Consider the following 40,475-nt stretch of genomic DNA (forward strand, 5'->3'; position numbering starts at 1 on the left):
CTCTCAATGGCAAAGTTTTTTATCGATCGGCCCATCTTCGCGTGGGTGATCGCACTGTTCGTGATCGTGATGGGCGTCGTGTCGATCACGCAACTGCCCATCGCCCAATATCCGCCGGTGGCGCCGCCTGCCATCGTCATCAATGCCGCCTATCCGGGCGCTTCCGCACAGACACTGGAAGACAGCGTGCTGTCGGTGATCGAGCGCGAAATGAACGGCTCGCCCGGCATGGTCTACATGGAATCGGTCGCGCAGGCCGATGGCACGGGCAGCATCACCATCTCGTTCCAGCCCGGCACCAATGCCGACCTGGCGCAGGTGGACGTGCAGAACCGCCTGTCGCGCGCCTCGCCCCGCCTGCCCGCCGCGGTGACGCAGCAGGGTGTGCGCGTGGACAAGTCGCGCTCCAACTTCCTGCTGTTCACGATCCTGTCTTCCGACAACCCGGCGCACGACCCGGTGTTCCTGGGTGACTACGCGTCGCGCAACATCATCCCGGAAATCCAGCGCCTGCCCGGCATCGGCCAGGCCCAGCAGTTCGGCACCGAGCGCGCCATGCGCATCTGGATCGATCCGGCCAAGCTGACCGGCTTCAACCTGTCGGCTGCAGACGTGCGCACCGCCATCGCATCGCAGAACGCACAGGTGGCCTCCGGCACCATCGGCGACCTGCCCAACATCTCGGGCCAGGGCATCACCGCGACGGTGGTGGTCAATGGGCAGCTCACGAGCGTCGAGCAGTTCGGCAACGTCGTGCTGCGCGCCAACACCGACGGCTCCACCGTGCGCCTGAAGGACGTGGCCCGCATCGAACTGGGTGGCCAGAGCTACGCCACCTCCGCACGCCTGAACGGCAAGCCGTCCACCGGTATCGGTGTGCAGCTCTCGCCCTCGGGCAACGCGCTGGCCGCCGCCAAGGCGGTGCGACAACGCATGGACGAGCTCCAGCGCTTTTTCCCCGAAGGCGTGAAATACGCCATTCCCTACGACAGCTCGCGCTTTGTCAGCATCTCGATCCGCCAGGTGGCCGAGACGCTGGTGGAAGCCGTGGTGCTGGTGTTCCTGGTGATGTTCCTGTTCCTGCAGAACTGGCGCTACACCATCATCCCGACCATCGTGGTGCCGGTGGCGCTGCTCGGCACGTTCGCGATGCTGCTGGCGCTGGGCTTCTCGATCAACGTGCTCACCATGTTCGGCATGGTGCTGGTGATCGGCATCGTGGTGGACGACGCCATCGTGGTGGTGGAAAACGTCGAGCGCATCATGAGCGAGGAAGGGCTGTCACCGCTGGAAGCCACACGCAAGGCGATGGGCCAGATCTCCGGCGCCATCATCGGCGTGACCGTGGTGCTGATCTCGGTATTCGTGCCGCTCGCATTCTTCAGCGGCTCGGTCGGCAACATCTATCGCCAGTTCTCTGCGGTGATGGTGACATCCATCGCGTTCTCGGCGTTCATGGCGCTGTCGCTCACGCCCGCGCTGTGCGCCACGCTTCTCAAGCCGGTGGCAGCGGGCCACAACCACGAAAAGAAGGGCTTCTTCGGCTGGTTCAACCGCAGCTTCTCGCGCACCGCCAAGGGCTACGAAAGCGTGGTCGCACGCATCCTCAAGCGCGCTGCACGCTACCTGGTCATCTACGCCGCAATCATCGGCGTGGTGGCGTTCGTCTACACGCGCCTGCCCACATCGTTCCTGCCGGGTGAAGACCAGGGCACGATGCTCGTCAACATCCAGCTGCCGCCGGGCGCCACCATCGAGCGCACCCAGGCCGTGATGGAACAGGTCGAAGGCTTCATCCTCAAGCAGCCGGAAGTGGAGAGCATGGTCGGCGTGATGGGCTTCAGCTTCTCGGGCCAGGGGCAGAACGCCGCACTCGCCTTCGTGACGCTAAAGGACTGGTCCGAACGCAAGGAGCCGGGGCAATCTGCCGATGCACTGGCCGGCCGCGCGTTCGGCGCACTCATGGGCATCCGCGACGCGTTCATCTATCCGCTGAGCCCGCCGCCGATTCCGGAACTGGGTGCGGCCTCGGGCTTCACCTTCCGCCTGCAGGACCGCGGTGGCCAGGGCCACGAGAAGCTGATCGCCGCGCGCAACCAGCTGCTGGGCATGGCGGCGCAGAGCAAGATCATCACGCAGGTGCGCCCCGACGGCCTGGAAGATGCGCCGCAACTGCGCATCGACATCGACCGTGACAAGGCCAACGCGCTGGGCGTGCCTTTCGAGTCGATCAACAGCGCGCTGTCGACGGCCCTGGGGTCGTCTTACGTGAATGACTTCCCGAACGCGGGTCGCCTGCAACGCGTGGTGATCCAGGCCGATGCGCCCGCGCGCATGCAACCGGAAGACCTGCTCAAGCTCAACGCCAGCAACAGCAAGGGCCAGCCGGTTCCGCTGTCGGCCTTTGCAACGACGCGCTGGATCACCGGCGCCATGCAGACCGTGCGCTACAACGGCTACCCGGCCGTGCGCATCAGCGGCTCGGCCGCGCCGGGCTACAGCTCGGGTGCCGCCATGGCCGAGATGGAACGCCTCGCATCGCAACTGCCGCAGGGCTTCGGCTTCGAGTGGACCGGCCAGTCGCGCGAAGAAAAGCTCGCCGGCGCGCAGGCGCTCATCCTCTACGGCTTCGCGATCCTGGCGGTGTTCCTGTGCCTGGCCGCGCTGTACGAGAGCTGGTCGATCCCGCTGTCGGTCATCCTGGTGGTTCCGCTGGGCGTGCTGGGCGTGGTGCTGGGCACCCTGTTCCGGGGCATGTCGAACGACGTGTACTTCCAGGTGGGGCTGATCACGATCATCGGCTTGTCGGCGAAGAACGCCATCCTGATCATCGAGTTCGCGAAAGACCTGCAGGCGCAGGGCCGCACGGCGGTGGAAGCCGCGCTCGAGGCCGCGCACCTGCGCTTCCGCCCGATCGTGATGACCTCGCTCGCGTTCATCCTGGGCGTGGTGCCGCTGTTCATCGCATCGGGCGCCGGCTCGGCCGCGCAACGCGCCCTGGGCACCGGCGTGATCGGCGGCATGATCACCGCGGTGGTGCTGGCCGTGTTCTTCGTGCCGGTGTTCTTCGTGGTGGTGCGTGGCATCTTCAAGGGAAGCAAGCGGCAACATGAGATGTACGCCAAGCACGCGACAGCGGCCGGCGTGGGAGAAAAGCCCCATGACTAAGACCAACTTCAAACTCGATACGCAGCGCCGCCTGTTCATGCTGGCACCGCTGGCATTGGCCGTGCTCACGGGCTGCTCGATGATTCCCGAATACCAGCGCCCCGCAGCGCCGGTGTCAGCCACCTTCCCGGGCAGCCCCGCTGCCACCGCCGGCCAGACGGCCAGCGCCGCGGCGAACATCGACTGGCAGGACTACTTCACCGATGCGCGGCTCAAGCAGTTGATCGGCATCGCGCTGGAGAACAACCGTGACCTGCGCGTCGCCATGCTCAACGTCGAGCAGGCGCGTGCGCAGTTCCAGATCCGCCGGGCCGACCAGTTCCCCACCATCAACGCAGCGGCGAATGCATCGCGGCAGCCCAACGCGTTCAATGGCGACCTCACCAACAGCTTCAGCGTGGGCCTGGCCCTTTCCGCCTGGGAGATCGACTTCTTCGGTCGCATCGCGAGCCTGAAGGAGCAGGCGCTGGCGCAGTATCTGGCCACCGACGAGGGCCGCAAGGCCGCACAGATCACGCTCGTGAGTGCCGTGGCAACCAACTGGCTCACGCTGCTGGCCGACGAGGAACTGCTCTCCATCACGCGCCAGACGGTCGAGACGCGCGAAGAGTCGATGAAGCTCACGAAGCTGCGCTTCGACAACGGCGCGTCGTCCGAGCTGGACTACCGCCAGGCCGAGTCGCTGACCGAATCGGCCCGCGCCACGCTGGCGCAGGTGCAACGGCAGCGCGCGCTCGACGAGAACGCGCTGGTGCTGCTGCTCGGCCAGCCCGTGCCGCAGGGTGTGCTGGCCGGCGGCACCGCGCGCCTGACCGATGCGCTGGACCTGCCCCAAGTGCCCGCCGGCCTGCCCTCGGATCTGCTGGTCAACCGGCCCGACATCCGCCAGGCGGAGCAGCAGCTCATCGCGTCCAACGCCAATATCGGCGCGGCGCGGGCGGCGTTCTTCCCGCGCATTTCGCTCACTGCGCAGGTCGGCACGGCCAGCAACGAGCTCGACGGCCTGTTCAAGAGCGGCTCGTGGGGCTTCACGCTGGCACCACAACTGCTGCTGCCGATCTTCGATGCAGGTCGCAACCAGGCCGGCCTCGAATCCGCGAACGCGGCGCGCAGCATCGCAGTCGCCCAGTACGAAAAGTCGATCCAGACCGCTTTCCGCGAAGTGGCGGATGCGCTGGCCGGTCGCGCCACGCTGGCCGAGCAGCTGAGGGCCCAACGCGCCCAGGCTGCGGCGGAATCGCAACGCTTCAAGCTGTCCGATTTGCGCTACCGCAACGGCATCGCGAGCTATCTGGACATGCTGGACGCCCAGCGCTCGCTGTTCACGGCCCAGCAGGCCGTGGTGCAGACGCGACTGGCGCAACTGCAGAACCAGGTGCAGACGTACAAGGTTCTGGGCGGCGGCTGGAAGGAGCCCGTCCCGGCGGCGACGGCGGCCGCGCCGGCAGGCACCCCGCGCTGACGGCGTTTTCCGCGGGGGCGACCGCTATAATCAAAGGTTGATTTGCCAAGCCCCCGATTTCTGAGGACGCCAATGAGCGATAACGCCCACGAAGAAGCCCATACCGGCCCGATCAAGACACCGAAGCAGTTGCTGGTGACGGTGTTTTTCTCGTTCGTAGTCCCCATTTTCGTGATCATCGGCCTCGTGCTGTACGTGGTGTCGGCGGCCAACCCCGCCAGCAGCCCGAACCCCACGTCCATGAGTCTCGGCGGCGTGAGCGAGCAGGCCCATGCGCAGGGCGTCGCCCATCGCCTCATGAAGGTGGGCTCCATCGAGATCCGTGACGCCAACCGTCCGCTTCAGGCCGGTGAAGCCGTCTTCAAGGCGCAATGTGCCGCCTGCCACGCCACCGGTGCCGCCGGCGCTCCCAAACTGGGTGACGTCGGCGCCTGGGCCGCCCGCATCAAGACCGGTTACGAAGCCCTGCTGAACTCCGCCCTGAAGGGCAAGGGCGCCATGGCCCCGCAGGCCGGCGGCGACTTCGAGGACGTGGAAATCGGCCGTGCCGTGGTCTACATGGCCAACGCAGCCGGCGCCAAGTTCGCCGAGCCGCAACGTCCTGCTGCTCCTGCGACTGCGGAAGGTGCTGCGCCTGCAGCCGGTGCCGCCGTTGTCGCAACGCCTGCTGCGCCGACCTCGCCCTCGCCGCCGCCTGCCAAGTAACCCAAGGGCAGTTCGTGCCCCTCCAGAAAAGCCGGTCAGTGACCGGCTTTTTCTGTTTGTGCCGCTGCCTGCACCGCCGCCGGACTCCGCACGAAGCCGAAGCGCCGGGGCAATTCGGCCAAGGCCACCTCCTGCGGCACCCACAGACCCTGCTCGACGGCCTGCGCCGCGACCGGTACGTCCAGCGTATGCACCAGACCCAGGCCGATCTCCGCCTCGACATAGACATGCCCGGCTTCGTCGAGGAGGCAACGCTGCACGCGGGCCGGCTGGCCGGTGTGCGCCGTGACAGCGAAGTCCTCGCTCACTCGCCAGACGAGCGGCGTGATTTCGAGCTCCACATAGACGCGCTGGGGTCCGTTCTGGAAGAACCACTGCCCTTGCGCATCGCAGTCGTAGTTGCGATGGATGAACGCGATGAGTTTCTCGTGCCGCAGCAGCGAGCCGCGCGACGCGGGCGTGCCGCCGTCCGCCGCTGCGAACGGACCGGCGGCCTGGGCCTTGTCGTCACGCATGTACCAGTGGCCGCGCGCATCCAGTCCGAGCCAGCCGTAGCAATGGGGAACGTTGGGCCACTTGGCGATGGCCTGTCTGACGATGTCGTCCATGCGGTCATTGTGCCCGGCAACCCGCGCACCAGGCGGGGCCTGGGTTACGACATGTGATCGAGCAGCCAGCCGCCGACGGCTTCGGGCATGGTGTGTACATGCCCCGGCCAGCGTCCACCCGGAAAGCCCACATGCCCACCGTGCCCGGGCTGCCACAGCGTGACGAAGCGGCCGACTTCCTGCGCGTGCGGCAGGCTGTGCCCCGGAACGAACGGGTCGTTGCGCGCATTCAGCACGAGGGCGGGGATGCGGATGCGGTTCAGGTGCGGCTTGGCGGATGCACGCGCCCAATAGTCCTCGGTGCTGGCGTAGCCATGCAGCGGCGCGGTGAACACGTTGTCGAACGCGTAGATGTCGCGCGCGGCGCGCAGCGCGTCGGCGTCGAACAGGCCGGGATGCTGCGCCAGCTTGCGCAGGGCCTTGGGCTTCATGGAGTTGAGGAACATGCGGCCGTAGACCTGCCGGTTGAAGCCCACGCCGATGGCATGCCCGCCGGCCGCGAGATCGATCGGTGAGCTCACGGCCGCCACGGCACGCGCGGTCCGGGCTGCGTCGTCACCAGCCTCTTCGGCCCAGCGCAGCAACGCATTGCCGCCGAGCGAGACGCCCACCGCCACGAGCTCACCGCCACCCTTCGCACGATGCTGCGCGGCCAGGCGCTCGAGGATCCAGCCGATCTCTTCATGGTCGCCCGAGTGGTAGGCGCGCGGCGCGAGGTTCAGCTCGCCGCTGCAGCCCCGGAAGTGCGGCACCGCATAAGCAAGGCCCCGCTGGCGCGCGAAATCGGCGAACGACTGCGCATAGTGGCTGGCCGACGATCCTTCGAGGCCGTGGAACAGCACCAGGAGTTTCTGCCCCGGAAGGGGCGGGATGTCGGCCGCATGGTCGACATCGATGAAGTCGCCGTCGGGTGTGTGCCAGCGCTCACGCGTGAAGCGCGGTGCGGCACCCGTGTAACGGCGACCGTAGAGCGCGGGCCAGATGGTCTGGAGATTTCCGCCCGGAAGCCACGATGGCGCCCTGTACTCCTGCATGCTGTCTGCACGGATCCCGGGTCAGTGCAGCATGGACGGCCGCTCGGCCGGCGCTTCAGCTTCGCGCGCTGTGCCGGGGCTGGCATGGTGGGCGACCATGCGCCAGCCCTGCGCGGTCTTGTGATAGACGTTGGTGGCCACCACCCACGCGTGGCGCGGGCCTTCGGGCGTGAGCACGTCGATGCGTTCGAGCAGGTTGTGCACCGAACTGCCCAGCGCGTGCACGCGATGCACCCGCTCCGGCCGCGCGCTGATGCTGCCGTTGGCGAACATGGCTTCGAACGCCGCGCGGATCGCGCCGCTGCCCACCAGGCGCGGGCCACCGGGGTGGACGCAGACGATGTCGTCCTCGTCGGCCCAGCAGGCCATCAGCTTGTCGAGGTCGGCGTTCTGCAGCGCTTCGTAGAAAGCGGTTTCGACATCGTCGGCGCTTCCGCCGATGGTGGCTGCCTGGAGTTTGGCCTTGGACATGCGTTTATCTCGGGTTTCGAGCCTGATTCAAGGCGCAGATTCTGCCGTGCTTTGCCCCGTCATGCCGGGCCCTGCGCCGTTCAGCCAACGCCCCAGCACAGCTGCCGCATCGCCCTGCGCGGCCTGCCACACGGTCTGCGGCGCGGCCACGTGAATGCCCGGCGGCGCCATCTGCAGCGCAAGGTCGAGCAGCTCGGCCACCTTGGCAGCACGCACCGGTTGCTCGGAGGTCGGCAGCATGTACTGGAAGATCGAGAGCATCCATGCCACGAGCTTCTGCGGGGCTCTGGCGTCCCCGGGCAATCCGCCGGGCTTGCGCGCGGAGCGCACGAGCAGGAGACGCTCGAAGCCCATGGATGCGACGGCCTGTTCGTCGAGGTTCGCAAGCCCGTGCTTCACGGCATCCGGCAAACGTCCCTGGTCGTGCGGCAGGACGATGGCCAGCGTGCGCACACCACCGGCATGCAGCCAGCCGGCCAGCGCCGGCAATTGCGAAGGCTGCGGCGTCCACAACGCGCGTTCGCGGCCGTAATGCGCGCGTGGCGGATCGAACATCACGACGGCGACGTCGGTCTTCACGGCAAGGGGCGGCCAGGCCTGCGGCTCGTCGCCCGGCAATTCGAGCAGGTGCACACCCGGCAGGCCTGCCCGCATGGCCCGCTTCGCCAGCACATGCGCCGCGCCGAATCGGCGTGTGCCGACAAGACGGCGCAGCACCTCATTGCCCATGACGCCCGTGGCGCCAGCGACCAGCAGGCTGGGGGAAGACGGGACCGGATCCTTGCGAAGCGCCGAAGAGAGGGCTTGCTGCAGCATGCTCGGCCCGGGTCAGCTCAGCAGGCGTTTGTTGACGGCATGCGTCGCGTCCAGCTCCTGCTGCAACGCACGGCTGACCTGCGACAGCGTCTTGAACTTGCGGTTGGTCTCGCGCAAACGGTCGGACAGGCGCTTGGCCACGGCGAGCAGCAGCCGCGCCGCGACGGCAGGATGCTCCTGGATGAGTTTCAGCAACGCTTCACGCGAGAGCACCGCCACCATGAGGTCGGTGACTGCGGTGCAGGTGGCCGAACGCGGGCCACCGTCGATGATGCCCATCTCGCCGATCAGGTTGCCGGGACCGATGACCGTCATCACCGTGCTGTCGCGCGCCGCGCCGGCCGCGCCGGTGTCGACGCGGACGTCGCCGTCCACCAGCAGGACCATGTAGTCGGTGTGGACGGATTCACCTTCTTCGATGAAGACCGCACCGGCGGCCACGCGGGAAGGCTTCATGTAATCGAGCACGATCCGCGCATCGTCCATGCTCAGGTCCACCAGCGCCGAGGTCGTCACCAGCAGCTGGGCCGCGTGTTCACGCAGATCACTGGAGGGACGGGGCGGTGGTGCGTTCATTGCGAACGATTGTAGGCCTAGCCCTGCGGCAATGCCCAGACAGCACCGCCTCCGACCGCATAGCGTTGAAGGCCCTCCTGCGCCTCGACGGGATGGCCGCCGGTGAATTCGCCGAAGGCCGGCAGCACGGCCAACCCTTGCTGCGCGGTGAAACAGGGCAGACGCACGCTGTCGTGCCCGCGTCCGTGCAAATGGCACACGGGGTGCGAATGCCCGGCCAGCACGAAGTGGGTGGGATGCGTCTGCGGATGATGGCAGCAGGCGAAGGGACCGAGCAACCAGGGCTCGTCCACCACGTCGATGGCGAGATGGGCCGGTGGATCGCCTGCGCGGTCGTCGTGGTTGCCGCGCACGAGCGTGCACGCCAGTTGCGCGTGTCGCGCGCGCCAGTCCGCCAGTGCGGTCAGCAGCGACGCGTTGTGCGCCTGCGCGGCGTGCAGCAGGTCACCGAGGAATACGAGGTGCCGCACGGATCGGCCCGCCATCAGTGCGTCGAGGCGTGCGAGGTTGGCCGCCGTCGTGCCGGCTGGTACGGGCTGGCCCAGCGCACGGAACGTCGCTGCCTTGCCCAGGTGCACATCGGCCACCCAGAGCACCTCGCGCGCGGGCCAGTGAAGCGCACGGCCCGGCAGCAGGCGGAGGGACTCGCCGGCCCATTCGACGACCAGTCCGTCGCCGGGCTCGGGGGATGAGGCGGCTCGGGGCAACGACATGGGCCCACCCTACAGCCGCGGCAACGGTCGCGACGGCTTGCGCGCACGCCGCTCCCGCACGGGCTTCGGCGAACCATTCGATGGAACGCCCGACGCGCTGGTCGCCTCACGGCTGAACGCCAGTGCATCCCGCACATCGGTCGCCGAAGCCGGCGTGCCACCGGCAGCGGCCTCCAGTTGTTGCACCATGCGCGCGATGCGGTCGGCCACGTTCTCGTTGGACAGCTTCTCGCGGAACAGCTCCACCATCAGCGGGAAACTGAAGGGCGTAGGCCGTTCGAGTTCACGCAGCACCAGCGTCTGCGTGCGCATGCGCTCGATGCTTTGCGCGAGACGGTTCAGCTCGAGTTCCTGCGCAAGCAGTTCCTGCTCGGCCTGCTGCAGCAGGCGGTTGCCGGGGTCGTATTTGCGGAAGACCTCGTAGAACAGCGACGACGAGGCCTGCAGCTGCTTCTGGCTGCGTTTCTCGCCCGGGTAGCCCTGGAAGATCAGGCCCGAAACGCGTGCGATCTCGCGGAAGCGGCGCAGCGCCATTTCACTCGCGTTCAGGCCGGCGAGCACATCGTGCAGCAAGGCTTCGTCGTCGGCGTCGGCGGTGAGGCGAGGCAGCAGGCCGGCCCAGTCGCGCGGTGTGGCGCTGAGCAGCTCGAAGCCATAGTCGTTGACCGACATCGAAAAAGTTCCGGCTGCCTCCTTCGCGATCCGCCAGGCCAGCAAGTTCGCCAGACCCATGTGGACGTGCCGCCCCGCGAACGGATAGACGAAGAGATGCCAGCCCTCGCGCGTCTTCAAGGTCTCGGCCAGCAGCGTGCCGGGCGTGGGCAGGGCCGACCACCGCGCCTGCAGTTCGAGCAGCGGACGGACGCAACGCAGCTCGGGGTTGTCGAAGCGGCCATCGGCGGCACGCGCGAGCTGGCGCACGGTGGCATCGGCCAGCGTGGTGGACAGGGGCATGCGCGATCCGTTCCAGCGCGGCACCGACGGGCGACCTGCCGGCGCACGCCGCACGAACGCCGTCATCTCGTGGATGCGCACGAGTTCGAGCAGCCGGCCGCCGAACAGGAAGCAGTCGCCGGGCTTCAGGCGCGAGACGAAGCTCTCCTCGATGCTGCCCAGCCGCCCACCCGAGCCCCAGAACTGCACCGACATGCTCGCGTCGCTCACGATGGTGCCGATGTTCATGCGGTGCCGGCGCGCCAGCCGCACATCGGGCACGCGCCACACGCCTTCGGCATCGGGCACCACGCGGTGGTAGTCGGGGTATGCAGCCAGCGATGCGCCGCCCTGGCGCACGAAGTCCAGGCACCACTGCCATGCGTCCGGCGTCAGGTTTTCATACGAAGCAGCGCTGCGAACCTCCGCATACAGATCGTCTGGCACGAAGCCGCCACCGAGCGCGATGGTCACGAGGTGCTGCACGAGCACATCCAGCGGCTGGTGCGGCGGCCGTCGCGCCTCGATATGGCCTGCAGCAATCGCTTCGCGCGCGGCCGCCCCTTCGACGATCTCGATGCTGTGCGTGGGCACCATCGTCACGCGCGATGCACGCCCCGGCGCATGGCCGGAGCGGCCCGCGCGCTGCAGCAGCCGTGCCACGCCCTTGGGCGAGCCGATCTGCAGCACGCGCTCGACCGGCAGGAAGTCCACACCCAGGTCCAGGCTCGACGTGCAGACCACCGCGCGCAGGCTGCCCTCCTTCAGGCCCGCCTCGACCCATTCGCGCACGCCGCGATCGAGCGAGCCGTGGTGCAACGCGACCGAGCCCGCCCAATCGGGCCGCGCTTCCACCAGCGCCTGGTACCAGATTTCGGCCTGCGAACGCGTGTTGGTGAAAACGAGCGTAGTGCTGCTGTTTGCGATCTCCTGCACCACATGCGGCAGCATCGCCAGTCCGAGGTGCCCTGCCCAGGGAAAACGGTCTGCCGCCGGCGGCAGCAACGTGTCGACACGCAGGTCTTTGTGCACCTTGCCCTGCACCAGCGTGCCGCCCCTATGGCCGAGCAGCGTGTGCATGGCTTCGTCGAGATTGCCGAGCGTGGCCGACATGCCCCACGCGCGCAGCGCCGGATTCCATCGCCGCAGGCGCGCGAGCGCGAGCTGCACCTGAACGCCGCGCTTGTTGCCCAGCAGTTCGTGCCACTCGTCGGCCACCACCATCTGCACTGTGCGCAACAGCTCGCGCGCATCGGCGCGCGCGAGCATGAGCGACAGGCTCTCGGGCGTGGTGACCAGCACGCTGGGCAGGCGCTTGCCTTGTGCCGCGCGCTCGGCGCTGCTGCTGTCGCCGGTGCGCAGGCCCACGTCCCAGCCGGACAGGTTCCCGGCACCCGTGGGGCCCAGCGCGTCGAGCGCCTGCTGCAGCGCGCGCGCCGTGTCGGCGGCAAGGGCACGCATCGGCGTGAGCCACAGCACGCGCAACGGCTCGGATGTTGCGGCTCTGGCAGCTGCTTCAGGAGCAATCGGCATCGTCGCCGCAATGTCCTTCTTTGCACGTCGCCGCCCGGCAGGCTTCATCGCGCCCAAGGCGAGCAAGGCGCCGAGCCACACAGCGTACGTCTTGCCAGCGCCCGTGGTCGCATGCAACAGACCCGACTCGCCGCGCGCCACGGCCGCCCACACCTGCTTCTGGAACAGGAATGGCTTCCAGCCGCGCGAGGCGAACCAGGTGTCGATGGCCGAGCGGACGGTGGGGACGGTCATGCCGCTATTGAGCCAGCAGCGCCGCCAGGCTGTCCAGCGTGTCGGCCTCTTCCACCGGTTTGTCGATGCGCCAGCGCAGCATGCGCGGGAAGCGCACCGCGATGCCGCTCTTGTGCCGGGTGCTGCGCGAGATGCCCTCGAACCCGAGTTCGAACACCAGCGTCGGCGTGACCGAGCGCACCGGGCCGAAACTTTCCTGCGTGGTCTTGCGGATGATCGCGTCGACCTTGCGCATCTCTTCATCGGTGAGGCCCGAATACGCCTTGGCAAAGGGCACGAGCTTGCGGTCGGGCGCGCCGGCGGGTGCGTCCCACACCGCGAAGGTGTAGTCGCTGTAGAGGCTCGCCCGGCGGCCGTGACCGCGCTGCGCGTAGATGAGAACCGCATCCACGGAAAGCGGGTCGATCTTCCATTTCCACCAGGTGCCGACATCGCGCGTGCGGCCGACGCCGTAGAGCGCTTCGCGTGCCTTGAGCATCATCCCTTCGACGGCGAGCGCCCTTGCCTGTTCGCGCATCCGTGCAAAGGCAGGCCAGCTGCCGGCCTGCAGTACCGGGCTGGACTTCAGTGCGGGATGCGGCGACGCCGCGAGCAGCGCATCGAGCTTTGCGCGCCTGGCTTCCTGCGGCTGTGCGCGCAGGTCGTCGCCTTGCCATTCGAGCAGGTCGTAGGCGAGCAGGATGGCTGGCAATTCCCGCAGCAGCTTGGGCCCGAGCGTCTTGCGACCGATGCGCTTCTGCAGCTGCGCGAAAGGCTGCGGGCGTTGCTGCGCTTCGCCCCAGATGAGCACTTCGCCATCGAGCACCGTGCCGTCGGACAGCGTTGCACCGAGTTCGACAAGCTCGGGAAACCGATCGGTCACGAGTTCCTCACCACGCGACCAGACCCAGGTCTGCCCCGCACGTCGCACGAGTTGTGCGCGGATGCCGTCCCACTTCCATTCGACGAGCCAGTCCGGAGCCGGACCGACGAGTCGATCGAAATCTTCCACGGGCGCATTCAGCGCATGGGCGAGGAAGAAAGGATAGGGTTGACCACTGGTCTGGCGCTGCTGCTCGCTGTCCGTCTCCGGCGCGATGAGTGCGCGGTAGGTGTCGGCCGTGGGTGCATGTCCGATGCCGGTGTAGCCCATCAGCCGCTGCGCGACGCGCTTGGCGTCGATTCCGGCAATCGCCGCCAGTGCCTGCGTCACCTGCAGGCGCGACACGCCGACGCGGAAGCTGCCGGTGATGAGCTTGAAGTAGACGAGGCGTTCGTCGCGCGCCAGCGCCTGCCACTGCGCGCGCAGTTCCGGTTCCAGCGCCTCGGGCGGCAGGCCGCGCAAGGGCAGCAGCCGCTGCGTCACCCATACGGCGAGGCCTGCTTCGTGCGAATCGACCGGGTCGGGTAGCAGCAGCGACAGGGTTTCGGCAAGGTCACCGACAGCCTCGTAGCTTTCGTCGAACAGCCACTCCGGCAGGCCCGCCGCTTCGCGGCCCAGGCGCTTGAGTAAGGCGGTGGGCACGATCTGGCGCGGCTTGCCGCCTGCGAGGAAGTAGGCGGCCCACGCAGCATCCGCGGGCGGTGCGATCCGGAAGTACCGCTGCAATGCAGCCTGCTTGGCCAGCGTGCCGGTGGTCGCATCGAGTTCGCGATAGAGCGCGGCAAAGGCTTTCATGTGGCCTCATCCGGCGCAACACCCTTCGCCTGTTCGCCGTGCGACTCGCCGGGTGGGGCGGGTCCGTCGTCGTCATCGTCGCCCCCGTATTCGGTGTGAAAGCCCTGCGCGTCCAGCCCCTGCTCCCGCAGCCAGCGCACCAGCACGGGAATGCTGCCGTGCGTGACGAAGATGCGTTGCGCGCCCGTCCCTCCGATGGCTTTGAGAAGGCCGGGCCAGTCGGCGTGGTCGGACATGACGAAGCCGCGATCGACGCCGCGGCGTCTGCGCGTGCCGCGCAGTTGCATCCAGCCGCTGGCGAAAGCATCGGAGTAACTGCTAAAACGCCGGAGCCATGGTGTCGACTGCGCGGACGGCGGCGCGAGCACGAGCGCGCGCTTGAGCTCGGCGGGCTTCATGTCCGCCGCATGCTGCGTGGGAGCAAGACGCACGCCGGCCGCGCGGTACACGGCATTGAGCGGCTCCACGGCCCCGTGCGTCACGATCGGGCCGATGGATGCATCCACGCCGCTCAGGATGCGCTGCGCCTTGCCGAACGAATAGCAGTAAAGCACCGACGCACGGCCCTCGGCCACGTTGTTCGCCCACCAGCGGTTGATGTCCGCGAAGAGCTCAGGCTGGGCCGGCCAGCGGTAGACGGGAAGGCCAAATGTCGATTCGGTGATGAAGGTGTGGCAAGGCACGGCCTCGAACGGGGTGCAGGTGCCATCGTCTTCCAGCTTGTAGTCGCCAGATGCGACCCAGACCTCGCCCTTGTGCTCGATGCGGACCTGCGCCGAACCCAGCACGTGGCCGGCCGGATGGAGCGAGACGCGCACGCCGTTGTGCCCGATCGCCTCGCCGTATTCGAGCGTCTGCAGGTTGATGTCGCCCAGACGATGCCGCAGCGTGCCTTCGCTCTGCACATGCGCGAGGTAGTGGCCGTGCCCGACGCGCGCATGGTCCGAATGGGCGTGGGTGATGATGGCGCGGCCGACAGGGCGCCACGGGTCGATGTAGAAATCGCCGGCCGGACAGTACAGCCCCTGCGGCCTTGCCACGATGAGGTCCATGGAGCCATCCTAGCGTCGGCGACGCACGCCATGCGTAGGACGCGGGCGATCGCGGCCATCTGACGCATTTCTCCTGCCATATGCCGCTGCCAGAAAGCCAAAAGCCGCCCTCGGGCGGCTTTTCTCCTGCGAGGGCGACCCCTGCCGCAGGATTTATCGCTTGTCGCGGTACTTGCGCAGCGCGGCGATCTGGGCCGCCATGACCGCCAGTTCGGACTGGGCCTTGGCCAGGTCCAGTTCGTTCTTGGCGTTGCGCACGGCTTCCTCGGCAGCAGCCTTGGCGGCGGCGGCCTTCTCGTCGTCCAGGTCCTTGCCGCGGATGGCGGTGTCGGACAGCACGGTCACGCAGTTGGGCTGCACTTCGAGGATGCCACCGGCCACGAAGACGAATTCTTCGGTGCCGTCGGCTTTCTCGATGCGGACCGAGCCGGGCCGGATGCGCGTGATCAGCGGCGTGTGGCGCGGGTAGATGCCGAGCTCGCCGGCTTCACCGGGCAGGGCCACGAACTTGGCCTCGCCCGAGAAGATGGACTCTTCGGCGCTGACGACTTCTACTTGAATGGTGCTCATCACATTCTCCTAAAACCACCTCAAGCCAGTGACACCGTGGAACCGGCTTCGCCGGGCCACCGGTGTCGCCCCCTTGAGGGGGAAGCGGCAAAGCCGCTTCGGGGGTGGTCAGACTTTTTTGGCTTTCTCGAAGGCTTCGTCGATGGTGCCGACCATGTAGAAGGCCTGCTCGGGCAGATGATCGCACTCACCGGCCACGATCATCTTGAAGCCGCGGATGGTTTCGGCCAGCGGCACGTACTTGCCGGGCGAACCCGTGAACACTTCGGCCACGTGGAACGGCTGCGACAGGAAACGCTGGATCTTGCGGGCGCGGGCCACGATCAGCTTGTCGTCGGGCGACAGTTCGTCCATGCCCAGGATGGCGATGATGTCGCGCAGTTCCTTGTAGCGCTGCAGCGTGCCCTGCACGGCGCGGGCCGTACCGTAGTGGTCTTCACCGACGACGTGCGGGTCCAGCTGGCGGCTGGTGGAGTCCAGCGGGTCCACGGCGGGGTAGATACCCAGCGCGGCGATGTCACGCGACAGCACGACGGTGGAGTCCAGGTGGGCGAAGGTCGTGGCAGGCGACGGGTCGGTCAAGTCATCGGCAGGCACGTACACGGCCTGGATGGAGGTGATCGAGCCGACCTTGGTCGACGTGATGCGCTCCTGCAGGCGGCCCATTTCCTCGGCCAGCGTCGGCTGGTAGCCCACGGCGGAAGGCATGCGGCCCAGCAGCGCGGACACTTCGGTGCCGGCCAGCGTGTAGCGGTAGATGTTGTCCACGAAGAACAGCACGTCACGGCCTTCGTCGCGGAACGACTCGGCGATGGTCAGGCCGGTCAGCGCGACGCGCAGACGGTTGCCCGGGGGCTCGTTCATCTGGCCGTAGACCATGGCCACCTTGGATTCGGGCAGGTCGTCCAGCTTGACGACGCCGGAATCGGCCATCTCGTGATAGAAGTCGTTGCCTTCACGGGTACGCTCACCCACACCGGCGAACACCGACAAGCCCGAGTGCGCCTTGGCGATGTTGTTGATGAGTTCCATCATGTTCACGGTCTTGCCCACGCCGGCGCCACCGAACAGACCCACCTTGCCGCCCTTGGCGAACGGGCAGACCAGGTCGATCACCTTGATGCCGGTTTCGAGCAGTTCCTGCGAAGGCGACAGCTCGTCATAAGCCGGGGCCTTGCGGTGGATGGAGGCGGTGAGTTCCTGGCCGACGGGACCGCGCTCGTCGATCGGGTTGCCCAGCACGTCCATGATGCGGCCGAGGGTGGCCTTGCCCACGGGCACGGTGATGGGGTTGCCGGTGTTGGACACCAGGATGCCGCGGCGCAGGCCGTCGGCGGAACCGAGCGCAATGGTGCGCACGATGCCGTCACCCAGCAGCTGCTGCACTTCGAGCGTCAGCGGCGAACCGTCGAGCTTGAGGGCGTCGTACACCTTGGGCATCTGGTCACGCGGGAACTCCACGTCCACCACGGCGCCGATGCACTGAACAATCTTTCCTTGGACTTGAGCCATTTTTTGCTCCAATAAATTTCGATTTGGTGGACGTCAACCGCTGATGGCAGCCGCGCCGGAGACGATCTCGGACAGTTCCTTCGTGATCGCGGCCTGGCGGGTCTTGTTGTAGACCAGCTTCAGTTCCGAAATCACGTTGCCCGCGTTGTCGGTGGCGGCCTTCATGGCCACCATGCGCGCGGCCTGCTCGGACGCCATGTTTTCAGCCACGGCCTGGAAGACCAGTGCTTCGACATAGCGGACCAGCAGCTCGTCGATCACCGACTGCGCATCCGGTTCGTAGATGTAGTCCCAGCTATGCGCACCGGACTCCCTGGCTTCCGCCTCGAGTTGTGCCTGCGACAGCGGCAGCAGTTGCTGGACCACCGGTTCCTGGCGCATGGTGTTGATGAACTTCGTGTAGCAGACGTACACGGCGTTCACCTCGCCACGGACATACGCGTCGAGCAGCACCTTCACGGGACCGATCAGCTTGTCCAGGTGCGGCTTGTCACCCAGCTGGGTCACGTGCGACACGACCTTGGCGCCGATGCGGCCCAGGAAGCCGAGCCCCTTGCTGCCGATCGCCACGACCTCGGCCGACTGGCCCTGGCCCTGCAGATCGCGCAGCTTGTTGGTGACGGCGCGCAGGATGTTGGTGTTCAGGCCGCCGCACAGTCCCTTGTCCGTCGTCACCACGATGAAGCCCGCGACCTTGGCCTCGTTGGTCTTCATGAACGGATGGACGTACTCGGGATTGGCCTGGCCCAGGTTGGCGGCAATGTCGCGCACCTTTTCAGCGTAGGGACGGGCCGCACGCATGCGTTCCTGTGCCTTGCGCATCTTGGACACGGAAATCATTTCCATGGCCTTGGTGATCTTCTTCGTCGATTCGAAGTTCTTGATCTTGCCGCGGATTTCCTTGCCTGTTGCCATGGTGGCTCCTTATTCGTTGGAAGACTGCGCGATCAGGCGAAGGTCTTCTTGAATTCGGTGATGGCAGCCGTGAGCTGGGCTTCGGCGTCCTTGTCCATGGCCCGGTCGGACTCGAGCTTGGCCAGCAATGCGGCCTGCTTGTCCTTCAGGTAGGTGTGCAGGCCATGCTCGAACGACAGGACCTTCTTGACGTCGATGTCGTCGAGGAAACCCTTGTTCACGGCAAACAGCGTTGCACCCATCAGGCTGATCGGCAGCGGCGAGTACTGGGCCTGCTTGAGCAGTTCGGTCACGCGGGCACCGCGGTCCAGCTGCTTCTTGGTCGAGGCGTCCAGATCGGAAGCGAACTGCGCGAAGGCAGCCAGTTCACGGTACTGGGCCAGGTCGGTACGGATACCGCCGGACAGGCTCTTGACCAGCTTGGTCTGCGCAGCACCACCGACGCGCGACACCGAGATACCGGCGTTGATGGCGGGGCGGATACCGGCGTTGAACAGCGCGGTTTCCAGGAAGATCTGACCGTCGGTGATCGAGATCACGTTGGTCGGCACGAAAGCGGACACGTCACCGGCCTGCGTCTCGATGATCGGCAGTGCCGTCAGCGAACCGGTCTTGCCCTTGACTTCGCCCTTGGTGAACTCTTCGACGTAGTCGGCGTTCACGCGGGCTGCGCGCTCGAGCAGACGGCTGTGGAGATAGAACACGTCGCCGGGGTAGGCTTCGCGGCCCGGCGGACGGCGCAGCAGCAGCGAGACCTGGCGGTACGCCACGGCCTGCTTGGACAGGTCGTCGTAAACGATCAGGGCGTCCTGGCCGCGATCGCGGAAGTATTCGCCCATCGTGCAGCCCGAGTAGGCCGACACGTACTGCATGGCAGCGGATTCGGAAGCGCTGGCAGCCACGACGATGGTGTATTCCATCGCGCCGGCCTGTTCCAGGGCGCGCACCACGTTCTTGATCGACGAAGCCTTCTGGCCGATCGCAACGTAGACGCAGGTCATGTTCTGACCCTTCTGGTTGATGATCGCGTCGATCGCCACGGCCGTCTTGCCCGTCTGGCGGTCGCCGATGATCAGCTCGCGCTGGCCACGGCCGATCGGCACCATCGAGTCGATGGACTTCAGGCCGGTCTGCATCGGCTGGTCCACGGACTTGCGCGCGATCACGCCGGGAGCGACCTTCTCGATCACGTCCGTCATCTTGGCGTTGATCGGGCCCTTGCCGTCGATCGGCTGGCCGAGTGCGTTGACCACGCGGCCCACGAGTTCGGGGCCCACCGGCACTTCCAGAATGCGGCCCGTGCACTTGACGGTGTCGCCTTCGGAGATGTGCTCGTATTCGCCCAGAATCACCGCGCCCACCGAGTCGCGCTCGAGGTTCAGTGCCAGGCCGAAGGTCGGCACGCCGTCCTTGGTGGCCGGGAATTCCAGCATTTCGCCCTGCATCACGTCGGACAGGCCATGAATGCGGACGATACCGTCGGTCACGGACACCACGGTGCCCTGATTGCGGATGTCGGCACTGGCGGCCAGCCCTTCAATACGGCTTTTGATCAGTTCAGAGATTTCTGCGGGATTGAGTTGCATGGCTCTTTCCTTGGTTACTTGGGTTCGCGCGGTCTCGGCTGCCGGTCAGGCAGTGAGGGCGGTTTTCATTTGATCCAGTCGTGCCTTGACAGAGGTGTCGAGCACCTCGTCGCCCACGACCACGCGGATGCCGCCGATCAGCGACTCGTCCTGCACCACCGAGACGTTCAGCTTGCGGCCGAAACGCTTCTCGAGCACTGCCGATACTTCAGCCAGCTGCTGTGCGTCGATCGGGAAGGCGCTGTGCACCACGGCGTCCGACGAACCGCTGCTCGCATTGCGCAACGCACGGAACTGCGCGGCCACTTCGGGCAGCGCGGCCAGGCGACCGTTCTCGATGACGGTGCGAAGGAAGTTCTTCGCGCTGTCGGGCAGTGGCGTGCGCGCCGTGCCCGAAATCACGTCGAACACCTGCTCCGGCGTGGACTTCGGGTTGTCGGCGAACTGCAGCAGCAGCGGGCTGCCGGCGATGGCGGCCAGCTCGTCCAGCCAAGCGGATGCCTGCGCGTCGGACCCGGCAGCCTTGTACAGCGCTTCGGCGTAGGGACGGGCGATGGTGGCGATTTCGGCCATGGTGGTTCCTCGCTTACAGCTCGGTCTTCAGGCGGCCCAGCAGGTCGGCATGGACACCGGCATTCACTTCCTTGCGGAGGATCTGCTCGGCGCCCTTGACGGCCAGTGCGGCAACCTGCTCGCGCAGCGTCTCGCGGGCCTTGACCATCTGCTGGTCGGCTTCGGCACGGGCGGCGGCAACGATCTTGTTGCCTTCTTCCGTGGCGCGGGCCTTGGCTTCCTCGATGATCGACTGCGCACGACGCTCGGCGTCGGCGAGGCGCGATGCGGTCTCGGTGCGGGACTGTGCCAGTTCGGCCTCGACCTTGGCATTCGCTGCGGACAGCTCTGCCTTGGCCTTGTCCGCTGCGGCCAGGCCGTCGGCGATCTTTTGCGCACGCTCGTCCAGCGCCTTGGTGATCGGCGGCCAGACGAACTTCATGGTGAACCACACCAGGATCGCAAACACGACCGCCTGCAGAAACAGGGTCGAATTAATGTTCACGGCTCAATTCCTTTCAAGCACGAGGCTTGAGGCCGCATCAGGCCAGGACGAAGGGGTTGGCGAAGGCGAACAGCAGGGCAATGGCCACGCCGATCAGGAACGCGGCGTCGATCAGGCCGGCCAGAATGAACATCTTGGTCTGCAGTTCGTTGATCAGCTCGGGCTGGCGGGCCGAAGCTTCCAGGAACTTGCCGCCCATCAGCGCGATGCCGATGGAAGCGCCGATAGCGCCCAGACCAACGATGATGCCGCAAGCCAGAGCGACGAGGCCGAGAATGTTTTCCATGATTGCTCCTTCAGGTAAGTAGTGGAAAAGTGAAAACCGAAAAACCAGTATCGAAAATCAGTGGTGATCGTGAGCCTGGCCCACGTAGATGAGCGTCAGCATCATGAAGATGAACGCCTGCAACGTGATGACCAGGATGTGGAAGATGCTCCACACCGTACCCGCGATGACGTGGCCGACGCCGAGCCAGAAGCCCCCCGTCAGCGGATTGAATTGCCAGGCCCACACGCCACCCATGAGGGCGATCAGCATGAACACCAGCTCGCCGGCGAACATGTTGCCGAACAGCCGCATGCCGTGGGACACGGTCTTGGCCAGGAACTCGATCATCTGCATCAGGAAGTTGATCGGGTAGAGGAAGATCTTGTCGCCGAAGGGCGCCGCGACGAGTTCATGCGCCCAGCCGCCGGCGCCCTTGATCTTCACGTTGTAGACCAGGCAGACCAGCAGCACGCTGACCGACAGGCCGAGCGTGGTGGACAGGTCGGCCGTGGGCACGACGCGGTGATAGTCCTTGAAGCCCATCGCCGGACCGGCGGTGTGCCAGATCGAGGGCAGCAGATCGACGGGGATCATGTCCATCGCGTTCATCAGGAAGATCCAGACGAACACGGTGAGTGCGAGCGGCGAGACCAGCTTGCGGCTGGTGGCGTTCTTGATCACGCCCTTGGCCTGGTTCTCGACCATCTCGGAGAGGATTTCGACAGCGGCCTGGAAGCGGCCCGGCACGCCGGACGTGGCGCGGCGCGCGGCACGCCACAGCAGGAAGCAACCGATCACGCCGAGGACGATGGAATAGAAGACGGAATCCAGGTTGAAGACACTGAAGTCGACGATGCTGGTCTGCTTCGTGCTCTGGAAGGAGAAGTCCTTCTGCAGATGCTGCAAGTGGTGAACGATGTATTCACCGGCCGTCGGCGCATGCGTTCCAGTTGATTCAGCCATAAATCAGTTCCGTGTCAATTTCGACCCTGGGCGACCGGTTGCCGCGATTGCAGCCACCACACCACCCAATACATTTTCATCGTCACCACGAAGCTGGCCACCATGGTGAGCCAGCTCAGTTGAGCCACGACCTTCGGAGCCGCCAGCAGCATCGCCAGCGTCACCACGACTTTCGCGGCTTCCCAAATCATCAAGCGCAGCAGCGCAGTGGCAGGCGAAGCATTCAGGGCGCTGCGTGACAAGGCCCGCGCAAACAGGATTGCGGGAACGATCACCGACAAAGCACCCCAGGCAGCCGACCAGCCGTGGGCGGCGGAACCACCCCACAACCAGGCGACAAGAACTGCGACTCCTCCAGCCCCGGCCTGAATCAGCACCACGCGCCACATCGAAAGCGGCACCTGGCGCCTGCGCCATCGAGCCGCTTCTTCAGCGCTCATTGGCTTGAAATCAGGCCCGAACCCTCCAACTGCCTCTTCAGGCTCTTCTGCTTTCAGGTCAGGAGAAGTCATTGTGCGCACCATTGATGACATGTTGACGCCCCATGCTCGTCTACCGACCCTTGCCTTGCGCTTTGCGCCAAGGCAATTTCACAAAGCTTTTCATTATACGTAGAAACCCGCAGCGCTCCGACAAGCCCTGAGACAGCAATCAGGAAAGCGCCCCGAAAGAGGGCTTTTGTGGTGGGCAAAAGCCGCTGGGTCACTTCACAGGCCGCGGCACTTCGCAGGTGAATCACGCGACAATCCTGCCCATGGAATCCTCGCCTGCCGTCTTGCCCGTCACGACGCTGCACGGCAAGCCGATTGGAAACGACCGCGTCGGCCCCATCTACAAACAGGAAGCCCAACCATGACCACCACCGACTCGACGCCCCGCAGCGAATCGCTCATCGAATATCCGTCGCGCTTTCCCATCAAGGTGATGGGCGCGAAGGTGGACGGATTCGTGCACGCGGTCACGGCCATCGCAAAGCAGTTCGACCCCGGATTCGATGCATCCAGCGTCGAGTTGCGCGACAGCAAGGCCGGCAACTACCTGGGCGTCACCATCACCATCACGGCCACCAGCCGCGAGCAGCTCGACGAGCTGTACCGCACGCTGTCCACGCATCCGATGGTGAAGGTCGTCCTCTGAGGGTTGCCGCGCCCCATGGAAACGCAAATGCGCGGCCGGGTGGACTACTTGCCCACCTATGCGGCCATGCAGGCCTTCACCGGGAGCCGAACGGCCGAAACGCCGGACACGCTGTGGGTGTGCGAACACCCACCTGTCTACACGCAGGGGCTGGCCGGGCAGGCGAGCCATGTGCTCGCTCCGGGCGACATTCCCGTGGTCCCAACCAACCGCGGTGGCCAGGTCACCTACCATGGTCCCGGCCAGGTCGTGGCCTATCCACTGGTCGACCTGCGGCGGGCCGGCTACTTCGTGAAGGAATACGTGTACCGGATCGAGGAAGCCGTCCTCCGCACGCTCGGGCATTTCGGGGTGACGGGCCACCGGGTCGCCGGCGCGCCGGGCATCTACGTGCGGCTGGACGACCCGTTTTCCCATGCAGCCCTGACCGGCCCTGCGCCGGCCGGCAACCCGTTCCGGGGGCTGGGCAAGATTGCCGCCCTGGGCATCAAGGTCAGCCGCCACTGTACCTACCACGGCGTGGCACTGAACGTGGCGATGGACCTGGAACCCTTTTCCCGTATCAACCCTTGCGGTTATGCAGGGCTGCAAACCGTGGACCTTTCTACAATCGGCGTTCAGACCACCTGGGATGAAGCCGCCACCGTGCTGGGCCAGAAGCTCGGCAACAGGCTGGCCCCCTAGAAGATGAGCCAACGATGAGCACCACCGAAGTCGTGCGCGATGCGCAAACCGTCGAGACCTACAACGCCTCTGCCAAGCAGAAGGCGGCGGCGAAGCTTTCGCGCATTCCCGTGAAGGTCGAGCACGCCGAGGTGCTCAAGAAGCCGGACTGGATCCGCGTCAAGGCGGGCTCGCCCACCACGCGCTTCTACGAGATCAAGCAGATCCTGCGTGAAAGCAATCTGCACACGGTGTGCGAGGAAGCCTCGTGCCCGAACATCGGCGAGTGCTTCGGCAAGGGCACGGCCACGTTCATGATCATGGGTGACAAATGCACCCGCCGCTGCCCGTTCTGCGACGTGGGCCATGGCCGCCCCGATCCGCTGGACAAGGACGAGCCGCTGAACCTGGCGCGCACCATTGCACGCCTGAAGCTCAAGTACGTGGTGATCACCAGCGTGGACCGCGACGACCTGCGTGACGGCGGCAGCGGCCACTTCGTCGAGTGCATCCGGAAGACACGCGAACTCTCCCCATCGACGCAGATCGAAATCCTCGTGCCCGACTTCCGCGGCCGCGACGACCGCGCACTCGAAATCCTGAAAGCCGCACCGCCGGACGTGATGAACCACAACCTGGAAACCGCGCCCCGCCTGTACAAGGAAGCGCGCCCGGGCAGCGACTACCAGTTCAGCCTGAACCTGCTGAAGAAGTTCAAGGCGCTGCATCCGACCGTGCCGACCAAGAGCGGCATCATGGTGGGCCTGGGCGAAACCGACGAGGAAATCCTGCAGGTCATGCGCGACATGCGCGAGCACGACATCGACATGCTCACCATCGGCCAGTACCTCGCGCCGACCATGAGCCACCTGCCCGTGCGCCGCTACGTGCACCCCGACACCTTCCGGATGTTCGAGGAGAAGGCGTACGAGATGGGCTTCACCCACGCCGCCGTCGGTGCGATGGTCCGGTCGAGCTACCACGCCGACCACCAGGCCGAGATGGCCGGCCTCCAGCCGGTCGCCTGACAAGCGCAGTGCCGCCGCCGTGAACACGACCGCGGCATCTTCCGCCCCCAGCGCCTCGCCCTGGCGGGCGCCGCACGCAACACCTGCCTGCCCCAACTGCGGCGCGCTGATGCAGCCCACGCCGCTGGAAGGTCACTATGGTCCGCCGGTCCCCACGGACGTCTGCCTGAACTGCCACCTGGTGTGGTTCGATGAATTCGAATCGGTCCGCCTGTCGGGGCTGGGTTGGGTGCAGTTGCTGCGGCTCATGCGCACCGGCGACTCTTCTTCCGGCGCGCCGTTGTCGTCAAGGCTGGGTTGCGTGCGCTGCGATGCGCCGCTGAAGCCGGTGAACAACCTCACGCGATTCGGCCGCTTCGCTGCGCTCGAATGCCCACGCCGTCACGGCCACCTGCAGACATTCAGCCTGCTGCTCGCCGAGCGTGGCCTCGTGCGCCCGATGTCGCGCAGCGACCTGCAGACTCTGGCCGAGGAAAAGCGTGTGGCCTGCTGCCTCAATTGCGGCAGCGCCATCTCGGAACTGGCTGAACGGTGCAAGCACTGCGAAAGCCCCCTGGTGGTGATCGACATGCCGCGCCTCATGGAAGCCCTGCTGGTGCGCCACGCCAAGCCGGTGTCGGAAGAAGCCGCGTCGCATGTGGCATGGCATTGCATGGGCTGCGGTTCGGCGCTGGAGCCCACGCGCTCGGCGCGTTGCGAGTACTGCCATCACGCCGTGGTGGTGCCGTCACTGGTGGACATCGGGCCCCTGCTGGACACTGTGGAGCCGATCCTGCGCGGCTTCCTGCCGCGCGCCGCGAAGCCCCATGGTGCACGCCTGCGCGAGCAGCTCGGTGACTACCGCGCCACAGCCGTGTTCCGCTTCTGGCGACGATTCTCCGAGCCGAAGCGCGAAACCGTGACGCTGGTGAAGGTGGTGTTCGCGATGATCACCGCGCTGGCCATCTGGATCTACCTGCACTGAGCGAGGGGCCGGTGGCCGCTCACTCCGTCAGCATCAGCGACGGCTCTTCCGCGTGCAGCACCTGCTGCGCCCAGCCGGCCAGGCGCGACGTGTCAGCGCGCAGGACTTCCTGCTTCACCGCCAGGATCTGCGCCGGGTGCATCGAAAAGCTGCGCAGGCCGAGACCGAGCAGCAGGCGCGTGAGCGCGATGTCACCCGCCATTTCGCCGCAGACGCTCACGCCCTTGCCCTGCGCATTGCATTCGGCGATCGTGTCGGCGAGCAGGCGCAGCACGGCCGGATGCAGCGGGTCGTACAGGTGCGCGACCGATTCGTCGGCACGGTCGATGGCCAGCGTGTACTGGATCAGGTCGTTCGTGCCGACCGAGAGGAAATCGAAGTACTTGAGGAACAGCTTGAGCGTGAGTGCCGCAGCCGGGATTTCGATCATCGCGCCCAGCTTCACGTCGCCGAAGGCGATGCCCCGCGCCTTCAGGTCGGCACGGGCCTGCTCGATCAACGCGATCGTCTGACGGATCTCCACACCGTGCGCCAGCATGGGGATGAGCATGTGAACCGGACCGTGCGCCGCCGCCCGCAGGATGGCGCGCAACTGGTCGAGGAACATGGCCGGATCTGCCAGGCTCCAGCGGATCGCGCGCAGGCCGAGCGCCGGATTCAGGTGCGCCTCTTCCTTGAGGGCGCGGTCCAGCGGCTTGTCGGCACCGACGTCCACGGTACGGATGGTGACGGGCAGGCCCTGCATGCCCTCGACGGCGCGACGGTAGGCCTGGTACTGCTCCTCCTCGCCCGGCAGGTTGCCGCTGCGGCCCATGAACAGGAATTCGCTGCGGAACAGGCCTACGCCCTGGGCGCCGGCCTTGACGGCCGCCGTCGCGTCGTCGGGCATCTCGATGTTGGCGAGCAATTCCACGTGCTGGCCGTCCAGCGTGACGGCGGGCGTGTGGCGCAGCCGCGAAAGGCGCTCGCGCTCGACTTCGCCCTGCCGTTGCTTGAAGCCGTATTCGGCGAGGATGATCGCCGACGGATCGACGATCACCACACCGGCATCGCCGTCTATGATGACCCAGTCGTCCTGCCGCACCAGCTGGCTCGCCAGCCGCGCACCCACCACGGCAGGGATGTCCATGCTGCGCGCGACGATCGCGGTGTGCGAAGTCTTGCCGCCCACATCGGTCACGAAGCCGGCAAACACGCTCTGCTTGAACTGCAGCATGTCGGCCGGCGAGAGGTCGTGGGCGATCAGAACCAGCGGCACGTCGACCGTGTCGTCCAGCAGCAGGTCCTGCTGGGTCCTTCGGCGCGGCGTGGCGACCACGGGAAGCGCTGCCCCCTTCATGTGGCGCAGGATGCGTTCGACCACCTGCTCGAGGTCGGCCTTGCGTTCGCGCAGGTACTCGTCCTCCATCTCGTCGAACTGGCGGGCGATCACCTCGAGTTGCGTCGTCAGGGCCCATTCGGCGTTGTAAAGCCGCTCGCTCACCCAGTGCTTGACGCCGTTCTCCATCTCCTTGTCCTGCAGGAGCATGAGATGCACATCCAGCAGCGCGGTGAGCTCGGGCGGCGCATCGCGCGGCATGTCTTCCTGCAGCCGCTGGATTTCCTCGACCACTGCGTTGCGCGCGGTGCGCACGCGCATGACTTCGGACTCGACCTGGTGCGGCTCGATGAAATAGTGCGCCACGTCCACGCGGCTCGATGCCACGATCACGGCGCGCCCGATGGCGACGCCGCGCGCGACAGGAAGGCCGTGGACAGCGAAGGTCATCGCGTCACTCGCCTTCGCCGAACTTGTCGCCGATCAGCGCGAGCAATGCATCCATCGCTTCCTGCTCGCGTTCGCCGCTGGTCTCCAGCTCGACTTGCGTGCCGATGCCCGCGGCCAGCATCATCACGCCCATGATGCTCTTGGCATTGACGCGGCGCTCGCCGCGCGCGATCCACACTTCACACGGGAATGAGCCGGCCAGCTTGGTCAGCTTGGCCGAAGCCCGGGCATGCAGGCCCAGCTTATTGCTGATGGTCGTAGATGTTCTGATCATTCTTTCGTCTGGCCTGGTTCTGGGGTGCGGTGATCGCCACCTGCATCACCCCCTGCGTGCCGCCCACCACGGCACGTTGCACGAGCGCCTCGAGCGACTCGTGGCGATAACTCACGGTACGCAGCAGCATCGGGAGATTCACTCCGGTGATCAGGCGTGAATTCACGCCGTCCACCAGCTTCTGCGCCACATTGCACGGCGTCGCACCGAACAGGTCGGTCAGCACCAGTGTGCTGTCCGTGCCGAGCTGGTCCATCGTGATGCGCGCTGCGGAGAGCGTCTCCTCGGGCGACACATTGGGCTGTACATCCATTGCCAGCACACCGCGCCCGCAGTCGGGGAACACATGCAGCGCACACTGCCGCAAGGCGTGGGCCAGCGGCGCATGGGCAATGATGAAAATGCCGTTCATGAATCGCGATTATGCGGTTTGCCCGCGAGAAACCAGCCATAAGCGCCCACGCAGCAGACCAGAAGCAACGCCAGCGCTGCGCGGAAGGCCTGCGGTTCGGACAGGCCCATGGCCTTGAAGCCGTCGATCGACAGCCCGATGCCCCACTGCACGGCGAACACGCCGACAAAGATCACGAGGTTGTAAGCCGAAAGCGCGCGCCCCGCGAGCGCCGCAGGAAACGCCAGACCGACCGCGGGGTGTGCCTGCGCGACGACGGTACAGCTCACGCAGTAAAGCGCCAGGGCCAGCGCGCCCGCCCGCGGCCCCGCGACGATGATGCCCAGCAGGCACAACAGATGCACCGGCACGCACCACGTGAGCAGGCGGTCGGCATCGATGCCGCGCCGGGCAAGCCACGGATTCACCATGCCCCAGGTCCAGAACGTACAGAGCATGGAGACATTCACGGCGAACAGGCCCGTCGCTGCGGCGAGTGGCGTATAGCCCGCCACCTTCACCATCCACGGCACGGCCCAGAGCGTCTGCACCGCCAGCAGGCCGCCATAGCAGAAAAAGCCCAGCGGCATCATCTTGCGGAAGTACGGGTGCCGCCAGATCGCGCCGTACCCCGCTGGCGCGTCGCCATGCGGCTGCACGTCCCAGCGCGGCACCTTCCACGCCACGATGATCATGGACACCGCCAGCAAAACTGCCAGCGCGAGGAACAGCGGACGCCAGCCGGTGATGGGCAGGAGCCACTGCACCGGAAGCGTGGATGCAACCATGCCCAGCGAGCCCGTCATCAGCATCCAAGAGTTGGCGCGCATCTGCGCGGCAGGCGTGAGCCAGCGTCGGTAGCCGGTGAGAGGAGCCATGAGGCAGGCGCTCACGCCAACACCGGTGAGCACACGCGCAACCAGCAGGCCGGAAAAGCTGTCCGCCAGCGCGAAGGCCGCGCAGCCTGCCACGGCCACGAAAAGAAAGCCCAGCACCACGCGCTTGGGGCCGTGCCGGTCGAGCCACGCGCCCAGCGGCAACTGCGTGAACGAGAAGCCGAGGAAATAGCCGCCCGCCAGAAGCCCGAGGTCTCTGGCGTTGAGGCCGAATTCGGCCGTGAGTGCAGGTGACAGCGTGGCCGTGCTGCCGCGCACCAGCGCCGAGAAGAAATAGGCGAAGGCAAAGGCCAGGAAGACCATGACCGCGACGGGCCGGGACAACACGGCGGAGACGGGGGTGTTCATGAAAGCCTCAAACCCGAGAAGAAGGTTTCAGCGGCTTCACCGGCGGCTTTGCGATCCGGCCCGTTCGTGAGCTGCATGACCTGCATGACTTTCGCGCCCCGTGCAAACCAGGCGACGCGGACTGCCAGCGCGCTGCCGTCGGCCTGCTGTCCGACGAGCGCCACGCGCGTGGCCGGCACGGCCGCATCGGCACCCGCCACCGCGATGGGTTCGTCACGCACCTTGGTCGCACGCAACGTTGCCAGCGTCTGCGTCTTCCATTGCGAAAGAAGCGGGCCCGCGCGGGCCGCATCGGCTGCGTCGACCCACGCAATGGTGAACATGCTGCCGTCTGCCTCGCAGCCCTGCATGCGCATTTCGACAGGATTGCCGCCCAGATCCACACGGCGGGCGCCATGGTCGGGCTTGCAGGGCAGCAAGGCCTGCAGGTCCGCGCCGTCCATGCGGACTTCGCGCCAGTTGTAGGTGGGGGAACACGCGGCCAGCGAGCCCGCCAGACACAAGGTCAGGGACAGGGATGCCAGCGCCGGGAGACAACGCATGGCGAGATTATCCCAGCCCGTCGGGGTGGCGATCCCGCGGTGGTCAAATACGGGGCATGAGTGATGCTTGGCACTGCCAAAGAGTTGACACAAACCGCCCGCTTGTCTCTCGAACGGGCGTTGACAGGGTTGTCAGCGCCCGCTGCAGGTGCTTGAATCCCCGTTCGGGCGAAAATTGAACGTTGGCAGAGAGAAAAAATTCAGATGGAACTGGTTAGCAAGACGGTGGGTTACACCCCCCCTCCCGCGCCCAACCCGGCGGCGGAGCCGACTGAGCCCGCCCCGGCCCAGGAGCAACCCGACTACGCGCTCGCCGGCATCATCGGCTCGCAGTTGTCCGAGCCCGTGCAGGTGATGAAATCGATCATCGAGGAATTCACCCAGACGCGGAAGATTTCCCGCGTCCAGCTGGGCGAGCTGCGGCGTGCCATCGATTCCGCCGACCGTGTCGCACGGCAGAGCCAGCAGATCGCCCGCCTGTCCGAGGGTCGGCTGCGGCAGTCGCACGAGCGCCTGCACCTGGACAAGATCCTGGACGATGCGCTCAGCGACCACATGGAAGCCTTGCAGCTTGCGGGTGTGGAACTCGTTCGCACGGTGAAGCCGGTGGAGGTGATCGTCGATCCGGGGCTGCTGTCCAGCCTGATCGACGCCGCTCTTGAGTGGGGCATCGAACTCGGGCAGCGGCTCACCGTGAGCCTGTCCATCAAGAACTGGCCGGAACATGCCATCCTGCAGGTCAAGGCGAACCAGACCGTGGTGAGCCATGAAACCATCGACCTGTCCGAGCGCGGCAACGCGATGAACTGGCAATTGCTGGTGCAGGTCGCACGCGCGATGGGCGTGAGCCTGCAGCGTGAATTCGGCGAAGGCGAGGCGCATGTCACGCTGGAGTTCGCACGTACCGTCAAGCAGCTTGAAGGCCTTTCCACGCTGGAACTGGACACCGGCGAAGACTCGGTCGACAGCGTGCACAGTGGCACGCGCCCCCTGGCCGGTCACCGCATCCTGCTGGCGACGGCCGACTCGCTCGTGCGCGCAGAAGTGCAGAACGCGGCAGGGCTGCTGGGGCTGGTGGTGGACACCGTCTCCACAGCGCGCCAGGCGGTGCGCTGCGTGGAAATCGACATGCCGCACATGCTGATCGTCGACGAGCGCGTGCGTGACGAGCAACTGGACAACCTCATCCTCGACCTGCGCCGCCACAACCCGAACTTCGGACTGCTGGAGATCGCCGATGACTCGAACACCTTTGCCATCGCCAGCTGGATGAGCGACACCAACACGCGTGTCAGCCGTGATCTGCTGCGCACCCAACTGTCATCGCTGCTGACGCTGGAGCTCGCGAAGTCGTTCTGACGAATGCGACGGGCGAGGCCTGCGCGCCCTACCCGGCCCGTTCCGTTCCGGACGCGTCATTTGATCGCGCCGAACACCTTCTTGAGGATCGCGCTTCCGGATCCGACGGGATCCTGGCGGATTTTCTTTTCCTCTTCGCCGATGACGAAATAGAGGCCATCCAGGGACTTGCCCGTCACGTACTGCTGGATGTTGGCGTCTTCCTTGCGGACGAGCCCGAAGCCCGACGCCTTGCCGGCCACCTGGTTGTATTTGGCGGCCAGGCCCACCTTTTCGGTGGCTTTGGTCACCACGGGCAGGAACTTGCCGCTCAGCGGCTGGCGGGTTTTTTCAGCGAAGAAGCTGGTCACGGAGGTGTCGCCGCCGGTCAGGATGTTTTTTGCATCGGTCACGCTCATGGTCTTCACGGCATTGATGAGCAGGTCCCTGGCCATGGGTACGGCAGATTCGGCGGCGCGATTCATGGACGTCACGAGCTCGTCCAACTGCGGGCCCCGGCCCATGGCCTTGAGGATCCTGGACGCATCTTCCAGGAAACCGGGCAGCGGAATCCGAACTTTTGCGTTGCCGAGGAATCCATCTGTCCTGCCGAGCAGATTGACAGCTGCGACGGCGCCCTTCTCCAGCGCGGTCTTGAGCCCCTGCGACGCCTCGCCATCGGTCAGGTCGCTCAGTGAAAGTGCATGGGCCTGCTGCCAAGCCAGCAGAACCATGGAACCAAGCGCGGAAGTGGTGGCGGAATTAAACTGTCGGCGATCCATGGTGTAGGCCCTCAATGAAACGAGTCTTGTATGTTGCCGCAGCAGCGGCGGTATTGGCAATCGGAGCCGGCGTGTATTTTGCCGGCGGTGCGACGGCCGCTCCCCAGTCAACGTTCGTGTTGCTGGACGGGAGCACCAAGACCACCGCCGACATGAAAGGCAAGGTCACACTGGTGAACTTCTGGGCGACCAGCTGCACCACCTGCGTTGCCGAGATGCCCAAGGTCATCTCCACGTATGACAAGTACAAGGGTCAGGGGTATGACACGGTCGCCGTGGCGATGAGCTACGACCCGCCGGCGTACGTCGTGAACTTTGCCGAGTCACGCAAGCTGCCCTTCAAGGTCGCCATCGACAACACGGGCAAGGTGGCGCAAGCCTGGGGCGATGTGAAGCTCACGCCGACGACCTACGTCGTCAACAAGCGTGGGGAAATCGTCAAGCGCTATGTCGGCGAGCCCGACTTCGGTGAACTGCACCAGCTGATAGAGAAGCTCCTGGCCGAGACCTGACGCGCCCTGCTTCATTGCCCAAAGAAAAAGCCGGCGGATGCCGGCTTTTTCTGTCTGATGGACGCGCCCAGTTCGGCGCGTTCAGTTGCGGAACGCGTCGTGGCAGGCCTTGCACGAAGCACCCGTCGTGCCAACGGAGGCCTTGATGCTGTCCAGATTGCCCGTCTTGGCAACGGCGGCCAGCTTGCCCATTTCGGCAATGGAGGCGTCGGCCAGTTCCTTGAACTTCGCCTGTTCCTTCCAGATTTCCGGCTTGGCCTTGCCTCCCTCGGTGCCCGGACCGAATCCGGTCCACGGCAGCTTGATCAGATCCGCCGCCTTCTGCGACTTTTCAGCGGCTTCCGCTGCATCGAACGGGAAGCGGCCATTGGCCATGCCGGCAACGCGAGCGAAGTTCTGCTGCATTTCCTTCAGCGTGGACTGGCGATGTTTGATCGCGTCCTGCGGGTTGGCGAACTGCGCAAAGACCGGTGCAGACAGGCTGACTGCTGCTGCAGCCAAGGCCAGGGAGGCAATTGCATTCATCGATTTTTTTCCTTCGTGGGTTTGTGGGACTGCCTTGGCTGAGGAGTATGCCTGTGCGCAAAAAGTTCAGTCTGGAACCAAAATCACGAAACCCTGCCTAATTGCGCACCCACGCCCAAGCGTGCCACGATGAGTCTCCACGAGGGAAATGACAATGCAAACAAAAACCCGCATCTGGGACCTGCCCACGCGCCTTTTCCACTGGGCGCTCGTCTTCTGCGGCGTCGGCCTGTTCGTCACAGCCTACACGGGCGTCATGCTTTGGCATTTCCGGCTCGGCTACGCGGTGCTCGCCTTGCTGCTGTTCCGGCTGGTCTGGGGTTTCGCGGGCGGGCGCTGGTCACGCTTCTCGAGTTTCATCCATTCGCCTGCTGCCGCTTTCCGCCAGCTCGCGGGGCGCGGCGATCCGGCCCATGCAGCGGGCCATTCGCCAACCGGCGCACTGTCCGTGTTCGCCTTGCTGCTGATCCTGCTTGCGCAAGTGGGCACGGGCATGCTGAGCGACGATGCCATCTCCTTCGCAGGGCCGCTTGCGCAATTTGCGTCCAGCGACACGGTCGACGCCGCGACCCGTTATCACAAGGACATCGGGCAATGGCTGCTGGCGGGGCTTGTCGGCCTCCATGTGGCGGCCGTCCTGTTCTATCTGCTGATCAAGAAAAGGAATCTCACGGCAGCCATGCTCACGGGTGACAAGCCGCTTGAAGTGCAGGTGCAACCCGCGCGCGATGACGCCCGATCGCGTTTGCTGGCACTGGTGATTTTTGCGCTTTGCGGCGGCGCCGTCTGGGGCATGGTGCGCTGGACCGGCGGCTGATTCGGCCGCTACACTGGGGTCAGTGTCTTCTCCAACCATCCGACTTCTCGTTCCTGGCACGACCGCGGAACTCGAGGCCACGCGCGAGATTTTCCGCGAGTACGCCAACTCGCTGGGTATCGATCTCGGCTTCCAGGGCTTCGAGGAAGAGTTGCACGCCTTGCCTGGTGACTACTCACATCCACGTGGTGCGCTACTGCTGGCGATGGTGGATGGCGACGTCGCTGGATGCTGCGCGCTACGCGCGATGGACAACGTCGACTACCCGAACGCGTGCGAGATGAAACGTCTATACGTGCGCAAGGCGTTTCGCGGCTTCGGTCTGGGCCGACAGCTGGCGGAAGCCATCCTGGATGCAGCGCGGCAGGCCGGCTATGCCAGTGTGCTGCTCGACACGCTGGACGATATGGAATCCGCCCGCGCCCTGTATGAAGAATTGGGCTTTGAGGAAGTGCCGCCGTACTATCACAACCCGATAGCTGGCGCTCACTACCTCAAAGCAGATCTTTGACAGGCAGCCCGTCCGGGCCCCACCCTCGTTCAGGCCTTGACCTGTGCGAGCATGGTCCCGGCGTCGCTCACTTCGAACTTGCCGGGCGCCTCGACATTCAGGCTGACGACCTCGCCGTCCTTGACCAGCATCGAGTAGCGGTTGCTGCGCAGACCCATGCCGCGGGCCGTCAAATCCAGTGTCAGGCCCGTCGCCTTGGCGAATTCGGCGCTGCCATCGCCCAGCATGCGCACCTTGCCGTCCGTCTTCTGTTCACGTGCCCAAGCGCCCATGACGAATGCGTCGTTCACGCTCACACACCAGATTTCGTCCACGCCTGCCGCCTTCAGCTCATCGAACTTTTCGACATAGCCGGGTACGTGCTTGGCGGAACAGGTGGGCGTGTATGCACCCGGCAGGGCAAACAGCGCAATCGTCTTGCCTGCCGCCGACTTGCTGACGTCCACCGGATTCGGCCCGATGCTGCAGCCCTCGCCCTCGACTTCCGAGTATTCCATCAGGGTTGCCGCAGGCAGTTTGTCACCGACTTTGATCATCTTGAGCTCCAAAAAAGAAAACGACCCACATTGTGGGCCGTTTCCAGAAGCGTTGCAGCAGTAGTGCCGTGCAGCTCAGACGACGATTGCCTTTTCGACCAGACGCGTGGCGATCCAGTTCTTCGTCTTGGAGATCGGACGGCTTTCCGTGATCTCGATCATGTCGCCCATCTTGTACTCGCCCTTTTCGTCGTGGGCGTGGTACTTGCTGGAACGGGCAACGATCTTGCCGTACAGCTCGTGCTTGACGCGGCGCTCGACGAGCACCGTGACCGTCTTGGCGCGCTTGTCGCTGACCACCTTGCCAATCAAGGTGCGCTTGAGGGATTTTTTAGCTTCCGTCATGTGTGCTCCTTACTTGGCGGCTTGCTTTTGGGCAAGGATGGTTTTGGCGCGGGCGATGCTGCGGCGGGTCACGCGCAGCTGGCCGGTATTGCCCAGCTGTTGCGTGGCTTTCTGCATGCGCAGGTTGAAGTGGGCCTTTTGCAGGTCCTTCACTTCGGCCTGCAGGCCGGCGACGTCTTTCTGGCGCAGTTGTTCAGTGGCTTTGGACATAGGTCTTCTCCTGATCAAGCGCCGATTTGACGGGCAACAAACGTGGTGCGAAGCGGCAGCTTGGCAGCGGCCAGGCGGAATGCCTCGCGCGCCAGGTCTTCGGGCACGCCCACGATTTCGTACAGCACCTTGCCGGGCTGGATTTCAGCCACGTAGTACTCGGGGTTGCCCTTGCCGTTACCCATGCGCACTTCTGCGGGCTTCTGGGAAATCGGCTTGTCGGGGAACACGCGAATCCAGATACGGCCGCCACGCTTCACGTGACGGGAAATCGCACGGCGTGCGGCTTCGATCTGGCGGGCCGTCAGACGGCCACGGTCGGTGGACTTCAGGCCGAAATCACCGAACGCCACCGAGTTGCCCCGGGTTGCGATGCCAGTGTTGCGGCCCTTCTGTTCCTTGCGGAATTTTCTGCGAGCGGGTTGCAGCATTTTTCTACTCCGTGATGAGCGACCGGTTACTCGGTCTTGGCGCCGTCAGCTGCTGCAGCTGGCGCGGCTACCTTGCGGACGCGCTTAACGGCGGTTTTCGGTGCATCGGCTCCCGTGGCCTCTGCGGGTTTGTCACTGCCATCGGCCGGCGCGGCATTGGTGCCGGTCGGACGACGGGGACCGCCACGGCGGTCGCCAGCCGGGCGGTCGCCCGGGCGGCCATCGCGACGCGGGCCGCGGGGACGGCGCTCTTCTTCAGCGCGCGGCTCGACGGCTGCGGGCAGATCGTTGCGGCCCAGCGTATCGCCCTTGTAGACCCACACCTTGACGCCGATGACGCCATAGGTGGTCTTGGCTTCGGAGAAGCCATAGTCGATGTCGGCACGCAGGGTGTGAAGCGGCACGCGGCCTTCGCGGTACCACTCGGTACGGGCGATTTCGATGCCATTCAGGCGGCCGGCAGACATGATCTTGATGCCCTGGGCACCCAGACGCATGGCGTTCTGCATGGCGCGCTTCATGGCGCGGCGGAACATGATGCGCTTCTCGAGCTGCTGGGTGATGCTGTCGGCGATCAGTTGGGCATCGATTTCGGGCTTGCGCACTTCCTCGATGTTCACGGCGACCGGCACGCCCAGGCGTTGTGCGAGTTCCTTCTTCAGGTTCTCGATGTCTTCGCCCTTCTTGCCGATCACCACGCCCGGACGGGCGGAGAAGATCGTGATGCGGGCGTTCTTGGCAGGGCGCTCGATCAGCACGCGCGAAACGGCGGCGTTCTTGAGCTTGGCCTTCAGGTACTCGCGCACCTTGATGTCTTCGGCCAGCATGCCGGCGAAGTCACGGTTGCTCGCGTACCAGCGGCTGGCCCAGTTGCGGCTCACCGAAAGGCGGAAGCCGGTAGGATGGATTTTCTGTCCCATAGTCTTTCCAGGCCTTTTAGTTGCCGACCGTCACGTACACGTGGCACGTGGGCTTGCTGATGCGGTTGCCACGGCCCTTGGCGCGGGCAGTGAAGCGCTTGAGCGTCGCACCTTGTTCGACGTAGATGGTCTTGACCTTCAGTTCGTCGATATCGGCACCGTCGTTGTGTTCGGCGTTGGCGATGGCGGACTCCAGAACCTTCTTCACGATCACGGCCGCCTTCTTGGGCGTGAACTGGAGAATGTTGAGGGCCTGGTCGACCTTCTTGCCACGGATCAGGTCGGCAATGAGACGGCCTTTGTCGACAGACAAACGCACGCCACGAAGAGTTGCACGGGTTTCCATGTCAGATCCTTATTTCTTCACGACTTTTTTGTCCGCCGGGTGACCCTTGAACGTACGGGTCAGGGCGAACTCGCCGAGCTTGTGGCCGACCATCTGGTCGGTCACGTACACAGGCACGTGTTGCTTGCCGTTGTGCACCGCGATGGTCAGGCCGATGAACTCGGGCAGGATCATCGAGCGGCGCGACCAGGTCTTGATCGGCTTCTTGTCCTTGGTCGTCACGGCCTTGTCGGCCTTGGCCACGAGGTGATGGTCAACAAACGGACCCTTTTTGAGAGAGCGAGTCATTGGCTATCCCTTACTTCTTGCGGCGCGACACGATCATGACCTGCGTGCGCTTGTTGTTGCGGGTACGGTAGCCCTTGGTCAGATTGCCCCAGGGGTCAACAGCGTGACGGCCTTCGCCGGTACGGCCTTCACCACCACCGTGCGGGTGGTCGATCGGGTTCATGGCGACACCGCGCACGGTCGGGCGGATGCCCATCCAGCGCTTCACACCGGCCTTGCCGAGCTGGCGCAGGCTGTGTTCTTCGTTGGCGACTTCACCGATGGTGGCGCGGCACTCGATGTGCACCTTGCGGACTTCACCCGAGCGCAGGCGAACCTGGGCGTACGTGCCTTCACGAGCCAGCAGCGTGGCCGAAGCACCTGCCGAGCGGGCGATCTGCGCACCCTTGCCGACTTGCAGCTCGATGGCGTGAATGGTCGAACCCACGGGGATGTTGCGGATCGGCAGGGTGTTGCCGGCGCGGATCGGCGCTTCAGCGCCGGACAGCAGCGTTGCACCGACTTCCAGGCCGCGCGGGGCGATGATGTAGCGGCGCTCGCCGTCGGCATACACCACGAGGGCGATGTGGGCCGTGCGGTTCGGGTCGTACTCGATGCGCTCCACCTTGGCAGGGATGCCGTCCTTGTTGCGGACGAAGTCCACAACACGGTAGTGATGCTTGTGGCCACCGCCCTTGTGACGGGTGGTGATGTGGCCATTGTTGTTGCGGCCGGCCTTCTGGAATTGGGGCTCCAGCAGCGGCGCGTACGGATCGCCCTTGTACAGGTGATCACGCGAGACCTTGACCACGGCGCGCTGGCCGGGCGAGGTCGGTTTCATCTTGATGATAGCCATGATTAAGCAGCCTCTCCGGACAGGTTCAGCTCTTGACCGGGCTTGAGCGTCACGTAGGCCTTGCGAACGTTGTCGCGACGGCCCACCGAGCGGCCGAAGCGCTTGGTCTTGCCCTTGGTGTTCACCACAGAGACGCCCTTGACCTCGACCTTGAACATCAATTCCACAGCGGCCTTGATTTCAGGCTTGGTCGCGTCCTGCAGCACCTTGAAAGTGACCGCGTTGCTCTTTTCGGCAACCATCGTGGCCTTTTCGGACACGATCGGACCGACGAGCACCTGCATCAGGCGGCCTTCGTCAAACTTGGGCGTGCTCATGCGAACATCTCCTTGAGCTTGTCGACGGCACCCTTGGTGACCAGCACCTTCTTGTAGTGCACCAGCGACAGCGGGTCGGCGTAACGCGGCTCGACGACGAGCACGTTCACCAGGTTGCGCGAGGCCAGGTACAGGTTCTCGTCGACTTCCTCGGCGATCACGAGCACGGATTCGAGGTTCATCGCCTTGAACTTGGCGGCCAGCGCCTTGGTCTTGGGCGAATCCACCGTCAGCGAGTCAACCACGGCCAGGCGACCTTCGCGCGCCAGCTGCGAGAGGATGGACGCCATGCCGGCGCGGTACATCTTCTTGTTGATCTTCTGGGTGAAGTTTTCTTCCGGGCTGTTCGGGAAGATGCGGCCACCGCCACGCCACAGTGGCGAGGAGGTCATACCGGCACGGGCACGGCCCGTTCCCTTTTGCTTGAAAGGCTTCTTGGTCGAGTGCTTGACCTGCTCGCGGTCCTTCTGGGCACGGGTGCCCTGGCGGGCATTGGCCTGGAAGGCGACCACGATCTGGTGCACCAGATCTTCGTTGTATTCACGGCCGAACACGGTTTCCGGCGCGTCGAACTTCGACGAGGCCTGGCCCTGTTCGTTCAGGAGTTCGAGCTGCATCAGTTCGCCCCTTCTTTCTTGGTCGCCTTGATGGCGGGCCGCACGGTGACGAAACCGCCCTTGGAGCCGGGAACTGCGCCCTTGATGAGCAGCAGCTGACGGGCTTCGTCCACGCGGATCACGTCCAGGTTCTGGGTGGTGACGGTGACGTCGCCCAGATGGCCGGACATGCGCTTGCCCGGGAACACACGGCCCGGATCCTGCGCCATGGAGATCGAGCCGGGCACGTTGTGCGAGCGGCTGTTACCGTGGGAGGCGCGTTGCGAACTGAAGTTGTGGCGCTTGATCGTGCCCGTGAAGCCCTTGCCGATGGAGGTGCCTTGCACGTCCACTTTCTGGCCAGCAGCGAAAAGCGAAGCCACCTGGACGGTAGCGCCGGCCTTGTACTGGGCAGCGGTGTCGGCAGCGACGCGGAATTCACGGATGATTTCACCGGCTTCGACACCCGCCTTGGCGAGGTGGCCGGCTTGCGGCTTGAGAACGCGCGATGCCTTGCGCGAACCGAACGTGACCTGCAAGGCCACGTAGCCGTCGTTCTCTTCGGTTTTGATCTGGGTCACACGGTTGTTGGACACATCCACCACCGTGACAGGCACTGCGTCCCCGTCATCGGTGAACAGACGCATCATGCCCACCTTGCGGCCCAGCAACCCGAGGGAGTTGCTCAGACTCATGTTTTTTCTCCAAATCCTTCACCGCTGCCACTGCAATTGGCGACAACGTTTTGATGTGAAAGCTGTTAATGAAACTTACCCCGAAATTGGGGCAAGCCCGAAAGTATAACGCGGACTGCCCGTCAAGGCAAGTCCGCGTTATTCCCGCCCGCTTGCCGGGCGGCTGCAGCCGCTTTCGCTTACTGCAGCTTGATCTCGACGTCCACGCCAGCCGGCAGGTCGAGCTTCATCAGGGCATCGACCGTCTTGTCGGTCGGGTCCACGATGTCCATCAGACGCTGGTGGGTGCGGATTTCGAACTGGTCGCGGCTGGTCTTGTTGACGTGCGGCGAGCGCAGGATGTCGAAACGCTTCATGCGCGTCGGCAGGGGCACGGGACCCTTGACGATGGCACCGGTGCGCTTGGCAGTGTCAACGATCTCGGCAGCGGACTGGTCGATCAGCTTGTAATCGAACGCCTTGAGGCGGATGCGGATTTTCTGTTTGGTCGACATGGCCGATTACTCCATGATCTTGGCGACGACGCCGGCGCCCACGGTCTTGCCGCCTTCGCGGATGGCAAAGCGCAGGCCTTCTTCCATGGCGATCGGGGCGATCAGCTTCACCGTGATCGTCACGTTGTCGCCA

48 protein-coding genes and 1 pseudogene are annotated in these 40,475 nt (G+C 65.3%); 11 read left to right on the forward strand and 38 right to left on the reverse strand.

The window, feature by feature from the left end:
• Positions 1-6: 6 nt before the first annotated feature.
• The 3 genes from ACO2Q9_RS07210 (at position 7) to ACO2Q9_RS07220 (ending at position 5,335) form a co-directional block, all read left to right on the forward strand.
• Positions 7-3,168, forward strand: a complete 3,162-nt coding sequence (locus tag ACO2Q9_RS07210) for an efflux RND transporter permease subunit (protein ID WP_423309756.1) — start codon at positions 7-9, stop codon at positions 3,166-3,168.
• Positions 3,161-4,630 carry an efflux transporter outer membrane subunit gene (locus ACO2Q9_RS07215; protein ID WP_423309758.1) on the forward strand — a complete coding sequence of 490 codons (1,470 nt, stop codon included), beginning with the start codon at positions 3,161-3,163 and terminating at the stop codon, positions 4,628-4,630. Before ACO2Q9_RS07210 ends, ACO2Q9_RS07215 begins: the two co-directional genes overlap by 8 nt.
• A gap of 72 nt (positions 4,631-4,702) precedes the next feature.
• Positions 4,703-5,335, forward strand: coding sequence for a c-type cytochrome (locus ACO2Q9_RS07220; RefSeq protein WP_423309760.1), 633 nt, complete (start codon positions 4,703-4,705; stop codon positions 5,333-5,335).
• A 35-nt stretch (positions 5,336-5,370) separates the two neighbouring features.
• On the opposite strand, the gene ACO2Q9_RS07225 is transcribed toward ACO2Q9_RS07220, so the two are convergent.
• From ACO2Q9_RS07225 to ACO2Q9_RS07310, 18 genes are all read right to left on the reverse strand, one after another.
• Positions 5,371-5,943 (reverse strand): DUF2946 family protein, encoded by a 573-nt coding sequence (locus ACO2Q9_RS07225; RefSeq protein WP_423309762.1) that lies wholly within the window; start codon positions 5,941-5,943, stop codon positions 5,371-5,373.
• A 44-nt stretch (positions 5,944-5,987) separates the two neighbouring features.
• Positions 5,988-6,977, reverse strand: a complete 990-nt coding sequence (locus ACO2Q9_RS07230) for a YheT family hydrolase (RefSeq protein ID WP_423309764.1) — start codon at positions 6,975-6,977, stop codon at positions 5,988-5,990.
• Positions 6,978-6,998: 21 nt separating this feature from the next.
• Positions 6,999-7,448 carry a YybH family protein gene (locus ACO2Q9_RS07235; protein WP_423309766.1) on the reverse strand — a complete coding sequence of 150 codons (450 nt, stop codon included), beginning with the start codon at positions 7,446-7,448 and terminating at the stop codon, positions 6,999-7,001.
• A gap of 27 nt (positions 7,449-7,475) precedes the next feature.
• Complete coding sequence (locus ACO2Q9_RS07240) at positions 7,476-8,264, reverse strand: hypothetical protein (RefSeq protein ID WP_423309768.1); 789 nt, start codon at positions 8,262-8,264, stop codon at positions 7,476-7,478.
• Between the two features lie 12 nt (positions 8,265-8,276).
• Positions 8,277-8,840, reverse strand: coding sequence for a cyclic nucleotide-binding domain-containing protein (locus tag ACO2Q9_RS07245; protein WP_423309770.1), 564 nt, complete (start codon positions 8,838-8,840; stop codon positions 8,277-8,279).
• 17 nt (positions 8,841-8,857) lie between these two features.
• Positions 8,858-9,553: a ligase-associated DNA damage response endonuclease PdeM gene (pdeM, locus tag ACO2Q9_RS07250; protein WP_423309772.1), complete on the reverse strand. Its 696-nt coding sequence runs from the start codon at positions 9,551-9,553 to the stop codon at positions 8,858-8,860.
• Positions 9,554-9,562: 9 nt separating this feature from the next.
• Entirely contained in the window at positions 9,563-12,253 is a 2,691-nt protein-coding gene (locus tag ACO2Q9_RS07255) for a ligase-associated DNA damage response DEXH box helicase (RefSeq protein ID WP_423309774.1), read from the reverse strand.
• A gap of 4 nt (positions 12,254-12,257) precedes the next feature.
• Positions 12,258-13,910, reverse strand: a complete 1,653-nt coding sequence (locus ACO2Q9_RS07260) for an ATP-dependent DNA ligase (RefSeq protein ID WP_423309776.1) — start codon at positions 13,908-13,910, stop codon at positions 12,258-12,260.
• On the reverse strand, positions 13,907-14,962 hold the full coding sequence (locus tag ACO2Q9_RS07265) for a ligase-associated DNA damage response exonuclease (RefSeq protein ID WP_423309778.1): 1,056 nt from the start codon (positions 14,960-14,962) through the stop codon (positions 13,907-13,909). Before ACO2Q9_RS07265 ends, ACO2Q9_RS07260 begins: the two co-directional genes overlap by 4 nt.
• 153 nt (positions 14,963-15,115) lie before the next feature.
• Positions 15,116-15,532 carry a F0F1 ATP synthase subunit epsilon gene (locus tag ACO2Q9_RS07270; RefSeq protein WP_423309780.1) on the reverse strand — a complete coding sequence of 139 codons (417 nt, stop codon included), beginning with the start codon at positions 15,530-15,532 and terminating at the stop codon, positions 15,116-15,118.
• Positions 15,533-15,640: 108 nt separating this feature from the next.
• Complete coding sequence (gene atpD / locus ACO2Q9_RS07275; RefSeq protein WP_423309782.1) at positions 15,641-17,044, reverse strand: F0F1 ATP synthase subunit beta; 1,404 nt, start codon at positions 17,042-17,044, stop codon at positions 15,641-15,643.
• A 33-nt stretch (positions 17,045-17,077) separates the two neighbouring features.
• Positions 17,078-17,959, reverse strand: coding sequence for a F0F1 ATP synthase subunit gamma (gene atpG, locus ACO2Q9_RS07280; protein ID WP_423309784.1), 882 nt, complete (start codon positions 17,957-17,959; stop codon positions 17,078-17,080).
• Positions 17,960-17,991: 32 nt separating this feature from the next.
• Positions 17,992-19,545 (reverse strand): F0F1 ATP synthase subunit alpha, encoded by a 1,554-nt coding sequence (atpA, locus tag ACO2Q9_RS07285; protein ID WP_423309786.1) that lies wholly within the window; start codon positions 19,543-19,545, stop codon positions 17,992-17,994.
• 45 nt (positions 19,546-19,590) lie between these two features.
• On the reverse strand, positions 19,591-20,118 hold the full coding sequence (locus ACO2Q9_RS07290; protein WP_423309788.1) for a F0F1 ATP synthase subunit delta: 528 nt from the start codon (positions 20,116-20,118) through the stop codon (positions 19,591-19,593).
• Positions 20,119-20,131: 13 nt separating this feature from the next.
• Positions 20,132-20,602: a F0F1 ATP synthase subunit B gene (locus ACO2Q9_RS07295; protein WP_423309790.1), complete on the reverse strand. Its 471-nt coding sequence runs from the start codon at positions 20,600-20,602 to the stop codon at positions 20,132-20,134.
• A gap of 37 nt (positions 20,603-20,639) precedes the next feature.
• Positions 20,640-20,888 carry a F0F1 ATP synthase subunit C gene (gene atpE, locus ACO2Q9_RS07300; RefSeq protein ID WP_423309792.1) on the reverse strand — a complete coding sequence of 83 codons (249 nt, stop codon included), beginning with the start codon at positions 20,886-20,888 and terminating at the stop codon, positions 20,640-20,642.
• 57 nt (positions 20,889-20,945) lie between these two features.
• On the reverse strand, positions 20,946-21,833 hold the full coding sequence (atpB, locus tag ACO2Q9_RS07305) for a F0F1 ATP synthase subunit A (RefSeq protein WP_423309794.1): 888 nt from the start codon (positions 21,831-21,833) through the stop codon (positions 20,946-20,948).
• Positions 21,834-21,847: 14 nt separating this feature from the next.
• Positions 21,848-22,345, reverse strand: coding sequence for an ATP synthase subunit I (locus ACO2Q9_RS07310; RefSeq protein WP_423309796.1), 498 nt, complete (start codon positions 22,343-22,345; stop codon positions 21,848-21,850).
• Between the two features lie 340 nt (positions 22,346-22,685).
• Between ACO2Q9_RS07310 and ACO2Q9_RS07315 the strand changes: the two genes are divergently transcribed.
• From ACO2Q9_RS07315 to ACO2Q9_RS07330, 4 genes are read left to right on the forward strand one after another with little or no spacing between them, the layout of a single operon-like run.
• The gene (locus ACO2Q9_RS07315) at positions 22,686-22,970 is read left to right on the forward strand and encodes a YbeD family protein (RefSeq protein WP_423309798.1); all 285 of its coding nucleotides are present in this window, start codon (positions 22,686-22,688) and stop codon (positions 22,968-22,970) included.
• A 15-nt stretch (positions 22,971-22,985) separates the two neighbouring features.
• Positions 22,986-23,654, forward strand: coding sequence for a lipoyl(octanoyl) transferase LipB (gene lipB, locus ACO2Q9_RS07320; RefSeq protein ID WP_423309800.1), 669 nt, complete (start codon positions 22,986-22,988; stop codon positions 23,652-23,654).
• A 14-nt stretch (positions 23,655-23,668) separates the two neighbouring features.
• Positions 23,669-24,661 (forward strand): lipoyl synthase, encoded by a 993-nt coding sequence (gene lipA / locus ACO2Q9_RS07325; RefSeq protein ID WP_423309802.1) that lies wholly within the window; start codon positions 23,669-23,671, stop codon positions 24,659-24,661.
• A 19-nt stretch (positions 24,662-24,680) separates the two neighbouring features.
• Positions 24,681-25,625, forward strand: coding sequence for a zf-TFIIB domain-containing protein (locus ACO2Q9_RS07330; protein WP_423309804.1), 945 nt, complete (start codon positions 24,681-24,683; stop codon positions 25,623-25,625).
• A 19-nt stretch (positions 25,626-25,644) separates the two neighbouring features.
• On the opposite strand, the gene ptsP is transcribed toward ACO2Q9_RS07330, so the two are convergent.
• Genes ptsP through ACO2Q9_RS07355 form a run of 5 tightly spaced genes read right to left on the reverse strand, consistent with a single transcriptional unit; the run spans position 25,645 to position 29,844 of the window.
• Entirely contained in the window at positions 25,645-27,393 is a 1,749-nt protein-coding gene (ptsP, locus tag ACO2Q9_RS07335; RefSeq protein WP_423309806.1) for a phosphoenolpyruvate--protein phosphotransferase, read from the reverse strand.
• Positions 27,394-27,397: 4 nt separating this feature from the next.
• Positions 27,398-27,667: an HPr family phosphocarrier protein gene (locus tag ACO2Q9_RS07340; RefSeq protein ID WP_423309808.1), complete on the reverse strand. Its 270-nt coding sequence runs from the start codon at positions 27,665-27,667 to the stop codon at positions 27,398-27,400.
• The gene (locus tag ACO2Q9_RS07345; protein ID WP_423309810.1) at positions 27,636-28,079 is read right to left on the reverse strand and encodes a PTS sugar transporter subunit IIA; all 444 of its coding nucleotides are present in this window, start codon (positions 28,077-28,079) and stop codon (positions 27,636-27,638) included. Before ACO2Q9_RS07345 ends, ACO2Q9_RS07340 begins: the two co-directional genes overlap by 32 nt.
• Positions 28,076-29,302, reverse strand: coding sequence for an MFS transporter (locus ACO2Q9_RS07350; protein WP_423309812.1), 1,227 nt, complete (start codon positions 29,300-29,302; stop codon positions 28,076-28,078). The genes ACO2Q9_RS07345 and ACO2Q9_RS07350 overlap by 4 nt, the downstream gene beginning before the upstream one ends.
• Entirely contained in the window at positions 29,299-29,844 is a 546-nt protein-coding gene (locus tag ACO2Q9_RS07355) for a hypothetical protein (RefSeq protein ID WP_423309814.1), read from the reverse strand. Before ACO2Q9_RS07355 ends, ACO2Q9_RS07350 begins: the two co-directional genes overlap by 4 nt.
• A gap of 204 nt (positions 29,845-30,048) precedes the next feature.
• On the opposite strand from ACO2Q9_RS07355, the gene ACO2Q9_RS07360 reads away from it, so the two are divergent.
• Positions 30,049-31,203 (forward strand): hypothetical protein, encoded by a 1,155-nt coding sequence (locus tag ACO2Q9_RS07360; protein WP_423309816.1) that lies wholly within the window; start codon positions 30,049-30,051, stop codon positions 31,201-31,203.
• 56 nt (positions 31,204-31,259) lie between these two features.
• Here the strand turns inward: ACO2Q9_RS07360 and ACO2Q9_RS07365 are convergent, their stop codons facing one another.
• Positions 31,260-31,964, reverse strand: a complete 705-nt coding sequence (locus ACO2Q9_RS07365) for a DUF4197 domain-containing protein (protein WP_423309970.1) — start codon at positions 31,962-31,964, stop codon at positions 31,260-31,262.
• Positions 31,965-31,978: 14 nt separating this feature from the next.
• On the opposite strand from ACO2Q9_RS07365, the gene ACO2Q9_RS07370 reads away from it, so the two are divergent.
• Positions 31,979-32,476, forward strand: a complete 498-nt coding sequence (locus tag ACO2Q9_RS07370) for a TlpA disulfide reductase family protein (RefSeq protein ID WP_423309818.1) — start codon at positions 31,979-31,981, stop codon at positions 32,474-32,476.
• Between the two features lie 81 nt (positions 32,477-32,557).
• Here ACO2Q9_RS07370 and ACO2Q9_RS07375 read toward each other — a convergent pair whose 3' ends face one another.
• Entirely contained in the window at positions 32,558-33,001 is a 444-nt protein-coding gene (locus ACO2Q9_RS07375) for a c-type cytochrome (RefSeq protein WP_423309820.1), read from the reverse strand.
• 154 nt (positions 33,002-33,155) lie between these two features.
• Here ACO2Q9_RS07375 and ACO2Q9_RS07380 point away from each other — a divergent pair, with 154 nt between their 5' ends.
• Both ACO2Q9_RS07380 and ACO2Q9_RS07385 read left to right on the forward strand, forming a co-directional pair.
• Positions 33,156-33,818, forward strand: coding sequence for a cytochrome b/b6 domain-containing protein (locus ACO2Q9_RS07380; protein WP_423309822.1), 663 nt, complete (start codon positions 33,156-33,158; stop codon positions 33,816-33,818).
• A 22-nt stretch (positions 33,819-33,840) separates the two neighbouring features.
• Positions 33,841-34,329, forward strand: coding sequence for a GNAT family N-acetyltransferase (locus ACO2Q9_RS07385; protein WP_423309824.1), 489 nt, complete (start codon positions 33,841-33,843; stop codon positions 34,327-34,329).
• A gap of 29 nt (positions 34,330-34,358) precedes the next feature.
• Here the strand turns inward: ACO2Q9_RS07385 and ACO2Q9_RS07390 are convergent, their stop codons facing one another.
• The 13 genes and pseudogenes from ACO2Q9_RS07390 to tuf all read right to left on the reverse strand — a co-directional run.
• Positions 34,359-34,865, reverse strand: coding sequence for a peroxiredoxin (locus tag ACO2Q9_RS07390; protein WP_423309826.1), 507 nt, complete (start codon positions 34,863-34,865; stop codon positions 34,359-34,361).
• Between the two features lie 75 nt (positions 34,866-34,940).
• Positions 34,941-35,210, reverse strand: coding sequence for a 30S ribosomal protein S17 (rpsQ, locus tag ACO2Q9_RS07395; RefSeq protein WP_423309828.1), 270 nt, complete (start codon positions 35,208-35,210; stop codon positions 34,941-34,943).
• Positions 35,211-35,219: 9 nt separating this feature from the next.
• Positions 35,220-35,420 (reverse strand): 50S ribosomal protein L29, encoded by a 201-nt coding sequence (gene rpmC / locus ACO2Q9_RS07400; RefSeq protein ID WP_423309830.1) that lies wholly within the window; start codon positions 35,418-35,420, stop codon positions 35,220-35,222.
• A 14-nt stretch (positions 35,421-35,434) separates the two neighbouring features.
• Positions 35,435-35,851, reverse strand: coding sequence for a 50S ribosomal protein L16 (gene rplP, locus ACO2Q9_RS07405; protein WP_423309832.1), 417 nt, complete (start codon positions 35,849-35,851; stop codon positions 35,435-35,437).
• 26 nt (positions 35,852-35,877) lie between these two features.
• Entirely contained in the window at positions 35,878-36,771 is an 894-nt protein-coding gene (gene rpsC / locus ACO2Q9_RS07410) for a 30S ribosomal protein S3 (RefSeq protein ID WP_423309834.1), read from the reverse strand.
• Positions 36,772-36,787: 16 nt separating this feature from the next.
• Positions 36,788-37,117 (reverse strand): 50S ribosomal protein L22, encoded by a 330-nt coding sequence (rplV, locus tag ACO2Q9_RS07415; RefSeq protein WP_423309836.1) that lies wholly within the window; start codon positions 37,115-37,117, stop codon positions 36,788-36,790.
• A gap of 9 nt (positions 37,118-37,126) precedes the next feature.
• Positions 37,127-37,405 carry a 30S ribosomal protein S19 gene (rpsS, locus tag ACO2Q9_RS07420; RefSeq protein WP_423309838.1) on the reverse strand — a complete coding sequence of 93 codons (279 nt, stop codon included), beginning with the start codon at positions 37,403-37,405 and terminating at the stop codon, positions 37,127-37,129.
• Between the two features lie 10 nt (positions 37,406-37,415).
• Positions 37,416-38,240 (reverse strand): 50S ribosomal protein L2, encoded by an 825-nt coding sequence (gene rplB, locus ACO2Q9_RS07425; protein ID WP_423309840.1) that lies wholly within the window; start codon positions 38,238-38,240, stop codon positions 37,416-37,418.
• Between the two features lie 2 nt (positions 38,241-38,242).
• Positions 38,243-38,557: a 50S ribosomal protein L23 gene (rplW, locus tag ACO2Q9_RS07430; RefSeq protein WP_423309842.1), complete on the reverse strand. Its 315-nt coding sequence runs from the start codon at positions 38,555-38,557 to the stop codon at positions 38,243-38,245.
• Entirely contained in the window at positions 38,554-39,174 is a 621-nt protein-coding gene (gene rplD / locus ACO2Q9_RS07435) for a 50S ribosomal protein L4 (protein WP_423309844.1), read from the reverse strand. Before rplD ends, rplW begins: the two co-directional genes overlap by 4 nt.
• The gene (rplC, locus tag ACO2Q9_RS07440; protein ID WP_423309846.1) at positions 39,174-39,848 is read right to left on the reverse strand and encodes a 50S ribosomal protein L3; all 675 of its coding nucleotides are present in this window, start codon (positions 39,846-39,848) and stop codon (positions 39,174-39,176) included. Before rplC ends, rplD begins: the two co-directional genes overlap by 1 nt.
• 179 nt (positions 39,849-40,027) lie before the next feature.
• Positions 40,028-40,342, reverse strand: a complete 315-nt coding sequence (gene rpsJ / locus ACO2Q9_RS07445; protein WP_019575636.1) for a 30S ribosomal protein S10 — start codon at positions 40,340-40,342, stop codon at positions 40,028-40,030.
• A 6-nt stretch (positions 40,343-40,348) separates the two neighbouring features.
• Positions 40,349-40,475 (reverse strand): annotated as a pseudogene (tuf, locus tag ACO2Q9_RS07450) (elongation factor Tu); the annotation flags it as partial.

Source organism: Variovorax sp. VNK109, assembly GCF_049445855.1.
GTDB lineage: Bacteria > Pseudomonadota > Gammaproteobacteria > Burkholderiales > Burkholderiaceae_C > JAGOCV01.

What these genes read in the sequence shown, in the direction of transcription:
- ACO2Q9_RS07210 (WP_423309756.1), top strand. Translation starts at nt 7, where the DNA reads ATGGCAAAGTTTTTTATCGATCGGCCCATCTTCGCGTGGGTGATCGCA.
- ACO2Q9_RS07215 (WP_423309758.1), top strand. Translation starts at nt 3,161, where the DNA reads ATGACTAAGACCAACTTCAAACTCGATACGCAGCGCCGCCTGTTCATG.
- ACO2Q9_RS07220 (WP_423309760.1), top strand. Translation starts at nt 4,703, where the DNA reads ATGAGCGATAACGCCCACGAAGAAGCCCATACCGGCCCGATCAAGACA.
- ACO2Q9_RS07225 (WP_423309762.1), bottom strand. Translation starts at nt 5,943, where the DNA reads ATGGACGACATCGTCAGACAGGCCATCGCCAAGTGGCCCAACGTTCCC.
- ACO2Q9_RS07230 (WP_423309764.1), bottom strand. Translation starts at nt 6,977, where the DNA reads ATGCAGGAGTACAGGGCGCCATCGTGGCTTCCGGGCGGAAATCTCCAG.
- ACO2Q9_RS07235 (WP_423309766.1), bottom strand. Translation starts at nt 7,448, where the DNA reads ATGTCCAAGGCCAAACTCCAGGCAGCCACCATCGGCGGAAGCGCCGAC.
- ACO2Q9_RS07240 (WP_423309768.1), bottom strand. Translation starts at nt 8,264, where the DNA reads ATGCTGCAGCAAGCCCTCTCTTCGGCGCTTCGCAAGGATCCGGTCCCG.
- ACO2Q9_RS07245 (WP_423309770.1), bottom strand. Translation starts at nt 8,840, where the DNA reads ATGAACGCACCACCGCCCCGTCCCTCCAGTGATCTGCGTGAACACGCG.
- pdeM (WP_423309772.1), bottom strand. Translation starts at nt 9,553, where the DNA reads ATGTCGTTGCCCCGAGCCGCCTCATCCCCCGAGCCCGGCGACGGACTG.
- ACO2Q9_RS07255 (WP_423309774.1), bottom strand. Translation starts at nt 12,253, where the DNA reads ATGACCGTCCCCACCGTCCGCTCGGCCATCGACACCTGGTTCGCCTCG.
- ACO2Q9_RS07260 (WP_423309776.1), bottom strand. Translation starts at nt 13,910, where the DNA reads ATGAAAGCCTTTGCCGCGCTCTATCGCGAACTCGATGCGACCACCGGC.
- ACO2Q9_RS07265 (WP_423309778.1), bottom strand. Translation starts at nt 14,962, where the DNA reads ATGGACCTCATCGTGGCAAGGCCGCAGGGGCTGTACTGTCCGGCCGGC.
- ACO2Q9_RS07270 (WP_423309780.1), bottom strand. Translation starts at nt 15,532, where the DNA reads ATGAGCACCATTCAAGTAGAAGTCGTCAGCGCCGAAGAGTCCATCTTC.
- atpD (WP_423309782.1), bottom strand. Translation starts at nt 17,044, where the DNA reads ATGGCTCAAGTCCAAGGAAAGATTGTTCAGTGCATCGGCGCCGTGGTG.
- atpG (WP_423309784.1), bottom strand. Translation starts at nt 17,959, where the DNA reads ATGGCAACAGGCAAGGAAATCCGCGGCAAGATCAAGAACTTCGAATCG.
- atpA (WP_423309786.1), bottom strand. Translation starts at nt 19,545, where the DNA reads ATGCAACTCAATCCCGCAGAAATCTCTGAACTGATCAAAAGCCGTATT.
- ACO2Q9_RS07290 (WP_423309788.1), bottom strand. Translation starts at nt 20,118, where the DNA reads ATGGCCGAAATCGCCACCATCGCCCGTCCCTACGCCGAAGCGCTGTAC.
- atpE (WP_423309792.1), bottom strand. Translation starts at nt 20,888, where the DNA reads ATGGAAAACATTCTCGGCCTCGTCGCTCTGGCTTGCGGCATCATCGTT.
- atpB (WP_423309794.1), bottom strand. Translation starts at nt 21,833, where the DNA reads ATGGCTGAATCAACTGGAACGCATGCGCCGACGGCCGGTGAATACATC.
- ACO2Q9_RS07310 (WP_423309796.1), bottom strand. Translation starts at nt 22,345, where the DNA reads ATGACTTCTCCTGACCTGAAAGCAGAAGAGCCTGAAGAGGCAGTTGGA.
- ACO2Q9_RS07315 (WP_423309798.1), top strand. Translation starts at nt 22,686, where the DNA reads ATGACCACCACCGACTCGACGCCCCGCAGCGAATCGCTCATCGAATAT.
- lipB (WP_423309800.1), top strand. Translation starts at nt 22,986, where the DNA reads ATGGAAACGCAAATGCGCGGCCGGGTGGACTACTTGCCCACCTATGCG.
- lipA (WP_423309802.1), top strand. Translation starts at nt 23,669, where the DNA reads ATGAGCACCACCGAAGTCGTGCGCGATGCGCAAACCGTCGAGACCTAC.
- ptsP (WP_423309806.1), bottom strand. Translation starts at nt 27,393, where the DNA reads ATGACCTTCGCTGTCCACGGCCTTCCTGTCGCGCGCGGCGTCGCCATC.
- ACO2Q9_RS07340 (WP_423309808.1), bottom strand. Translation starts at nt 27,667, where the DNA reads ATGATCAGAACATCTACGACCATCAGCAATAAGCTGGGCCTGCATGCC.
- ACO2Q9_RS07345 (WP_423309810.1), bottom strand. Translation starts at nt 28,079, where the DNA reads ATGAACGGCATTTTCATCATTGCCCATGCGCCGCTGGCCCACGCCTTG.
- ACO2Q9_RS07350 (WP_423309812.1), bottom strand. Translation starts at nt 29,302, where the DNA reads ATGAACACCCCCGTCTCCGCCGTGTTGTCCCGGCCCGTCGCGGTCATG.
- ACO2Q9_RS07355 (WP_423309814.1), bottom strand. Translation starts at nt 29,844, where the DNA reads ATGCGTTGTCTCCCGGCGCTGGCATCCCTGTCCCTGACCTTGTGTCTG.
- ACO2Q9_RS07360 (WP_423309816.1), top strand. Translation starts at nt 30,049, where the DNA reads ATGGAACTGGTTAGCAAGACGGTGGGTTACACCCCCCCTCCCGCGCCC.
- ACO2Q9_RS07365 (WP_423309970.1), bottom strand. Translation starts at nt 31,964, where the DNA reads ATGGATCGCCGACAGTTTAATTCCGCCACCACTTCCGCGCTTGGTTCC.
- ACO2Q9_RS07370 (WP_423309818.1), top strand. Translation starts at nt 31,979, where the DNA reads ATGAAACGAGTCTTGTATGTTGCCGCAGCAGCGGCGGTATTGGCAATC.
- ACO2Q9_RS07375 (WP_423309820.1), bottom strand. Translation starts at nt 33,001, where the DNA reads ATGAATGCAATTGCCTCCCTGGCCTTGGCTGCAGCAGCAGTCAGCCTG.
- ACO2Q9_RS07380 (WP_423309822.1), top strand. Translation starts at nt 33,156, where the DNA reads ATGCAAACAAAAACCCGCATCTGGGACCTGCCCACGCGCCTTTTCCAC.
- ACO2Q9_RS07390 (WP_423309826.1), bottom strand. Translation starts at nt 34,865, where the DNA reads ATGATCAAAGTCGGTGACAAACTGCCTGCGGCAACCCTGATGGAATAC.
- rpsQ (WP_423309828.1), bottom strand. Translation starts at nt 35,210, where the DNA reads ATGACGGAAGCTAAAAAATCCCTCAAGCGCACCTTGATTGGCAAGGTG.
- rpmC (WP_423309830.1), bottom strand. Translation starts at nt 35,420, where the DNA reads ATGTCCAAAGCCACTGAACAACTGCGCCAGAAAGACGTCGCCGGCCTG.
- rplP (WP_423309832.1), bottom strand. Translation starts at nt 35,851, where the DNA reads ATGCTGCAACCCGCTCGCAGAAAATTCCGCAAGGAACAGAAGGGCCGC.
- rpsC (WP_423309834.1), bottom strand. Translation starts at nt 36,771, where the DNA reads ATGGGACAGAAAATCCATCCTACCGGCTTCCGCCTTTCGGTGAGCCGC.
- rplV (WP_423309836.1), bottom strand. Translation starts at nt 37,117, where the DNA reads ATGGAAACCCGTGCAACTCTTCGTGGCGTGCGTTTGTCTGTCGACAAA.
- rpsS (WP_423309838.1), bottom strand. Translation starts at nt 37,405, where the DNA reads ATGACTCGCTCTCTCAAAAAGGGTCCGTTTGTTGACCATCACCTCGTG.
- rplB (WP_423309840.1), bottom strand. Translation starts at nt 38,240, where the DNA reads ATGGCTATCATCAAGATGAAACCGACCTCGCCCGGCCAGCGCGCCGTG.
- rplW (WP_423309842.1), bottom strand. Translation starts at nt 38,557, where the DNA reads ATGAGCACGCCCAAGTTTGACGAAGGCCGCCTGATGCAGGTGCTCGTC.
- rplD (WP_423309844.1), bottom strand. Translation starts at nt 39,174, where the DNA reads ATGCAGCTCGAACTCCTGAACGAACAGGGCCAGGCCTCGTCGAAGTTC.
- rplC (WP_423309846.1), bottom strand. Translation starts at nt 39,848, where the DNA reads ATGAGTCTGAGCAACTCCCTCGGGTTGCTGGGCCGCAAGGTGGGCATG.
- rpsJ (WP_019575636.1), bottom strand. Translation starts at nt 40,342, where the DNA reads ATGTCGACCAAACAGAAAATCCGCATCCGCCTCAAGGCGTTCGATTAC.